This window comes from Flavobacterium sp. FlaQc-48 (assembly GCF_044007335.1).
GTDB lineage: Bacteria > Bacteroidota > Bacteroidia > Flavobacteriales > Flavobacteriaceae > Flavobacterium.
Window position 1 is genome coordinate 230685 of record NZ_JBIPCR010000007.1, and the last position, 54107, is coordinate 284791.

Here is a 54107-nt window from a genome sequence, read left to right on the forward strand (position 1 = left end):
GTTCAGGTAAGCAGCAGAAATTTTAATTTCCTGTTGGAATTGTTCCTGTTTCAAATCGTTTTCTTTGGACTGAACATCGATTTTAGCCAGATTGATTTTTTCCTGAATTTTTCCGAAAGTGAAAAAATCCCAGTTCATGTTGACCAAATACAAAGCACCAAAAGCAGAATTCCAGTTTTGGTCCGGTAATGCAGGTCCGGAAGAAGCAGTTCCTAAGCCATTAAAACCGTACAACGCACCGTTTTGGCCGTTGATGGTTCCGTAATCCTGTTGTGCCGATAAATTAAGGTTTGGCAGATAGTCACGCTTGGATTGTTTGAGTGTCTCGCGTGACGCATTGGTGTAATTGCTTTTTGCTTTGATGGAACCGTAGTTTTCTAAACCTGTTTTAATGGCTTCTTTTAAAGACAAGGTTTGTGCATAACTACCACAGGCAAAAATCAAGAAAACTAACAAAGTAATTTTTCTGAAGTACATAAAATTAGTGGTATGAAATTTAGGCAACAAAATTATTTCTCTTCGGCTGATAAATGTCATCTTAAATGATGTACTGCGATAATAAATGACCAATTGAATTCGTCATTTTTTGGAAATATAAATTAAATATTTGTTCGTACTTTGTACACTATTTAAGTTTTAAAAATGAATAAAAAATTTGATAACATATTGGATAACAAATGGTGGCAGGAAATTGCCGTTGTTGTCTTTTCATTTACGATTTATACGTTAAAAAATGACTGGATGTTATTTAGTTCTTTTACTTCCATATTAATGGGGGTATTTTTCTACCTGGTTTTATACATGCATGCCCAATTCAATCGTTTTTTTCTTTTGCCTATCTTATTCAAAACACAACGTCCTGTAACGTATATTTTTCTAACCCTTTTTGGCGTATTTGTCTTTTCGATTATTCTCTATGAAATTACAATGCTGGATATGTTTAGTAATTGCCATTTGTATCAAAACTCCCATCAAAGAAGTTATGCGTACCAATTGGCGAGCGTTTTAGGAACTTTGGTTTGTATTTTGAGCCCGATAATTGTGTTTAAATTCTACCGGATTCACAGAAAAAAAACCGAGGAAACGTTGTTGTTCAACGAAATGCAGCTCAATTCACTAAAAGGACAACTAAATCCTCATTTTTTATTTAATACCTTTAATACACTATATGGTATTAGTTTAGAGTTTCCGGAAAGAACGCCTGATCTGATCATGAAAGTATCGCAATTAATGCGTTATCAATTAGAAAGTAACAGCAAAAAATGTGTTTCCCTGGAAGATGAACTGGAGTTTATAAACAGTTACGTACAACTCGAAAAGGAAAGGGTAGGGTACCGTTGTGAAATCACTTATGATTGTAAAATTGATAACGAAAATGCGTATAAGGTATCACCGATGCTGCTGATTGCTTTTATCGAAAATGCCTTTAAACACGGAACCTGTGCTATCGAAAAATGTTATGTCAGAATTATAATTACAGTCGAAAACGGATTGTTGCATTTACATGTTGTCAATTCAATTCCAAATAAAAAGACTGATGTGATTTCGACTAAAATTGGCTTGAAAAATACCATTGAACGTTTGAATCTGATTTACGGAAAAGATTATAAATTAGACATTCAGGACGAGAATAAAAACACTTACATCGTAGATTTGAAATTGCAACTGAAAAAGTTTGTCGAATGAAAGAGCCCAAAAAATGCATAATTGTAGATGATGAACCGGCAGCGCATTATGTGCTGGCGAACTACATCAAACAAAATCCGCAATTAGAGTTGGTTTTTCAGGGCTACAATGGCATCGAAGCGATGGATTACCTGCGTGAAAATCCGGTCGATTTAATGTTTCTGGATATTAATATGCCGGAGATTTCGGGAATGGAACTGCTAAAGATTATTCCAACACATCCTAAAACAATTCTCACCACAGCTTATTCTGAATATGCACTCGAAAGTTATGATTACGGGGTAATTGATTATCTTTTAAAACCCATTTATTTTCCGAGGTTCTTAAAAGCGGTTGATCGCTTTTTTGCTACCGAAAGTGTAAAAGCAAAAACAGAAGAAACAGTTGTAAATTCTGTGAGTGTAAAAGTCGATGGTTATTTTATGGATATCGAATTAGACCAGCTTTTGTTTGCGCAGAGTTTTGGTAATTATGTGAAATTGCACACGACAAAAAGAACCTATCTGGCCTCAATTACCACCAGTGAACTGGAGAAATGCCTTCCGGAGAAAAACTTCATGCGCATTCATAAATCGTATATCGTGGCGCTGGATAAAATAGAAGCAACAGATAAAGACTTTGTGATTATTAAAAATGAAAAATTACCGGTCGGGATCACTTATAAAAGGGAATTATCCGACCGGATAAAAAAATAAAACTCGAAATAAGATTGCTTACTAATTCAAATTATTTCAAAATAAAGCCTACGATGATGTAATCTGTTGTAGGCTTTTTAGATTCTGGTTGAGTTTTATTTTATGCTATATGAATTTTTGTTTCCAGATGGAAATATTTACTCCTTTGAAAATCAGCCATAAACTAAGCGATAATTCGGCAATTAAACAAGGCATTAACAAAATAATATCCGAAAATTGCGGGAAAAGAATTAAAGCAAAACTGTTGAACAAATAACAAATTCCGGCAATAGTCATTAAAACCCCAATTGCCCTAGGAAAATAGCGTGATTTGAAAATTAAATAGCCTTCGATAAGACATACAAATCCAAAAAAGATCAATCCCACTCCAAAACCAAAATCATGTAGTTTAATCGAAAGATAAGATAAAGTGTACAACTGGTCAGGGGTAAAAGTTTTTAGATAGGCTGCATCCCCCAAAAAGAATAATGCGGCTAAAAGATTTAACTTATTGGCCACTAGCACAGCAGTTTGTATTAAATTAAAAGACAAATTAAGCAAAGCGAGTTTTTTACTTACAGGTTTTAAAAGGTAATAAAGAATGATCATGACAGGCAAATCGCAAATCTGCATGATGAGATCTGCGGTTATCCCTATTTTCCATAGAAATTGAGAATGGATGATATTGTTTGCAGTAGCAGTTGCATCTCCGGAAACAAATAGTTTATTTCTAACGAACGTTTCTGCAAAGAACCCCATAATGATGATTACAAGGTAGAGTATTCCGGCAATACGGGCATAAGGTTGTGGGGAAGTTTCAAAATTCTTCAGGCTGAATTTCATTTTTATGGTGGTTTTGGTTTTAGTTTAAGACGCTTAAAATTAAACATTGTTACGATTGATTTTAACATTTTTTTTTAATTTCATTTTTTGTTTCAATTAAAGTAGTAATTTTAATACGTTATTAAAGATTGTTAATTTAAAACTAAGGATCATGAAAAACCTTTTCTTTATCATTACCTTTTTATACAGTAGTTTTTTAATAGGACAAAATGGAGTTTCTCCGGATAAAATAGTCACCCCACCTGAAAAAGTTCTTTTTACTTTTCAAAAAGAGTATCCCGGTAAAATTCCGGTCTGGGCATTAAAGTATGTGGGTGATGACGATGATGAAATTCGTTATGAAGCAAAATTCAAAACAAATCCAACAACAGAAGTACTGGCAGTTTATGATAATCTGGGTGTTTTAAAAGCTTTCGAATCTCAAATCCCGCTTAGTCAACTTCCTCCAAAAGCTCAGGCATACCTAAAGAAAAATTATCCGGCAAAAGCCATTAAAGAAATTGCCGTTGTTGTTGATGATAAAAGCAAAACAACATACGAAGTAGGCATACAAAAAGACTCTAAATTTTATGATGTCGTTTTCGATAAAAACGGAGGTTTTGACGTAATTATCGAAAAAGATTGAAAACCTGAATACTTACTAACTCAATATATTTCAAAATGACAAACCCGACAGATTTTAAATCTGTCGGGTTTTGTTTTTCTGTAACGTAACAAACATGACAGGTTCTTAAAACCTGTCAGGTTTAGTTCTATATTATAATTAATTAAAGCATCATGCCACCCGAAACCTCGATACGTTGTGCATTTACCCAGCGTGCCTCTTCGGTACATAAAAAGGCAACTACACCACCAATATCATCCGGTAAACCCACTCTTCCTAAAGCAGTCACAGAAGCTATTTGTTGGTTCATTTGCTCATTATCACGAACAACGCCACCACCAAAATCAGTTTCAATTGCTCCGGGAGCTACAACATTTACTCTTATTTTACGTGTCCCTAATTCTTTTGCCTGATATTTTGTCAAAGTCTCAATCGCACCTTTCATCGCAGCATAAGCGGCATAACCAGGGAAAGAAAATCTTGCCAAACCAGTAGAGATATTTACAATTCCGCCGCCGTCATTCATTGTAGGTAATGCTTTTTGCGTTAAAAAGAAAGGTCCTTTAAACTGAATATTCGTCAATTGATCAAATTCAGCTTCCGTAGTTCCAATGAACGAATTGTGAATTCCGATTCCCGCATTGTTTACTAAGAAATCAAATTTATCAGATTTGAAAGTATTTTTCAGAACTTCAGAAACGTTCACAAAGAAAGAATCAAAAGTTCCTGATTCAGCAACGTTTAATTGAAGTGAAGCTGCTTTTTGTCCTAAACTTTCGATTTCTTTTACTACAGCATCTGCTTCGTCTTTTTTGCTGTTATAGGTAATAATAACATCGATTCCTTTTTTTGCAATCGCAATTGCCATATTTTTTCCTAAACCTCTGCTACCGCCTGTAACCAGAGCTATTTTTGTATTTACTGCCATTTTATATTTGTTTTATGATTGAATTAAAAATTAAAAATCTGCTGAATCTGCATGAAAGAATTTAAACACACAGAAACATAGGTTTTATTTTGAGTTAAAAAGATTGTAAAAAGAAACAAGTTTCTCACACATCGCTGTGTTTGTTTAAATAAATGAAATGCTTTTTTTAAAGTTGCTAAAAGCTTATGTTTCTATGTGTTTAAAATAGTATAGACAACGTGTATTAATTAGAATGTAAAGCATTAAACGATGCTTTCAGTTCGGGAACACTTGCGTTTATTCTAGTGGCACTGGTTCCAAAAGTAAGTTCATCTTTTCCTTCTTTTAATTGCGTAAAAATAGATTCGATAAAATCACTAACACGGGGATGTGCATCATGCAAACCTACGCCTCCTAAATCTGTATTTAATGCCGGTGGAATGATTTCGACTACTTCAATATTTTTTGCTTTTAAAATATGACGAAGTGATAAGGTAAACGAACGGAAAAAAGCTTTCGTGGCAGAATAAACCGGAACTTTTGCAAAAGGAGAAAGGGCCAGTCCTGAAGTAACGTTCATTACTGTATTAAGCGATTTTAACTGAATAAAAAGGGATGTTAAATGTAAAGGAGCTTCAATATTGGTAGCAAGTTCTGTTTTCATGCTCTCATAAAAGCCGGCATCTGTAACCGAAACCCATTTTTGAATTCCTGCATTGTTAATTAAAACATTCAGGTCAGGATGGTTTTCTGCTATCCATTCGTAAAGTGCTGTGCGTTCTGCTTCGATGGCTAAGTCGCATACTTTTGTAATGACGGCTGGAAATTTTGCTTTCACTTCGTTTAAAACAGATTCACGTCTGCCGCAAATAATTACGGTATTGTTTTCCTGAATAAATCTTTCGGTTAAGCCAAGGCCAATACCGCTTGCGCCACCTGTTATTAGAATTTTGTTGTTGGATAAGTTCATCTTTTTCGATCTTTTAAATTGATAAGACAAAGGTAGGAGTGAAGCAGGGTTGGGGTATTGTAAATTTCAAACCGATGTTTGCGAAATTCAAATCATGAATTTAGCTTCGGAAAGCTAAGGGCGTTAAGGTAGTTTGTTTTTTAAAGAAATTAGAAAAATGTGCCAGTTCTTCAAAACCTAAAGAAAAAGCGATTTCAGAAATATTCCAGTCCGTTTGTTTTAAGAGAATTTTTGCTTCGTTCGTTAATCTGCTGCTGATTAATTCTGTGGTGGTTTTTCCTGTATTTTCTTTTAGAACTTTATTTAAATGATTGACGTGAACTGATAATCGTTCCGCAAAATCTTTGGCGGTTCTGAGTTCTAATCTTTGATTTGGAGATTCAATAGGGAATTGTCTTTCCAGCAATTCGGCAAATAAAGAAGAAACCCTTGCAGCCGAATTATGTTTTGAATACAAAGCTGTTATAGGTTGTAATTTTTGTCCAAAGTGAATTAACTCGGCTACATAATTACGGATCAAATCATATTTATAGATATAATCGGAGTTGATTTCTTTTTGTATTTTGTTGAAAATCAATTCTACATCAATCACTTCTTCATCGGTAAGCTGAAAAATGGGATATCCGTCTGAAGCAAAAATAGGGAGTTCGTCTAAGTCAATTCCGCTTTTGTTTTTGGATAAAAACTCGCTGGTAAAAACACAAAATTGCCCGGATTGATTGGTATCTTGCGGAACATAATTGTACGGGATTTTCGGCGTAGCAAACAAAAGGCCCTGTTTCCCGATTTCGATTATCTTATCAGCATATTCAGATCTGTTTTTTCCTTTTATTAAGCTTATTTTATAATAAGCTCTCCGGTCATACGGCATAACCGATTTTCCCTGCATACGTTCTAAAAGTTCTTTAATATCAAAGACATTAAAATGCCCAATTTCTTTTTTGATGTCGTTAGGTAATAATGAACTTGGTTCGACGGCAGAACCTTCGGTAATGTCCTGATAAAATGAATCGAGTGATTTCATAAGATGAATTGTAAAATTCAAATATACGAAAAAAATTAGCACGCAGATTTAACAGATTTAAACGGATTTACGCTAATTTTTTTGTCTCATTTTTGTGTTTGTCGAATGATAAAAACTTTGTGTCTTAGCGACTTTGCGGCAAAACGATTAAAATAAACTTCCCTGAACTAATTCCGGTTGAGGGTTATTGCCAAATAAAAAAGTATCAATCACAAAAAACTGTTTTTTAATGGGATCTAATTCTCTTAAAACAATATTGTCACATAAAAAGGTCATATCAATTGCAGTAAATAAATGAGTTGCAATTTCGATATTTTCAGGAGTCAGTTTTCTTCCAATAGAAATATGAGGGTCGCTGCTTTTTTTTAAGTTCGAAAGTTGCATCGCCTCCTGAGTTTTTTTCATAATGGGTTTCAGATTTATTTTAGAATCTTCATTGGGACCAATAAAAAAGGCACCGCCGGGATAAGAACCAAAATGATCTAAACAGGTCTGAAACGGAGTAAACGTATCGCTAACTTTAAAAAGCTTTTGCTTGTACGCATCTATTTGAGAATCATCAATCGTAAATTCGCAAATGGTGATATGCGCCACAGAATTGCAGCTGTTGTACCAATCTATTTTGCTTTTTAAATAATCCTTCATCGTTTTGACAGCATCAATAACATCTTGCGAAGGATAAATAGCGACCGAATATTTCTTTTCCATTGAGGGTTGATTTTATGCAAATGAGAATTTAATTCAACCTGAAATGATTGAATAGTAATTTTGTGGAATTAAAAGTAAAAAAAGATTTAATTTTTCCCTTTTAGATACAGACGGTGTTCTATTTCTGATTTTAACAATCCGCTTCCGCCGCCAAAATGCTCAATTACTTCAACATTGGGCTGATGTTTTAAACAAAAAGAAGAAAACTCTTTTTCGATATGATCTTCGATTCCGGAACTCAACAGAACAATATCGATTTTGTTTTTAAGAAAATATTCCTGCGCTGATTTCTCATCGTTAAACCCAACGGCGTTCCAGTTTTCATAAGCATTAACCAACCTAAGCAGAATCTCCAGAATAGGTTCGTTTTTTCCGAGTATTAAGAATTCAAATATTTTCATAATTCATTTTTTTTAAGTTACTAAAGTTTTGATATACTGAGTTTTTAAGTTTTTCCTTTAATCTCAGTTGGACAGAACCTGTAATTTGTTTTGCAAATGTATTGTTTAAGTAAAAAAGAATTACTTAATCCAGGACAAGAAAAAAGCTTGTCAGTTAGTAAGGGGCTAAATTTCTTTTGAGATCTTTTTTTTCAGTTTTAAACAGCATTTGTAATTTGTTTTTGCAAATGTATTCTTTAACTAAAAGAAGATCACTTAATCCAGGACAAGAAAAAGTTTCTGAGTCCGGAAGCTATTAAGTGGTTAAGGTTTTGAGCACTATTTCAAATTGATGAAGTGAGGCTTTTCTTCGGATTTATAAAGAGATGCTGTTTTATTTGAAATTTTGAAAAATTTAACAATTAAAAAAAAGAAGTCTAACATGATGCAAGACAGGAAATTAATGTTGAATGATTATAAATAGGGAAGAAAAAGAATCATAGAATGTGGAAAACCGTAATGTTTTCTCTAAAGTTGGATGTAGTTTTGTAGGTATAGAAATCGATGTAGATGTTGTTTTTACCTTTTTTAAACACATTTTTAGATTCTATTGGTAACTGTTTTTGGAGAAACAATTTTACAATGAAAATTGACCTGTTCATTTAATCGTGAATGTTTTGTATAAATTTGCAAGAATACAAAAAAGTCTAATTTTTATAAGGCTTTTAGATTTGGTTACTTCGGTAACTGATTCTAAAAGCCTTTTTTTATTAATTTAATAATAAAAAGCCTGTAATCCAAAATTGCACAATATCCCAATTGATTTTAAATTTTTGAGGTGAAAAACCATAGAAACTTTTAAAAGCGGCTGAAAAATGAGAAATGTCTTTATAGCCGCATTTGTAGGCTGCTTCACTAACGGTTATGGCGCTGTTCTGAAATAATTCTTTGGCATGTTCCATCCTCAGTTTGATAATATAACTTTTAACAGTGGTGCTAAAACAAGCTTTAAAGCCTTTTTTGAGTTTAAATTCATTAAGGGAAATCAATCTTGAAAGTTCTGTTAATGTGGGTGCATGAACAAAGTCCTGGTCCAGAATTTGTTTGGCGTGCATTAATTTATTGTAATCATCCTGATCCATTTGCTCTTTTTGTACAGGAATGCTAATGATGGCTTCAAGCTGATGTATTAGTAATTCTTTGATTTTTGCTTCGATATACATTTTTTTTAAAGGCCCCTTGCGATTGCAATTTTTGATCTCATGTATTACCCATTGAATGGCCGGTGTAAACGGAAGATATTTTGACGTGAGATAACTCGGTTTTTTAAGTAAAATATTGTTGGAGAACTTTTTATGCAGTTCCCAGTCTTCGTTAATTATTGTATAGTAAGAGGCTTTTGACAGAATAATTGAAAAATAATTCAAATCTTCAAAAGCCGGAATTTTAAAAGTAGCCTTGAAATTAGTGGTATAAAAAATGTTGTGTGTATTTTCTCTTGAAAACTTTTCAGTTTCCAGCTGATCAATCTGTGTTTCGACATTATTGCAACAAATAAAATTCATAACAATTGATTCTTCATCAATTTCAAATTCAATTGTTTGTGGCGTTGAAAAATGCATTTGGGTATCTAATAAAGCCATTCCTTCAGTAATTAAATGGTGGCTTTTAATCTCTTCTGTTTCGTCATTTTTTATATCCACATTTTCTTCCGTCAGTTGGTTTTTCGGGTAATGGGTATCGCCAATTTCAATTTGAATAAGTGCGTTTTCGTGTCCTAAAATTTTTGATTTAATTTTCAAAATATAATCCGTTTTTACAAAATAATAATCCGTTTTTCCCTATCTTTTTTCGGGTTGTTGATGGTACTTTTGCGGCAAAGTTATTTATAATTAGTCTAATTAAAGATATGACAACGCACAAATTTTTATTTTTTAGTATATTTTTTCTCTTTTCGTTCTTATCATTTTCCCAGCAAAATCAGGGTGTCTCGGTTACTGGACAAGTAGTTGAAAATTCCGGGCAAACAATTCCGTATGCTACAATTCACATAGAAAAAACAGACCTGAGTATAATTTCGGATGAAAACGGAAAGTTTATTTTAAAAAATGTGAAGCCCGGAAAACACGTTTTAAAAATTACGGCAATTGGTTTTGCCACTCAAAAAAAACATATCGAAATATCAGGCAGCAATTTAAATTTTGCAATTCAGTTAGAAAGTGAATTGAATGAATTAGAATCTGTAACAGTATTGGGGCGTTCCCAAACTGATAAAGTAAACAAGCAGGCTTATAGCGTAACGGCAATCGATGCTAAAAAACTACACAATTCTACACTTGATCTTTCGCATGCTTTAGACAGGGTTTCCGGAGTTCGTGTCAGGGAAGCAGGAGGAGTAGGATCAAGATCAGAACTTTCTATTAATGGTTTTCAGGGAAATCAGGTAAAGATTTTTATTGATGGAGTGCCTATGGATAATTTTGGATCTTCTTTTCAAATGAACAATATCCCGATAAATCTTGCCGACAGGGTAGAAGTTTACAAAGGTGTTGTACCAATTTGGTTAGGCGGAGATGCTTTGGGCGGTGCTGTAAATATTGTTACAAACAGTAAGCCACGAACTTTTATAGATGCCTCTTATTCTTTTGGGTCTTTTAATACGCACAGAACGAGCATAAATGCAGGATATACTTCTAAGAGCGGTTTTACAACAGAAATTAATGCTTTTCAGAATTATTCAGATAATAATTATTGGGTCAATGTAGATGTAGCCGATCTGAATACGGGGGCTTATTTTCCTAATCAGCGTGTAAGAAGGTTTCACGATAAATACCGTAACGAAACAGTAATTTTAAACGTAGGCCTCACCGGAAAAAAATATGCTGATAAATTATTATTTGGTTTTACGACTGGAGAAAATAAAGCAGATATTCAAACCGGAGCCAGAATGGTAAGTGTGTTTGGACAAGTATACAGAAAGGGAAATATTTTAATGCCTACAGTAAAATATCAGGTTAAAGATCTTTTTACAAAAGGCCTTAATTTCAATCTTACCGGAAACTACAATTTTGGAGAAGAGCAAAATGTAGATACCGTTTACAGGCGATACAATTGGTTTGGAGATTATAAGGAATATGCCGGTGCTGGCGGTGAAAGAAGTCGTACGCTGCGAAAGTTTAAAAACAATAATGGGGTAGCAACTGCCAATGCTACTTATGCGTTGGGAGAACGTCACTCTTTTATGCTCAACAATACTTTTACCACTTTTGACCGTAAAGAAAGTGATGAATTAGTTCCGGAATCTTTGGTGTATAAGCAACCTAAAAAAACGCAGAAGAATGTTTTTGGACTAGGATATAAATTTGATTATAACGAAAAATGGAGTACTTCCGTATTCTTAAAAGATTACTCCTTAAAAACTACTTATTCCAGAAGTTATAATCCCTCGGGAAATGCCGGAGATATTGCTTATCAGCAATATGTAGACCATACCTCTACAACAGGATATGGCGGGGCTGTGAGTTATTATTTAAGACACAATTTACAACTAAAAGCTTCTTACGAAAAAAGTTACCGACTACCAACTCCCGAAGAAATTTTTGGAAATGTAAATGATAATTTAGAAGGAAATCTGGCACTAAAACCTGAAACCAGTAACAATTTTAATATTGGCGCAAGTTATCAGACCAGCTTTAATAAAGTAAATGCCCTATCATTTGATGTTAATCTTTTGCATAGGAACGCTACAGATTTTATTCGTCCAACACTGAATAACAATCAAACGATGACTACCAATGTGAATCAGGGCAAAGTGACCAATTACGGGATCGATGGTGAGATCCGGTATTCTTATCGAACCCGTTTTACAGCAGGTGTAAATGCGACTTACCAAAATATTCGAAATATGACGGAGTATGAGCCCAATCAAAATTATGTATCCCCTTTTTATAAAGACAGGATTCCAAATATGCCTTTCCTTTTTGGGAATGGTGATGCAACCGTATTCTTTAATGATCTGATAAAAAAGGGTAATAACTTATCTGTAGGCTATAATCTATTGTATGTACATACTTATTATTTGTCGTGGCCAAGTATGGGGAGCAAGGACAGTAAATTAGAAATTCCGCAACAATTCAGTCATGATTTAAATGCAGTCTACACACTCGCAAACGGAAAATACAATATTGCCTTCGAATGTAAAAATGTATTTGATAATAAGCTTTATGATAATTTTTCATTACAAAAGCCAAGCAGGGCTTTCTATGTGAAATTCAGATATTTTTTCACCAAAACAAATAAATAATTTTTTAATAAAAACCATAATAACATGAAAAATAGTAGCAAATTAGCTTTACTGGCTGTCTTAGCCTTTACAACATTCTCTTGTAGCAGCGATTCTGATAAATCAGGAGGCGAAACAGGTGGAGGAACAGATACAGGAAAAACAAAATATATTATTACGGCCACCACAGGAGCAGCAGGAATTGCAGATTATTTATTAACCGCAGATGATATTTCTACAGGATCAATTACAACAACAGGTAACGGGTTAGAACAAGACGGAACGTATCGCTACTATATCACGGCTCAGAATAATTTTTTTAGTTTGCTTTACGGACAGGGAAATCCGGGAGCTGTAACAACTTATAACTTAAGTGCTGAAGGGAAATTGGTAAAAAAATCTGATTTTCAGGCAGAAACCGTACACGTTTTTGCGGCAGTAAACAAAGATATTTTAACGATCAAAGTACCAAGAAGCGGTGCATCGATTGCTTCAATGTATAAAATTGATGCTGAAAAATCACTTATAATAGGTGAAACGCAACAAGACACTAAAGTTTTGGCTAAAAACGGAGAAAGAGCATTTTATACCTGGGCAACTCAGGTTGGCGATAAAGTGTATATGCCTTATATGAGTATTAAAGGAGACGGAGTTGATAATTTTGGTACAGTAAACCCGGACAGTACCTGGGTTGCGGTTTATAACTATCCGGAACTTAAACTGGAAAAAGTAATCAAAGATAACCGTACAAGTTATTTGGGTGCTTATTTTACAAACGGATTATTTCAGGATGAAAATGGTGATGCCTACGGATTTTCCGGAGCAATTGCTACCAGCAACTCTGTTTTAACTTCTACAAAACCATCTGCAATTGTAAAAATTAAAAAAGGAACTACAGAATTTGATAAAACGTATTTCTTTAACGTACAGGAAAAATCCGGAGGTTTCAAAATTTCGGCTACGAGCTATATCTCAAAAGGTAAATTCTTATTGTTGATGTACGGAAATGCAGGTAAAAATAATGGAGCTGTTAAATTGGCTATCGCCGATGTTTACAACCAGACTTTTACTTGGGTAACAAATGCTCCGGCAACATTAACATCTGCAACAAGCCGTTATAATATCACTACAGAAGACGGTAGTTCGGCTGTAATTGGTATCAATACACCAGAAGGAAACTGGATTTACACGATCAACGGTACCACTGCTGTTGCCACTAAAGGAATGAAAGTTGAAGGTGGGCAAATCACTGCAATTGCAAAATTAAAATATTAAAAATTGGTTTCTTTTGAGCCGTAAGCCCTTCGGGGTTTGCGGTTTTTTTATTTATCTTTTATACTCATCAAAATATGTTTTCTTTTTCAAAATCAAATCCAAATAAGAAAAAAAGTAAAAAATCGCTATTCAAACGCGTGATGGCCTGGCTGCATTTATGGCTCGGACTGGCTTCGGGAATTATTGTAGTCATTGTGAGTCTTACCGGTTGTATTTATGTTTTTGAAAATGAAATTAAAGATTTTATAGAAGACTGGCGTTTTGTAGAACCTCAGGAAAAAGCTTTTTTATTGCCCTCACAACTGGTTACAATTGCAGACAAAGCCATGAAAGGTAAACATGCCACAAGTGTAACGTTTGGGGCAAAAGATGACGCTGCTATTGTGGGATATTTTACTCAGAAAAAAGAAGGTAAAGATAATGAAGGAAAACGGGGCGGTAAAAGAGAAGAAGGGAAAGGAAGAAAACAAGATCCTGCTAAAAACGATAATGAGAAAGGAAAGTCTTTAGAAAAAGGACCGGCAAAAGAAAAGGGCAGGGAAAAAGGAAAAGAAGAGAAATCTAAAAAAAGGAGAGGAGGAATCTTTACCAGTGTTTATATGAATCCTTACACAGGTGAAATCCTGAATATAAAATCAGTTTCAAGAAGTGATTCACCTGATTTTTTCAGGTTTATATTAAATGGTCACCGTGCTTTATGGCTTCCTTATGATATTGGACGGCCAATTGTAGGGGTAGCAGTTCTAATTTTCGTTTTCTTGCTGATCTCGGGTATGGTTTTATGGTGGCCTGTAAAATGGATCAAGTCAATTCGTGATAAAAGTTTTAAAATCAAATGGTCAGCCAGTTTTAAACGTGTCAATTATGATATGCATAACGTACTGGGTTTTTATAGTATGATTTTTCTTTTATTTATATCGGTGACAGGTTTAGTCTGGAGTTTTGGCTGGTGGAGTAAGTCTTTGTATTGGGTAACTTCAGGCGGAAAACCGTTAGTTGAAAGCCGGGAATCTCCAAAATCAGATACGACACATGTTAAGACATTTGAACTGGCAACCGTTGACAAGGTGATGTTGAATATCTCAAAACAAAATCCTGAAGCAGCCGGAATTATGGTAAGTATGCCCGGGAAACCTGCTGATGCCATTGGTGCATTTGTCTACAAACAAAAAAATACCTACTATAATATGGATCGTTATAGTTTTGATCAGCAAAGCCTAAAAGAAATATCCATAAAAACACCTTTTTCAGGAAAGTATATTGAAGCCAATATTCCGGATAAAATTCGCAGAATGAATTATGATATTCATGTAGGTGCCGTACTTGGACTTACAGGAAAATTTATTGCTTTTTTCGCCAGTTTAATTTCTGCGAGTTTACCTATTACCGGGTTTTTAATTTGGTGGGGAAAACAGAAGTTTGGTAAAAAAGCACCGGCTTCTCCAAAGGTATCTGCAAAGGCAACACCTATTTTGAAAAAAGAAATACCTCAAAAGGAATTATCGATTTAAGTATCTTGTTATTAGATACTCTTTTTTTACTATTTAAAAAGGCGAAACCTGATGGGTTTCGCCTTTTTCTATTGTAGTGTTTTCTTAAAAATAACCATGAGTTTTAAGCCATTCTTCGCAATCTCTTGTCCAGAATTTACTAGTGTCTTTAACGCCCAATCCAAAACCGTGTCCGCCTTTTTCATAAAGATGTAACTCCGCAGGAACGCCGTTTTTTTTAAGGGCTAAGTAGTAATTAATACTGTTTTCAGGTAAAACTGTAGTATCATCTGTTGCATGAACCAGAAAAGCAGCAGGGGTTTGTGCGGTAACCCTTTTCTCGCTCGAAAAATAGTCCAGCATTTCCTGAGAAGGAGTATTGCCTAATAAACTGGTTTGTGAACCTTTATGTGTGACTTCATTTACCATAGATATTACCGGATAAATCAAAAGCGAAAAATCAGGGCGAGCGCTTATCTTAGAAGTCGTTTCGTATATTTTATCATCATAATGCGTGGCTAAAGCAGAAGCAAGGTGTCCTCCGGCCGAAAACCCAATGATCCCTATTTTTGTTGCATCAATATTATATTTTGCTGCATTTTGTCTCACATAACGCATAGCTTCCTGCGCATCTTGCAGCGGGCCTATACTTTTGTTTTTCATGATTAAATCATTTGGCAGTCTATACTTTACAACAAAAGCAGCAATTCCTAAACTGTTTAGCCATTGGGCAACTTTAGTTCCTTCTTTGTCAATTGCCAGATGTTGATATCCGCCACCGGGAAAAATAAGAACAGCGGTTTGATTGGGTTTGCTTTCTTTAGGCAAAAAGATGCTTAAAGTTGGAATTGTAACTAAACTTGTACTCTGTACTTTTCCGTCTTTAATGCTTTCATTTTCTTTATAATCTGTAGCTTTAATTTCATCCGGAATTTTGCTCCATAACGGAATTATAGTTTGATTTTGGGCTTGCAATTGATTATTGATGCCCATAAAAATGATACAAAGCAATATTATTTTCTGTAGTGGATATTTTCTTAAGATTTTCAATTGTATTATGGATTAGTGATTATTACCTGGGATTGCAGATTTCAAAAATAGCGTTTTTTTTGGCAATTTTAGCGTTAAATGTAATTGTTACAATTGAATTTTATTACAGATTTTGCCGCGTAGTCTGAAATGTTCTCTAAACAACTGTTTTTGGTACAATATTACCCCTAAATAAGGACAAATTTCGCATATTGGCATTTAACAAATATATTGTTTAATGTGTAATTTTGTATTACTTTTTTTAGTCTATATGTTTATTTAAGTGGTTAAAATAATTTTTTATACAATTTATTTGGAATATAAAGATTAAAAACTATATTTGTGCAATCGATTACATTTATTTGTTTTTTTATATTTAATGCATTGATCTTAATGTGCTTGTATTGTAGCGAAAGAGCAAATTATATTACCCAAAAAATATCAATTTTATAATAAACCATTACCATGAATCAAACAGATGCAGTTATTATGAGTCAAACCAAAAAATCAACAGGAAGCTATCGCTGGAGTATATGTGCATTATTATTTTTTGCCACAACAATTAATTACTTAGACAGACAAGTGCTTTCTTTGACATGGAGTGATTTTATTGCGCCTGAATTTCACTGGACAAACAACGATTACGGTAATATAACCGCATTGTTCTCTATATTCTATGCCGTTTCTTTATTGTTTGCCGGGCGTTTTGTGGACTGGCTGGATACTAAAAAAGGATTTCTTTGGGCAATTGGAATCTGGTCACTTGGAGCTTGTTTGCATGCTTTTTGTGGTATTGCGACCGCAGGAATTATTACAGGAAACTGGTTTGTGGGTTTTGAGGGGGCTAAAGAAGCGATTCATCTGGTAAAAGATACCGGATTAGTGATCAATGTAAGTGTTACATTGTTCATATTTGCGCGTTTTGTTTTGGCAGTAGGTGAGGCAGGAAATTTTCCGGCAGCGATTAAAACTACAGCCGAATATTTTCCTAAAAAAGACCGCGCATTTTCAACCAGTATTTTTAATGCAGGTGCTACTGTAGGGGCATTGGCGGCTCCTATATCGATTCCGTTCATTGCAAAATCTTTTGGTTGGGAAATGGCATTTATTATTATTGGAGCTTTAGGTTTCGTATGGATGGGATTTTGGATCTTTATGTATGATAAACCGGAAAAGCATCCCAAAGTAAGTGCTGCTGAGCTTGAATATATTCAGCAAGATGATGTAGCTGATAGTAAAATTGCAGGTTATGTACCTGATAATGTGACTAAAGTCTCTTTTATAGATTGCTTTAAGTACAAACAAACATGGGCTTTTGCTTTTGGTAAATTTATGACAGATGGTGTGTGGTGGTTCTTTTTATTCTGGACTCCCGCTTATTTAAGTTCTGTTTACGGAATGGATTCTACAGAAGCTGCTTTGCCTTTATTCGTTTTGTATATGATTACTTTGCTTTCAATTATTGGAGGCTGGTTGCCAACTTATTTTGTAGAGAAAAAAGGAATGAACCCATACGAAGGAAGAATGAGATCCATGTTGATTTTTGCCTTCTTTCCGTTATTAGCCTTAATTGCACAGCCTTTAGGATATATTAGTTATTGGATTCCCGTAATTATTATTGGTATTGCAGGTGCTGCTCACCAATCATGGTCGGCCAATATTTTTACAACTGTGGGCGATATGTTCCCTAAAAAAGCGATTGCTACCATTACAGGGATTGGTGGTTTGGCAGGAGGTGTGGGATCTACAATAATCAACAAAGGTTCAGGATTATTATTTGACCATGCTAAAGAAACCAATATGGCATTTATGGGCTTTCATGGAATTGAAGCCGGATATTTTATTATTTTCTCTATTTGTGCCGTTTGTTACTTAACAGGCTGGATAGTAATGAAAACTTTGGTGCCCAAATACAGCCCAATTACTAATCTTTAATACTTTGTAATATAACCAAGCTAACTAACCAACTTAAACCAACCCCCAATATGAATCAAGCTAATGCAGCAATCGGTAAATACCGCTGGACTATTTGTAGTTTAGTTTTTTTTGCAACTACTGTTAATTATCTGGATCGAAATGTAATAAGTTACCTGCGACCTTTTTTGGCAGAAGCTTTTCACTGGACACCCGAGCAGGAAGTAATTGATTATTCGAATATTGAGTTGGCTTTTAAGATTGCGTATGCAATGGGAATGTTTGTGGCGGGTGGAATTATAGATAAATTAGGAACAAAATTAGGATATGCAATTGCAACCGGATTGTGGAGTTTAGCTGCGATTGGTCATGCTTTTGCAACCGGAACCGGAGGTTTTTTAATTGCCCGGGTTTTTTTAGGAATTACAGAAGCCGGAAATTTTCCTGCAGCGATAAAAGCAACAGCTGAATGGTTTCCGCAGAAAGAAAGGGCTTTGGCTACTGGTATTTTTAATTCAGGGAGTAATATCGGAGCGATCATTGTTCCGTTATCTGTTCCTTTTATAGCAGAAAATTATGGCTGGCAATGGGCTTTTATTTTAACCGGAATTGTTGGTTTTGTGTGGCTGGGTTTATGGTTTCTTTTTTATGAAGTGCCACAAAAGCAAAAACGTTTGTCTCAGGCAGAACTTGAATATATTACTTCTGATCAGGTCGTTAACGAAGAAGCAGAAGATACAGAAAAAGTTTCATGGTTAAAATTGCTTTCATTTCGTCAGACCTGGGCTTTCGCCATCGGGAAATTACTGACAGATCCTGTTTGGTGGTTTTATTTGTTCTGGTTGCCTGATTTCTTAATGAAACAATATAAACTTACTGCTACTGAGATTATCTGGCCTTGTGCTTTGGTTTATGTTATAGGCAGTATAGGGAGTATTGGCGGAGGCTGGTTGCCATTAAAACTGATTAACAACAACTGGCCGGCTTATAAAGCGCGTAAAACAAGTATGTTGATTTATGCATTTGCTGTTTTGCCTGTTTTATTTTCGCAATATTTAGGCACTATAAATATGTGGTGGGCCATTTTGGTTATCGGATGTGCGGTTTCTGCACATCAGGCCTGGAGCGCCAACATATTTACAACGGTTTCTGATATGTTTCCTAAAAAAGCAACAGCTTCTGTAACCGGAATAGGAGGAATGTTTGGAGCCCTGGGAGGTATCTTACTGACTTTAGTAGTTCAAAAGAACATGTTTGTTTATTATACCAGAATAGGTAAAATAGAAACCGGTTATTTTATCATGTTTTGCATTTGTGGTGCGGCCTATTTACTGGCCTGGCTGATCATGCATATTTTGGTTCCAAGAATGAAAAAGGTAGAATTGTAATTTAGAATCAAAAAAAAATAATAAATTTTAAGGAGGAATATTGGTATTTAGAGATAATAATCTAATTTTGTGCAATCGATTACATTAATTTAAAAATTATGACAAAATATAGTTCAAGATACGCGTCAGGTCCGGAAGCCGTTAAAAAATATGACACTACACAATTAAGAGAAGAATTCTTAATTGATGACTTAATGCAGGAAGACGAAATTGTATTAACGTATTCTCATTACGACCGATACATTGCAGGCTCTGCAGTTCCGGTAAAAGGCGATTTAAAATTAGAAAGTATCGATCCGCTTAAAGCAAGCTATTTTTTAGAGAGAAGAGAAATAGGAATTATTAATGTGGGAGGTAAAGGTTCTGTCGTTGTAGAAGGAACATCGTATGAACTGGGATTTAAAGATGCCTTGTATATCGGTAGCGGGAACAAAGAAGTACTCTTTAAAAGTGATGACAGTAAAAACCCTGCTAAATATTATATTAACTCAGCACCGGCCCATACTACTTATCCAACTGTAAAAGTAAGTTTGACAGAAGCAAATAAATTAGAATTAGGTACTATGGAAACGGCAAATCACCGTACCGTAAACCAAATGATTATTGGAAGCGTGGTAACGACTTGCCAATTGCAAATGGGAATGACAGAATTAAGACCGGGAAGTGTTTGGAATACGATGCCGGCACATGTACACGATCGAAGAATGGAAGTTTATTTCTATTTGGATATTCCGGAAAATCAGGCAGTTTGCCATTTTATGGGGCAACCTCAGGAAACAAGACACATCTGGATGAACAATCATCAGGCCGTTATTTCTCCGCCTTGGTCAATTCACTCAGGTTCAGGAACCAGTAATTATACTTTTATCTGGGGAATGGCCGGTGAGAATTTAGATTACGGAGATATGGATGTTTGCAAAATCACGGATTTAAGATAATAATGATGACAAATTTATTTGATATAAAAGGAAAAGTTGCCCTGATTACAGGAAGTACACACGGACTGGGGATGGCAATGGCAAAAGGATTAGGTGAGGCTGGAGCAACCATTGTAGTGAACGGAAATTCTTCTCAACAAAAAATTGATGATGCTGTGGCATTACTTAAAAGCGAAGGAATAAAAGCAGTAGGTTACAGATTTAATGTAACGGATGAACAGGAAGTTATCACCGCAGTTCAGAAAATTCAAAGTGAAGTGGGGCCAATTGATATCCTGATCAACAATGCAGGAATCATCAAAAGGATTCCGCTAATCGATATGGAAGTGGCTGATTTCAGAGAAGTAATAGATATTGATTTGGTAAGTCCTTTTATTGTTTCCAAGCATGTTGCGAAAGGAATGATCGAAAGAAGACAAGGAAAAATAATCAACATTTGTTCGATGATGAGCGAATTGGGCAGAAATACGGTTTCTGCTTATGCTGCTGCAAAAGGAGGATTGAAAATGCTGACCAAAAATATGGCTACAGAATGGGCAAAATACAATGTTCAGATCAACGGAATCGGACCTGGTTATTTCGCAACTGAGCAAACAAAACCTATCAGAGTCGATGGGCATCCGTTTAACGATTTTATTATTAGTCGTACTCCTGCTGCAAAATGGGGAGATCCGGGTGATTTAGCCGGAGCAGCAATATTTTTATCTTCAAAAGCAAGTGATTTTGTTAATGGTCATATTTTATATGTAGATGGTGGGATCCTGGCTACAATTGGTAAACCATCAAACGAAGAATAATTCTCAATTATATTTAAAAAGACATGAGCGCAAATCAAACATTCATAAACGATAACTTTTTACTTGAAAATAAATTCGCAGAAGAGTTATACCACAATTACTCTAAAAACCAGCCTATCATAGATTATCACAATCACCTGAACCCTCAGTTTATTGCCGAAGATAAAATTTTTGATACTATCACACAGGTTTGGATCAACGGAGATCACTACAAATGGCGTGCAATGCGTACGTTAGGAATCAATGAGCAATTTGTAACCGGAAACGGATCAGATAAAGAGAAGTTTATGAACTGGGCAAAAACAGTTCCGTATACCATGCGTAATCCTTTATACCACTGGACGCATTTAGAATTAGCCCGTTATTTTGATATCTACGATTTACTAAATGAAAAATCGGCAGAAAAAATTTATATCGAAACAACTGAGAAAATTAATTCTCAGGCATACAGCACACAAAACCTGCTTAAAAAAGTAAACGCTGAATTGGTTTGTACTACCGAAGACCCGATTGATAGTTTAGAGTTTCACCAGAAACTGACTAAAAATCCAATTGGAACTAAAATGAGTACCGCTTTCAGACCTGATAAAGCCATCTTAATTTCTAATGATGGTTATAATGCATATCTGGACACATTAGGGGATGTGTCCGGTATTGCAATTCATAACTATACTGATTTGCTTAGCGCATTAAGAAACCGAATTGAGTTTTTCAATCAAAACGGTTGTAAACTTAGTGACCACGGTTTAGATCAGATTTATTTTGAAGATTTTACGGAAAGTGAAGTAACGGCAATTTTCAAAAAGAAAAGAGAAAACAGAATTATAACTCCTGAAGAAGGATTGAAATTTCAAAGTGCCATTTTGCAATTTTTATCAGAAACCTATCATGAATTTGGTTGGGTGCAGCAATTTCACTTAGGTGCATTACGTAATAATAATGCTCGTATGCACAGTATTTTAGGTCCGGATACCGGTTGGGATTCTATTGGCGATTATCCACAGGCTCAAAAATTATCAGGCTTTTTAAATGCTTTAGACAGTAAAGATAAATTGACTAAAACCATTATTTACAACTTAAATCCTGCTGATAATGAAGTAATGGCAACTATGATTGGAAATTTCAATGACGGAAGCGTTCGCGGAAAAGTACAATTTGGTTCAGGCTGGTGGTTTTTAGATCAGAAAGACGGTATGACGAAACAATTAAATGCCCTTTCAAACATGGGATTAATTAGCTGTTTCGTTGGAATGCTGACCGATTCAAGAAGCTTCTTGTCTTTCCCGAGACACGAATATTTCAGACGTATTTTATGTAATTTGCTTGGAGACGAAATCAAACGCGGAGAATTACCAAATGATATGGAATGGATAGGGAAATTGGTTTCTGATATTTCTTATAACAATGCAAAAGAATATTTCAAATTCTAATAGTACTAAACCATAAGAGATTAAGGTTTAGTACTAAAGCTTATTTTTTTTGAACTATTGAGATATTAAGATTTATTAAGAGTAAAGTTTAAATATTGAAAAAAATTAAAAGTAAGGCGATTGAAATAGCAGGCATGTTTTATTTTTTTAAAGTATTGCAGTCATTGTAATTCTTTTTAGATGTCGCAAAAAAAATAATCATTTAGAAATTAAGAAACAAAACTTAATTTTTCTTAATTTCTAAATGGTAAAAAAAAGAAAATTTACGGGTAAAACAATAAAAACAATATGAGTAAAGTAGTTGCATTCGGAGAAATTATGTTACGTCTTTCGACAGAGAGGCATTTGCGTTTTTCGCAATCTGCAGCATTTGGAGCTTCTTATGGAGGAGGTGAATTTAATGTTTGTGTGTCTTTGGCGAATTATGGTGTAAATGCAGAATTTGTAACAAGATTACCTGATAACGAAATTGGTGTTTCGGCATTAAAAGAAATGCGAAAAATGAACGTTGAGTCCAAAAACATAGTTTACGGAGGCGAGCGTTTAGGAATTTATTTTCTGGAAACCGGTGCAGGAACACGTGGCAGTAACGTAGTTTACGACCGTGCGCACAGTTCGATGGCAACTATTGAAAAAGGTACAATTGACTGGGAGAAAGTATTAACAGGTGCTGATTGGTTTCATTGGAGTGGTATTACTCCGGCGATTTCTGAAAGTGCTGCCGAAGCCTGTTTAGAAGCTATTAAAGTAGCTCATAAACTTGGAATTACCATTTCATGCGACTTGAATTACCGTTCAAAATTATGGCAATATGGCAAAACACCAAGTGATGTTATGCCTGAAATGTTGAAATACAGCAATGTTATTCTGGGAGATATTGATACAGCATATTTTATGTTGGGAATCCCTAAAGTGAACCCAAATTATCAGGATGAAAAATCGCTTCCGGTTCTATATACGAAGTTATTTGATTTGATTCCGAATTTAAAAACGGTAGCCACAACTTTGCGTTATTCTGTTAGTGCATCGCACCAAAGAATAGGCGGTATTTTATTTGACGGGAAAGCCATTTATCAGGCAGCTGTGAAAGAAGTAACTCCGGTTGTAGACAGAGTAGGAAGCGGGGACGCTTTTATGGGCGGATTGATTTACGGATTGCAGCAATATCAGAATAACCATCAGAGAGCATTGGATTTTGCTGTGGCGGCTTGCTGCTTAAAACACACCATTTCAGGAGATTATAATCTGGTTACTTTAAAAGAAGTTGAAAATATGATTGATGGCGATGGTTCTGCATTAGTATCAAGATAATTAAAATAAGATGGCAAAATATTCAAGAATAGAAGTGGCATTACAAATGAAAGAAAACGGTATGGTTCCGTTGTTCTTTCATTCAGATCTGGAAATTAGTAAAAAAGTATTAAAAGCTTGTTATGATGGTGGTTCCCGATTAATGGAGTTTACAAGCAGAGGCGATTTTGCCCACGAAGTTTTTGGGGCTCTAAACAAATATGCTTTGGCAGAATTGCCGGGAATGATGTTGGGAGTTGGTTCTGTAACAGATGCTGCTGCAGCTTCATTGTATATGAGTTTAGGAGCTAATTTTATCGTAACTCCGGTTTTTAGAGAAGATATTGCAATAGCCTGTAACCGTCGTAAAGTATTGTGGTCACCAGGCTGTGGAACTTTAACTGAAATTGCAAGAGCAGAAGAATTAGGTTGCGAAATTGTAAAATTATTTCCAGGCGATATTTATGGACCAGAATTTATAAAAGCCATAAAAGGCCCGTGTCCGTGGACGAATATAATGCCAACGGGAGGGGTTTTACCAACTGTAGAAAGTTTGACATCCTGGTTAAATGCCGGTGCCACCTGTGTGGGGATCGGATCGCAGTTAATTTCAAAAGACATACTCGATAACAAGGATTTTGACGGTTTAAAAAACAAAGTAAGTCAGGTGCTTGAGATCATCAAAAATATTAGAAAATAAATAAGGAGTAATCATGCCAATTCCTTATTTAAGATTGCGTTTTTTTTAGATTTTAGAGATTGTAATTGAGCATTACGCTTGCTAAATAAAACTTGTCACTCCTCACAGCAAGTTTTATTTCCTCACACAAGTGTAATGTTTCTTTTACAAGTTCAGAAAAGATTCAGAAAAGAGAATAAGGTATTTTAATGTGATTATGGATAACACTTTAAAGAAGAATTAAAAATGGAAAAAATAAACAGATCAAACTCGGGGTTTTCAAATAAACTTCCTATAAAAATAGTGCAATTTGGAGAAGGTAACTTTTTAAGGGCCTTTGTAGAATATGCGTTTCAAAAGTTAAATCAGGAAGCTGATTTTAATGCAGGAATTGCAGTTGTACAACCTATTGACAAAGGTTTGGTAAACATGATCAACGCTCAGGACGGTTTATATACTTTGTTTATGAAGGGCGTGAAAAAAGGAGAGGAAATTCAGGAAAAAGAATTGATTACCAATATTGTAAAAGCAATCGATCCTTATGCTTCTTTTCAGGAGTATCTGGCTTTGGCGAAAGAAGAAGAATTGGCTTTTATAATTTCAAATACTACTGAAGCCGGTATCGAATATATTGCTTCAGACTTACCTACAATGCAGCCGCCTGTATCTTTTCCTGCAAAATTAACCGTACTTTTACATGAAAGATTCAAACATTTTAATGGAGCTGCAGATAAAGCATTAACGATTATTCCTTGTGAGTTAATCAATCATAATTCAGATACTCTAAAAGAGATTGTTTTAAAATATGCTGCTGACTGGAAATTGGAAACTGAATTTGTTTCCTGGTTAACTAACAGCTGTTCATTTCACAATACACTTGTAGATAGAATTGTACCCGGATATCCAAAAGATCAAATTGAAGAATACAACAGTCAGTTAGAATACAAAGATGACTTAATTGTAAGTGCCGAAAGTTTCTTTTTATGGGTAATCGAAGGCGATGATACTTTAAAAGCAAAACTTCCGTTTGAAAAAACAGGATTAGATGTAAAAATTGTGGCCGATATGCAGCCTTACCGTACGCGTAAAGTGAGAATCTTAAACGGGGCACATACAGCAATGGTACCGTTTTCATTGCTTTATGGTAATGAAACCGTAAAAGAAACAGTGGATAATGCTTTTACAGGAGATTTTGTAAACAAAGCTGTTTTTGATGAAATTAATGAAACATTAAACATGGATAAAGCGGAATTAGCGAGTTTCTCTGAAGAAATTCTGGACCGTTTTAGAAACCCGTTTATCAAACATTTATTGTCTTCAATCGCATTGAATTCGATTTCAAAATTCAAAGTACGTGTATTGCCAAGTTTAACGGGATATGTGGCTATTCATCACAAACTTCCTGCTCATTTAACATTTGCATTTGCTGCTTTGATTCGTTTTTATAAAGGGACATGGAAAGGGGAAAGTTTACCGGTTAATGATAGTGAAGATATTGTTTCTTTCTTTGATGGACTTTGGAAATCTGATGATTATGAGAAAATAGCGAGGCTTACTTTGCAAAATAAAAGCTTCTGGGACGAAGATTTAACGCTTGTTCCTGGTTTAACAAAAGCAATTACAACAGCATTAGAAGAAATTGATGCAAACGGAATAGAAAATGGTTTTGCCAATTTTCAAAAACAAATAAATACAATAACTCAGAAAGTTTAGTTATGGCAACGCAAAAAAAATTAATAAAAGTTCACCCTACTGATAATGTAGCGGTAGCTTTGGTAAACCTTTCAGCAGGCGAAGTGATACACTTTGAAGGGGAGGATGTTACCGTGGAGACGGATGTAAAGATGAAGCATAAAATTGCCATGGTCCCTTTTAATATAGGGGACAGGATTATTATGTACGGTGTTTTGGTTGGAAAAGCAAGTGCCAGAATCGAAAGAGGAGGATTGCTTTCAACTGCAAATGTAAAACATGAAAGCGATAAAGTAACCGGTAAAACGGAAACTATTGGCTGGACGGCTCCCAATATTGACAAATGGAAGGACAGAACATGGCAGGGCTATCATAGAGAAGACGGACAGGTTGGAACTGAGAATGTCTGGTTGTTTTTTCCGTTAGTATTTTGTGAAAACAGAAATATCGAAATCTTAAAAGATATTTTTGAGAAAGAATTGATGAAGCCGAAAGAAAACGATTATCAATTGTTACTTCGTTCTTTAGTAAAAACAGAAACAGGTGGCGCAGGAAATGAAGCGGCTTCAAATGATGCTAATTTATTTAATAATATCGAAGTAAAATTCATTACACATCAGGGAGGCTGCGGTGGTATTCGTCAGGATTCTCATAGTCTGGCTAAATTGTTGGCAGGTTATGTAAACAATCCAAACGTGGCCGGGGCAACAGTATTGAGTTTAGGGTGTCAGAACCTGCAGATTCAGATCTTTAAAGACGCTTTAGATGCGATAAATCCAGATAGTAAAAAACCTGTTTTGATTTACGATCAGCAGCAAATAGGAACTATTGAAACGATGCTTAGCAGTGTAGTAAAAGATACTTTTGAAGCGATTAAAAAAGCCAACGAAATAAAAAGAGAGCCAGCCCCATTGTCTAAATTAAGAATTGGTTTAGAATGTGGTGGTTCTGACGGATTCTCAGGAATTTCTGCAAATCCAACATTAGGAGTTACTTCGGATTTATTGGCAGCTTTAGGAGGAACTACTATTCTTTCTGAATTCCCTGAATTATGCGGGGTAGAACAGGAATTAGTAAACCGTTGTGTAGAAGATGAAGGTGGTAAAAGATTCTTAGACCTAATGCAGTGGTATGAAAAAACAGTGGTGGATGCAGGTTCAGGATTTGATATGAACCCATCGCCAGGGAACATTAAGGATGGTTTGATTACAGATGCAATGAAATCTGCAGGTGCTGCTAAAAAAGGAGGAACTTCTCCCATTACAGGAGTATTTGATTACGGTGAATACATTACTACACCCGGTTTAACTTTACTTTGTACGCCTGGAAACGACGTTGAATGTACTACTGCTATGGTTGGTTCAGGAGCAAATATGGTATTGTTTACTACAGGATTAGGAACTCCAACAGGAAATCCAATTGCACCCGTTGTAAAAATCTCGTCCAACACGCAATTAGCTACCAAAATGTCTGATATCATTGATATTGATACGGGAGGAATTATTACCGGTGAAAAATCAATCGATGAAATGGCTGATGAAATGTTAGAATTTATCATAGATGTTGCAAGTGGTACAATCAAAACCAAAGCAGCGATCTTAAATCAAAACGATTTTATTCCCTGGAAAAGAGGAGTATCGCTATAAGGTTTTTGCCTTATAAGTTATATAAAGTTTATTTTAGTACAAGTTATACTGGAAATAGACCTAAAGCCAAAAGGCAGTTCTAGAAAGAGCTGCCTTTTTTATTAACTAACAATATATAGATCTAAATGAACTAAAAAAGAACTAGAAAGTAGTTCTGGAGGATGATTTACGAATGTGTAATTCAGGGGCAAGAACAACCTTTTTTTCGATTTTGATAGTATCGGTTTTATCAACCTGCTCTAAGAATACACGAGCAGACATTTTTCCCATTTCAAGTGGCGACTGATCTACAGAAGTGATCGATAATTCCATAAATTTGGTAAACGGCTCGTTACTAAAGCCTGCTACACAAAACTCTTTTGGAATGCTGATGTTTCTTTCTTTTAATTCCTGGATCGCTCCTAAAGCAGCAAAGTCACTCGAAGAAAAAATAGCATCAGGCGGAGTGGGCAATTTTAACAAAGTATCAACAGCTTCTTTACCTGCATCAACCATACTTTTAACCGGAATAACGTATTCTTCTTTAAAAGTCATCCCGTTGTCTAATAAAGCCTGTTTGTATCCTAAAAACCTGTTTTTAAATATTTCAAGCGATTGATCTCCTGATAAATGAGCAATGCACCTGCAGCCTTCCTTGATTAAATGTTCTGTAGTTAAATACCCGCCTCTGAAGTCATTAATGGTAACGGAACTAACGCCATCAATATGTTTACTTCTGTCAAAAAATATTAAGGGAACATTTTTTTGCAATACATTCTGAAAAGCACCATCATTTTCGCCAGTCACATCTGTAACCGACATTATAATGCCATCGACCTGAGCATCGATAAGGGTATATAAATTTTCATTTTCTCTTTTTGTACTTTCATGTGTCTGGCAAATAATTACCTGATAACCATGAGGGTGCAGTTCTTCCTCAATCCCTCTGATGACAGAGGCGAAGAAATTACTGTCGATACGAGGAACAATAACACCGATATTATTACTTCGACCACTTTTTAAAGCCAGTGCCAGTTTGTTTTGCTTATAGTTCATCGAAGCAGCGGTTTTAATAACCAGCTCACGTGTGCTTTCTTTTATCTTGGGGTTGTTATTTAACGCCCTTGAAACCGTAGCCGCAGTGATATTCAATTTCTCAGCAATATCGTAAATGGTTATTTTTTCGCTCATTAAAAAAGATTTTTCAAATTAATTATAGACAAAAATACATTTTTTTTTATAACGTTACACAAATTGTTATCGATTACCATAATTTATAATTAAAACGTTTTCGGTTATACAATGATAATAAATTATATGTTTTTTTACATTAAGTGTAATTATAATTCCTAATAAAAATTAAATATATAATTAATTTCTAAATAAATTTGGTGCAATGGAACTTATTTTATATTTTCGTGTAATCGATTACATCAATGCATTGTTTTGAATATCAAACAATAAATACAGTTATAAATGATTGCAAATAAGATTATAACGTTTAAGTCCATTTCAATTTTGAGCGTAATTGCTTTAATGGGTTTGTCTTGCGCGAAACAAATCACTGCTGTTTCCGAATCTGATCCATGGAAAAAAAAGGAATTAATCATCAAAAACATTCCTCAGACCCACTTCTCTGATAAAATCTACAATATTGTTGAATTTGGGGCTGTAGCGGATGGAAAAACACTGAATACTGTGGCTTTTGAAAAAGCTGTAAAAGCCTGTTCTCAAAATGGCGGAGGTCAGGTTTTGGTTCCGGATGGTAAATTTTTAACAGGTGCAATACATTTAGAAAGTAATGTGAATTTGCATTTGGCAGATCATGCCGAAATTCTTTTTAGCCTTAATACAAAAGATTATCCTATAGTGCATACTTCGTTTGAAGGAACAGAGCTTATGAATTATTCTCCCCTTATTTATGCTAAAAATAAAACTAATGTTGCCATAACAGGAAAAGGAATTCTTAACGGTCAGGCAGATCACACTAATTGGTGGATCTGGTCCGGAGGAAAAGATTACGGATGGAAAAAAGGAATCCCATCTCAAAATGATCCTCAAAATCGTGAGGTACTGGTTGATATGGCCGAAAAAAATATTTCGGTTTCAGAAAGGATTTTTGGAGACGGACGTTATTTACGCCCAAATTTCATTGAGTTTTTTGAATGTAATACCGTTTTAGTAAAAGATATCACAGTAATCAATTCGCCATTTTGGATTTTACATCCCCTAAAATCTAACAATATCATTATTGATGGAGTAACTGTAAACAGCCATGGACCAAATAATGACGGTTGCGATCCCGAATACTCCCAAAATATACTCATCAAAAACTGCATATTTAACACCGGCGATGATTGTATTGCAATAAAAGCAGGACGTGATGCTGACGGAAGAAGAGTGGCTATACCAAGTAAAAATATTATAGTTCAAAATTGCAAAATGATTGACGGACACGGCGGAGTTGTTATTGGAAGTGAAATCTCGGCAGGGGTCAACAATGTTTTTGTTGAAGATTGTATAATGGATAGTCCGAATCTGGATCGCGCCATTCGAATTAAAACAAATTCAAGAAGGGGCGGAATTATAGAAGATGTTTACGTAAGAAATCTGGAAGTCGGAACTGTAAAGGAATGTGTGTTACGAATTACAATGTTTTACAATGTATATGGTTCTCAAACCGGGAATTTTATACCAATAGTAAGAAACATTAGCCTTGAAAATGTAAAAGTAAAAAATGGAGGAAAATATAGCGTCTGGGCTGATGGTTATGAACAATCACCAACAGAAAATATTACGCTTAAAAACGTCGTAGTTCAAAAAGTAGACTCGATTTACTCCTTAAAAAATGTAAAGAATATCAATTTTATAAATACCTATGTGAATGAGAAAAAAGTAGAAGCAATTAAAAACTAAAAAAAAAATCAATTAACCAAACTATTTAAACCAAACTATGAATACCAAACAACTATTAAAGAAAAGAATAAAATACAATGGTGTATTTTTATTTTTCCTGACTTTCCTGTTGAGCAGCACTATAAATGCTCAATCGACTGTAGTAGAAGGGAAAATCACAGATGCTGCCGGATTATCATTACCGGGAGTAAACATTCAGGAAAAAGGAACTAAAAACGGTACTTCTACAGATTTTGAAGGAAGTTTTAAAATTAATGTAACAAACAGTAAAGCTATTTTAGTGATTAGCTATTTAGGCTTTCAGACACAAGAAGTAAGCGTTGCCGGAAAGGCCAGAGTAAATGTTAGTCTTTCAGAGCAATCCAACTCACTTAATGAAGTGGTGGTGGTAGGTTACGGATCTGTAAAGAAAACAGATCTTACCGGTTCTGTCAGTACGATTAGTGCGGCAACCATTACCGAAAGAAATACAACAAGTGCCTTAGAAGCAATTCAGGGAAGTACGCCTGGAGTTCAGATTTCATCCAGTTCAGGACGTGTGGGCGATGGATTTAAAGTAGTGATTAGAGGTAATAATTCATTATTAGCAGATTCCAGTAATCCAAATGTACTGGGTTCATCTCCTTTGTATGTGGTTGATGGAGTGCCGATGGACGGAATTGACTTTTTGAATCCACAGGATATTGCCAGAATGGATGTTTTGAAAGATGCTTCATCAGCGGCAATTTATGGATCGAGAGGTTCAAATGGGGTTATCATTGTGACCACAAAAAGCGGAATAAGCGCTAAACCAGGTATCAATGTAACTTTTGATTCTTCTTACGGTACAAAAACAGCAGCAAGATTACCGGAAATGATGAATGGTGCAGAATGGTGGAAATTTCACCAGGTTGCCTATATGAGTGCTACACCTTTAACTCAAACGCCTTCGCAACTTGCGGCATTAGCAGGAAATCAAAGTCCTTTATTAGTATCTCGCGCTAATAGTGGCTATAACTTTGACTGGTACGATGCAGTACTAAAACCAGGTATGACACAAAACAACTACTTAAATATTGCAGGACGTTCAGACTCCGGCTTAAGCTATAATTTAGGTTTTGGTATACAAAGTGATGAAGGATTGATTGATAATGACGGAACGGATAAATATTCTTTCAAATTAGGCTTAAATCATAAAATAAACGATAAATTCTCTACAGGAGCTAACGTTACCATCGCTCATGTTGATACCCAATTAGGAAGTGATTTGGCTATGCAGGATGCTTTCAGGCTGAGCCCGCTAATGTCACCTTGGGCTGTTAATGCTGCAGGAAACGAGCAAGTAGGTACTTTATTTTTCCTGCCTGGAAAACTGACTTATCCTGATGGTTCGTGGGCAATTAACAAAACAAGTACTGTAAATCCGTTAATGGAGATTGCTAATTCATCCCAGACAGAAAAAACATGGCAGACTGTTGGAAATGCTTATATGCAATACCAGCCTTTAAAATGGTTAACATTCAAAACAACATTTTCTGCAGGAATTCAAAATACAACTACAAGTACTGCTTACTCAGCACAAACGAATGCAGGTGTAACTTTAAATGGTAAAAATTCGGCATCGATTAAAACGTTCAACAATTTTAATTATACCTGGGATAACCAGATTGATTTAAAACATACTTTTAACGAAGTACACGATTTTAGTTTACTATTATTACAGAGTTCCTATTCGAATGTAGATGAAAACTCCTATATGTATTCTAACAATCAGCCTTTTGATGTAGGATCTAATAATATGGGGTCAGGTGTTCAGACCAGTTATAATTTAACTTCAGGATATGCAAAGAATACTTTAAGTTCTTATGCTGTTCGTTTGAACTATACTTTTAAAGATAAATATTTATTGACAGCATCTAACAGATGGGATGGTTCATCTGTTTTATCAGCCGATAATAAATGGCAAAGTTTCCCATCTGTAGCTTTAGGCTGGAAAATTAGTAAGGAATCATTCTTAGCGGATAATGCTGTAATTTCTGATTTGAAGCTGAGAGCGAGTTTAGGATATACCGGAAACGATAATGTTGCCCCTTATACTTCACAAGCTTTATTAAATCAGCAAACTTTTTATGCAAACGGCGCAAATGTAGTATCGGGATGGCAATCTGAAAATTTAGCAAATCAGAACCTAACCTGGGAAAAAACAAGAGAGATCAATTTAGGTGTTGATTTTGGTTTTTTAAGAAACAGAATTACAGGTAGTGTAGATGTTTATGACAGATTATCGGATGATTTGATTTACAAACAACAATTGCCATTAGAAACAGGATGGAAAAATACTTTTGCCAATGTTGGATCGGTTAGTAATAAAGGAATCGAGGTTTTATTAACCACTAAAAACATAAAATCTAAAAATGTGAACTGGGAAACGACTTTCACTTTTACTAAAAACGTAAACAAGTTAGAGTCTATCTACAATCAGGATAGAGTAAGTGATATTGGAAATAAACTGATCTTAGGTTCAGAAATAAATCCAAACTACAATTACGTTTATGATGGTGTATGGCAGGAAAGCGAAGCAGCTCAGGCAGCAGCTTACGGTATGGCTCCGGGTCAGGCAAGACCAAAAGATTTAAACGGAGACGGTAAATTTAATGCTGATGACAGACAAGTAATTGGTAATGCAAATCCGGAATGGCAGGGAAGTTTATATTCTAAGTTAACTGTTGGCCAATTTGATTTTAATTTCTCTGTGATTACAAGTCAGGGACAAACAGTATTAAGTACTTTTCACCAAAATTTTGCCGACGTAAGTGATCGAGGTCGTCAAAAAATTAAAATGGATTATTTTATTCCAACAAACGGAACAGGTATTGAAGCCAATGCGAACAATACAAATCCAAGACCTGGTCCTGTTGCCACAGGTGCAGGTGCTTACTGGACTTCTTTGTTTGGTTTCTATAGAGATGCCTCTTATGTTAAGATTAAAAATATCTCTTTAGGATACACTTTCAATTCAGATTTACTTAAAAAATTAAAAATGAGTAATCTAAGAATTTATGTAAATGTTTTAGACCCATTTGTATTTACAAACTTTGACGGATATGATCCGGAATGGGCAGGTTCAAATTTTGGTATTAACCGTCCTGCATCTGTTACAACGCAATTGGGCTTAAGTGTTAAATTTTAATAAGATATAAAATGAAAAAGATAATATTAATTTTAGGAGTAATCATGACTACTTTTAGTTCATGTAGTGACTATATTGAAGAAGAAAGTGTTTCTAATGTACCTGCTGACGAAACGTATAAAACAGCATCCGGATTTCAGTTATTAGTAAACTCAGACTATGCAAGACTGAAAGGAATTTATGGAGGAAATCCATGGTTGTTTGAATCCGGTACAGATATGTATGCCGAAGGAAGAACGCCTGAACCAGCCGGTATAAGCCAATATACGTTGTTGATTCCGTCTGCAGTTAATGTCGATGATTTGTATATTTCATGTTATCAGCAGATTCAGTCTGTAAACAAAACAGTATATTATTCGACGGTAACAGAACAAACAGCTAATTTAAATACCCTGGTTGGTGAAGCAAAATTTTTGAGAGCCAACGCTTATTTTTTATTAGTTCAGACTTATGGAGGAGTTCCCATTGTTTTGGATAACATTACTTCAGCAGTTTTATCTTTTAAAAGAAACACAGCAGAAGAAGTGTATACCCAGATTATAGCAGATTTAGAAGCTTCTCTGGCCAGTGTAGGCACAACCGCTTACGCAACGGGAGGAAGAGTAAATAAAAGAGCCGTAAACGATTTATTGGCAAAAGTGTATTTAACCAGAGGATATGAAACTTTTGGTACTCCGGCTGATTTTACAAAAGCAGCTGCGTATGCGGATGCTGCAATCGCGGGGCAAGCCTTAAATATCGCTTTTGATCAATTGTTCAAGCCAGGAAATGACTTAAATGCAGAAACTATTTTTTCTGTTCAATATGATAAAGCATCCACAAGTACAGATCCAACAAAATTAGGAAACAATCAGTTTTACTATTTCAGTTCTTATTTAGGAGGTGCAGAAACAGGAGCGCCATTAAGAAGTTATAATTTATGTCCGACAGATTATGCTTTAGGGTTATATGAAAAAGGAGATAAAAGATGGGATGCTACCTTTATGACAGAAATTCTGGAAGGTCCCGAAACAACAAATGGAGTTACAAAAACAATTTTATATTATCCATATTACAGAAGTACAACTCCGGCAACACTAAAAGTAAGACATTTCTATGAGCCAAAATGGTTTACAGCAGCCGATAGGGCAGCATGGAATACAGCAAATGCGTCCAGAAAATCAGCCACATTTGTATATCATCCCTGGGGAGAATATTCGGCAGCACATACTTTAATCCAAAATCTGGACTGTTATACGATTCCGGTTAAGAAATTTGATGATCCGGATCCAACAACACCATCAAGTACAGGACCCGTAAGTACAAGAGATATTATCGTATCAAGATTGGGAGAAACGTATTTAGTAGCAGCAGAGGCTTATTTAAAAGCAGGGAATGCACAAACAGGTTTAGATCGTTTAAACGAGGTAAGAAGAAGAGCAGGTGTAGCAAATGCCCTAATCGGAGAATTTAATATCAATTATATCTTAGACGAAAGAGGAAGAGAGTTATTGGGAGAATACAAACGCTGGTTCGATTTAAAACGTACCGGTACATTAGTAGACAGAGCTTCGGCCTATAATTATAAAATCAAGGCAGCAAATTTTGTGGGAGTAGACGGTAAACTTAAAATTTTAAGACCAATACCACAAACGGCGCTGGATTTAAATCAAAATAAGGATTTTCCTCAGAATCCTGGTTATTAGTAATTTGATAATTTATTGAGGTTAAGTTTTTTTTGAAGAAGTTAAAAAGGAGTCCGATCCCTGAATCGGGCTCCTTTCTTAACTAAAAAACAGATTGATTTTAATGCGAAAAGTTGTATTCATTTTATTGTTTTATTCCTGCGTTGTTTCAGCGCAGCATACCTATAGTGTCGATACATCGTACACTGTAAAAAGTACTTACGATAAATTAATTAAAAAATTTCCGTCGATTACCATTCCTGTTAGCAGTAAAAGCAAGAATGTTGACCCCATCATGGATATCGTTTATTTTAAAAAAAATGAAAGAACATTACATATTGATGCTTTTATCAATCAGGCAAAAAAGAAAAATCCTGCTGTAATCCTGATTCATGGCGGTGGATGGCGATCCGGAAATAAAAACCAGATGAACCTTTTAGCACAGGAAATCGCTTCAAAAGGATATTCGTGTTTTACAATAGAGTACAGATTATCGCTAGAGGCAAAATATCCGTATGGAGTTTATGATGTTAAAAATGCAATTAAATTTATAAAAGATAACGCAAAGAAATTCAAGGCAGATCCGGACAAAATTGCAGTTTTAGGATGTTCTTCGGGAGGTCAAATGGCAGCTTTGATTGGTACTACAAACGGAAATTCAGCTTTTGATGATCCTTTAAATAAAAGCAAATCAACATCAAAAGTAAATGCGATTATTAATGTAGATGGTATTTTAGCCTTCAGGCATCCGGAATCTTCAGAAGGAGATATGGCATCGTTTTGGCTTGGAGGTTCTTATGAAGAAAAAACAGACAACTGGAAACAGGCATCGGCATTAAATCACACCGATAAAAATACACCTCCCATATTGTTTATCAATAGCAGTATTCCGAGGTTTCATGCGGGAAGAGATGATATGATTGCGATTTTAAATCAGTATAAAATTTACAGTGAGGTACATACGATAGAAAATTCGCCACATTCGTTTTGGTTTTTTCAGCCTTGGTTCGATGAAACGGTAAAGTACACCACGCAATTTTTGGATAAAATATTTAAATAAAAAAAAGGAGAACAAAGAGCTGCCCCATCTGGTACCGGGGCGATAGCAAACAGGCGAAGCAAATCTGCGTAAAAAAAGAGTAGCACATAAAAAAAATAAAATTTATATAGACACAAACAAGCCATCATTCATCATTTTGAATCAATTATGCTGAAGGCAATCGGAGTGGTAAAAATAAACTCAAAAGGTTAAATACAATTTAATGATGAAACCAGCTTTTATAAAAAACAATTTCAGCAAATGTATGATTGCTTTACTATTGATTATCACTAGTAAATCGATGGCACAAAGTACTGAGAAAACAATGTTACCTGATAATTTAAAATGGTCGGAACGAACAGCGCTTACCATCCTGAATAAATACCCAAAAGCCTGGCAAATCGACGGTACCGAAAAACCAAAATGGGATTATAAAATGGGATTGGTATTATCGGCTTTTGAAAAATTGTATCAAAAAACAAACAATGAAAAGTATTTTAATTACATCAAAGAGTACGCTGATGAAATGATCGATGCTGATGGAAATATCAAAAAATATGATATAAAAGAATACAATATTGATTGTGCAAATCCGGGAAAATTACTTTTTACTTTATATGATAAAACAAAAGACAATCGCTATTTAAAAGTAGTTCAACAATTAAGAACTCAGCTGGAAAGTCAGCCAAGAACGGTAAGTGGCGGATTTTGGCACAAACAAATTTATCCTAATCAAATGTGGATTGATGGTTTGTATATGGCGGAACCTTTTTATACCCAATATACAGTTAAGTATGAAAATGGAAAAGCGCTGGATGATATTGCCAGACAATTTGAATTGGTACAAAATCATTTGGTGGATCAAAAAACAGGTTTGGTATATCATGCCTGGGATGAAAGCAAAGAAATAGCCTGGGCAAATAAAGAAACAGGGACATCGCCAACAATCTGGGGACGTGGAATTGGCTGGTACATGATGGCTTTGGTAGAAACACTGGATTATTATCCAAAGACAAATAAAAATTATAAAACGCTCGTAGGCTATCTGAATCAAATTGCCAAAAGCGCCGATCAGCATAAAAGTGCATCAGGTTTATGGTACCAGGTCGCCGATAAACCAGAAATGACAGGTAATTATCTGGAATCTTCGTCTTCAGGCATGATTATTTATGCTTTGGCAAAAGGGGCAGATAAAGGATATTTAAATTCAAATTTTAAAAAGACTGCTCAAAAATCATTCAATGCTTTTGTAAAAGAGTTTGTTAAAAAAGACGATAAGGGAGAGATTGTAATTTCAAACGTCTCATCGAATGTAGGCTTAGGCGGAAAACCATTTCGGGACGGAACCAATCAATATTATATCAACAGCAAAACAAAAGACAATAGCTCGCCTGCATTAGCGGCATTTTTGTTAAGCGCAATCGAACTGAATAAATAATCGCAAAGTATTTTGAAAATGATAAAAAACAGGACTTATACCGTTTCAATCCTACTTATAGGCGTGATTCTGTTTTCGATAACTAAAATGAAGGCTCAGGAAACCGCAAAGAAAGAAGTCGTAATTTCTGCTGCTTTAAAATGGTCAGAACGAATGGCACTTTCTATTATGAAACGTGACCCAAAAGCGTGGCAAATCGATAATAACGAAAAACCAAAATGGGATTATAAACTCGGATTGGTCACGATGTCTTTTCAGGAACTTTACAAAAAAACAAACAATCCTGTTTATGCCAATTACGTAAAAGAATATGGAGAGACAGTGATTAATAGTTTTGGAGAAATCATGAATTATAAACTGGAAGATTATAATATTGATTATGTAAATGCCGGAAAAATACTTTTCGAACTGTACAAAACAACAAAAGACAATCGTTATCTGGTTGCCATGCAAACGTTAAGAAAGCAGCTGCAAACACATCCCAGAACAAATTCAGGCGGATTTTGGCACAAAAAAATCTATCCGTATCAAATGTGGCTCGACGGGTTGTACATGGGGACACCATTTTATGCCCGTTACACAGTAGAATTTGATAAAGGCAAAGATTTAGATGATGTTGCCAAACAGTTTGAGGAAATCCATTTACACACCATCGACAAAAAAACAGGATTGCTTTTTCATGCCTGGGACGAAAGCAAACAAATGCCCTGGGCAAACAAAGAAACAGGAACCTCACCCAATTTTTGGTCCCGTTCTATTGGATGGTACATGATGGCTTTGGTAGATGTTCTGGATTATATGCCAAAAGAGCATCCCAAAAGAAAAGAGCTTATACAGTATCTGAATGAAATTTCAGCAGCAGTTGCAAAATATCAGGATCCATCGGGATTGTGGTTTCAGGTAACAGATTCAGGAACCAAAGACGGAAATTATCTGGAAGCATCAGGATCAGAAATGTTTGTTTATGCTTTTGCAAAAGGCGTAAAAAAAGGATATTTACCACAAGGTTATAAAAAACGGGCAGAAAAGGGTTTTGACGGAATAATTAATAAATTAGTCACAGTAGATCCTGACGGCGAAATTCATATTACACAGGTTTGCGCCAGCGCCGGATTGGGAGGAAATCCGTATCGTGATGGTTCTTATGAATATTATATTAAAGAAAAAATTAAAATAGATAACTCGCATGGGCTGGGGCCTTTTATCCTGGCAGCACTGGAATTAGAAAAATAGTAGAATTTAAATATATTTTAAAATGAAAAAGAATAGAAGACAAGGTTATTTTACGTCGCTTATGCTAATTTGTTTAATGGCTTTTACCAGCTGTAAAGTGATTTCACAAGAGCCTGCAAAGAAAGAGATCGTAATTTCTAAAGATTTAAAATGGTCTGATAAAATGGCTTTGACCTTAATGAAACGTCATCCCGAAGCATACATGATCGACGATTCTAAAAAGCCAAAATGGGATTATGTTCACGCTTTGGTCTTGCATTCAATCGAAGAGTTGTACAAAAAAAATCCGGATCCAAGATACAAAGCCTACATTAGGGGGTATGTTGATGAGCTGGTACAAAATGACGGAACTATTAAAACCTACGAATTCGACAAATACAATATTGATTTGGTCGTACCGGGACGTTTACTTTTTGATATTTATGCAGAGACAAAACAAGATAAATATTTGAAAGCATTACAATTAGTACGTAAGCAATTGGCAGAACAACCACGCACTGCAAGCGGCGGATTCTGGCACAAACAAATTTATCCAAATCAAATGTGGCTAGACGGTTTGTATATGGGAGAACCCTTTTATGCACAGTATACAGCAACATTTGAAAATGGAAAAAGTTTTGATGATATCGCCAAACAATTTGAACTGATTCAGCTTCACGCAACAGATTCCAAAACCGGATTATTATACCACGGTTGGGACGAAAGTAAACAAATGCCATGGGCCAATAAAGAAACGGGTAATTCACCTAATTTCTGGTCAAGGGCTTTAGGATGGTATGTTATGGCATTGGTAGATGTATTGGACTATATGCCAAAAGAGCATCCAAAACAAAAAGAACTGGTAAAGTATTTAAACAATGCCTGTGCTTCTTTGGCTAAAGTTCAGGATAAGTCGGGATTGTGGTACCAGGTAACCGATAAAGGTGGCGCAAAAGGAAATTATCTGGAAGCGTCAGGATCTTCGATGTTTGCTTATGCCTTTGCAAAAGGGGCCAATAAAGGATATTTGCCTGCAAAATATAAAAAATTAGCCAACAAAGCTTTTGACGGATTAACAACAAAACTAATCACAAAAGTAGACGATGATGGAGGAATTACACTAACTCAGGCCTGCCAGGTTGCCGGTTTAGGAGGAGATCCTTATCGTGACGGAACCTACGAATATTATGTAAACGAAAGAAAAAAAGACAACGATCCTAAAGCAACCGGACCTTTTATTCTGGCTGCAATCGAATTGAACAGATAGTTTTAAACGCATAGTTTAACGAAAGATCGCATAAGGAACTCTGCAAAGAAAAGGCAATCGTTGCAAATCGTATTCATAAAGACCTGGCACGTTTTTAAAATCTGTCAGGTCTAATTAGAAAGTTAATTAGATCAAAATGAAAAACTTAAAAGTACTCTTTCTTCTTTTATCAGTATTCCTGGTACAAAAGAATTTTGCACAGGTCTGGGTACCTGATAATGGAGACGGAACATACACCAACCCAATTATTCATGCCGATTATTCAGATCCCGATGTGGTTCGTACAGGAGATGATTTTTATATGACAGCATCTTCTTTTAATTGCATTCCGGGATTACCGGTTTTACATTCTAAAGATCTTGTAAACTGGAAGATTATTGGATATGCACTTGCTAAACAGCCGCCATTTGAAACGTATAATAAAGTACAGCATGGCAATGGTGTCTGGGCACCGAGTATTACTTTTCATAATAATGAATTTTATATTTATTATCCGGATCCTGATTTCGGAATTTATATGATAAAATCAAAAAAAGCAGAAGGGCCATGGTCTGAACCTTTGTTGGTGAAAGAAGGTATCGGACTGATAGATCCGAGTCCTTTGTGGGACGATGACGGAAAAGCATATCTCGTTCATGCTTTCGCGGGAAGCCGTGCACAAATTAAAAGTCTGATAGTAGTTTGCAGTATGAATGCCGACGGTACAATTGTTAATAATGATCAGGTAATGGTCATTGACGGACACGAAAGTGAAGGAACCATTGAAGGGCCAAAATTCTATAAGCGAAACAATTATTACTACATTTTTGCTCCCGCTGGCGGAGTTGCTACAGGCTGGCAAACCGTCTTGAGATCCAAAAATGTATTTGGGCCCTACGAAAAAAAGAAAGTGCTGGAACAAGGAAAAACAGCTATAAACGGACCCCATCAGGGTGCCTGGGTACAAACACAAACCGGAGAAGACTGGTTTATTCATTTTCAGGACAAAGGTGCTTACGGAAGAATTGTACATCTGCAACCTATGAAATGGGAAAAAGACTGGCCGGTGATGGGACAGGACTTTGATAAAAACGGAATTGGAGAACCGGTGACTACATTTAAAAAACCGAATGTCGGCAAAAAATATCCGATAGAAAATCCGGCAACTTCAGATGAATTTAACGAACCAAAATTAGGTTTACAATGGCAATGGCAGGCCAATGCCCAGATCAATTGGGGGTTTCCAACGAGTTTAGGCTACCTGAATTTATTCTGTCAAACCACTCTAAAAAGCGACCAGAAAATTTTTGACGCTCCCAATTTGTTATTACAAAAATTTCCTGCGGAAGAGTTTACCACCACCACCAAATTAACTTTTAATACAAGGCTGAATGGTGAGTCCACAGGACTTTTGATAATGGGATTAGACTACAGTTTTCTGAACTTTAAAAATGATAACGGAAAGCTGTATTTGAATCAGAAGACCGGTACTTTTGATAAAAAAGTTTCAGAAACAGAAACAACACCCATTTTAATAGAAAATAGCACGGTATACCTGAGGGTAAAAGTTAAAAAAGGAGGTGTTTGCAGTTTCTTTTACAGCTTAGACGATAAAAAATATCAGCCAATAGGTTCTGATTTTACATCAAAAGAAGGAAAATGGATTGGAGCCAAAGTCGGACTTTTTGCCCTGAGCCAAAAAGTAACTAACGATTCCGGAAATGTGGCGGTAGACTGGTTTAGGATAACGAAGTGAGAAAGCTGCAAAGTTTCAAAGTTTCAAAGTTTCAAAGTTTCAAAGTTTCAAAGTAACAAAGTTTCAAAGTAACAAAGTTTCAAAGGTATGAAGGGGCAAGGGTTCAAAAAAGTGATAAGATAAGCGTCAAAGATTAAAAAAAGCTGCTAAATCTGCTGGAAAAATAACTCCATACAACTACAAGGTTTATGTTGGGTACCCCCTTTTTAGCAACCATAAAGCGATCTGGCTCTATATTTGAAAAAATACGCCAACCAAAATAAACTTAAAAATGATTCTATTTAAAAAATACATAATATTAGTTTTATTCAGCATTTGTTTTAGCGTAAATGCACAGAATACCTACAAGAACTGGTCGGATATTATTCGTAAAAATGATGCGAATTGGTTTGGAACTGATGAAGCCAAAAAGATTGCCGAAAATGTTCTGCTGTATCAAAGAGATATTGGCGGATGGCCAAAGAATATCCAGATGCAGCAAGAACTTACACCACAGCAAAAAAAGGATTTAATGGCGCTGAAAAGTGATCTGCACGAAATTACAACTGATAATGGGGCAACTTCTCAGGAAATGCTTTTCATGTCTAAAATGTATGCACAGGTCAAAGATGAACGCTATAAGGAATCTTTTCTAAAAGGCTTGGATTATTTGTTTGAAGCCCAATATAAAAATGGAGGATGGCCTCAGTTCTATCCGCTAAAAAAAGGATATTACACACACATTACGTACAATGATGATTCGATGGTAAATATCCTGAACATCATGAAACAAGTAAGTGAAGAAACTGATTTTTATAGCATAAAACCATCAAAGGCAATTGTTGAAAAGGCCAAAATATCTTTTGATAAAGGAATTGATTGTATTCTGAAAACACAATACAAACAAAATGGAGTTTTAACTGCCTGGTGTGCACAACATGATGAATTTACTTTGGCTCCTGCCAATGCAAGGGCTTTTGAACTGGCTTCGCTTAGTGGTTATGAATCGACGAAAATTGTATTGCTTTTAATGTCGATTGAAAAACCTTCTGCTGAAATAGTTACTGCAGTTAAAAGCGCTAAGGCTTGGTTTGAAAAAACAAAAATCACCAATATTGAAGAGAAAAGAGTACTAAATGATGCAGGGAAAATTATAGACAAAAAAATGGTTCCTACCCAAAATGCAGCACCAATTTGGGCAAGATTTATGGAATTAGATACCAATCAGCCTTTCTTTTGTGACCGTGACGGAATCAAGAAAAAAGCACTGGATGAAATTGGTTCAGAAAGACGAAATGGCTATTCGTGGTATACCGATGCTCCAAAAGAAGTTTTGAAAAAGTATGATACATGGGCCGTTAAAAACGGGACAAAAGTTACGGATACAGAAAAAAAAAAGGTTAATTTAATTACTGTCGCACAAGATGGGACCGGTGATTTCACCAAAATTCAGGATGCTGTTTATGCGTGCCCCGCATTTCCTTATGAGAAAGTCACCATTTATGTCAAAAATGGAATTTATAATGAAAAAGTCCGAATCCCGGAATGGAATACAAATGTAGTTTTACAGGGCGAAAGCAAAGAACAAACGGTCATTACTTTTGATGATAATTTTTCTAAGATCAGTTTAGGAAGAAACAGTACTTTTTATACACCAACTCTTTTGGTAGAGGGAGATGATTTTTCGGCATCAAATTTAACGATTAAAAATGCTTCCGGAGATCACGGTCAGGCCATTGCATTGTCTGTTGTGGCAAATCGCGTTCAAATTTCAAATTGTATTCTTTCAGGAAATCAGGATACGCTGTACTTGTCCGGAAAAGAGGCAAAACAATATTTTAAAGACTGTTATATCGAAGGAACAACTGATTTTATTTTTGGAGGTGCCACTGCCTTATTTGAAAATTGCGAAATTCACAGTATTAAAAGTTCATATATTACAGCAGCTTCAACCCCACAAAATACTGCTTTTGGTTTTGTTTTTAAAAATTGCAGGCTTACGGCAGATCCTTCGGCTACAGCCGTTTATTTAGGAAGACCCTGGAGAATTTATGCCAAAACAGTTTATATCAATTGCGACATGGGAAAACAAATCAGACCCGAAGGCTGGGAAAACTGGTCGAAACCGGAAGCAGAAAAAAATGCTTTTTATGCTGAGTACAATTGTACAGGCGAAGGTTTTCAACCCACAAAAAGAGTAGTGTGGTCCCATCAGCTTCAAAAGAAAGAAGCTGCGAAATACACCATCGAAAATATTCTCAAAGATTCAGTTGAAAATTGGTATTCAAAATAAAAAAACTTTAAACTGCCAAACCAGTGGGTTAAACAGTAAAATAAAAAACATAAAACATGAATTTTAAATATTTCATTTTCCTGCTGCTTTCATGGGCTTCTTTTGCTCAGCATAACGAATTTCCGACAGCAAAAGTGGATTCGATTGTCAATAGAATTCAGCTGCCTGTAGTTCCTTCTTATCAAATTAACATTGTGAAATTAGGAGCCAAAGGTGATTCGATTGCGAATAATAAAGCTGTATTTGACAAAGCGATGGCGTTGTGCAAAAAGAACAATGGCGGAACTATTATTGTTCCCAAAGGAATTTATAAAATTAACGGGCCAATTCATTTTGTAAGCAATGTAAACCTTAGAATAGAAAAAGGAGCAAAACTAAAATTCAGCGATAATCCCAAAGATTATTTACCAATGGTTTTAACCAGTTGGGAAGGAACAATGCTGTATAATTACAGTCCTTTAATTTATGGATATGAATGTTCGAATATTGCCATAACCGGAGAAGGAACAATAGACGGAGAAGGAGGAAAAACCTGGAAAAGTTTTAAAGCCAAAGAAGGAAAAGGAAAAGATTTAAGCCGTGAAATGAATCATAACAATATAGCTTTAAAAGACAGAAAATTTGGAGACGGCTATTTTTTGCGTCCGCAAATGATTCAGTTTTTTAATTGCAAAAATATTTTAGTAGAAAATGTCCGAATCGAAAATTCGCCTTTTTGGTGTTTACATTTATTAAAATCAGAAAGTATTACCGTTCGCGGACTGCGTTATAAATCATTAAATTACAACAATGACGGTATTGATCCTGAATATGCAAAAGATGTTTTAATCGAAAATGTGACTTTTGATAATGGAGACGATAATGTAGCGATTAAAGCAGGCAGGGATCATGAAGGAAGAGCCAATTTTGCTACGCCAAGTGAAAATATAGTAATTAGAAATTGCAATTTCAAAGGTCTTCACGGCGTTGTGATAGGAAGTGAAATGTCAGCAGGAGTGCAAAATGTTTTTGTAGAGAATTGTAAAACGGCAGGTTATTTAAAAAGAGGGATCTATCTGAAAACCAATGCCGACAGGGGTGGTTTTATCAAAAATGTTTTTGTCCGGAATATCCAACTGGATGAAGTAGAAGACTGCTTGTATATCACGGCCAATTATCATGGAGAAGGAAAAGGCTTTCAGTCAGACATTTCTACTATTTACTTTTCGAACATTACCTGTAATAAAGCCACAGCTTCAGGAATTGTAATTCAGGGATTTCCGGATAAAAAAGTACGTAACATTTCATTAAACAATATTGAAATCAAATGGGCAAAAAATGCCATTTCAAGCACAAATGCTGAAAATGTAGTATTAAACGAAGTTTTCATCGGGGAAAAAGCAACGGTTCCAACAGCGGCTAAATAGTTTTTTTTAAGGTTCAGAGGGACAAAGGCTCAGAGGGGCAAAGGTTTTGGGTACAAGATATACTACAAGATAAATTTTTATATTCCTGTCGTCCTGAATAGCAAAGAATGAGAAAAGAAACCGATAAAGGACATACAAAATAAATCAAAAGAAATAATAAGTCAAAACGAATAAAATGAAATATTATCTATTAATTATCTGCTTAATTACTACCACCTGTTTTGCTCAGAAAACAACATTGTATACTATTGGCGACTCTACGATGGCAAACAAAAAAGACCCGGACCGAAATCCGGAACACGGTTGGGCACAAGTATTACAGCCTTTTTTTACAACCGGTATTGTAGTTGAAAACAAAGCAGTAAACGGGAGAAGTACCAAAAGCTTTATCAACGAAAAACGCTGGGATTCGATTTATAAAAAGCTAAAAAAAGGCGATTACGTTTTTATTGAATTTGGTCATAACGATGAAAAAATAGAAGATTCTACACGCTATACAAATCCGCATACTGCTTACAGATATAATTTGATTCGGTTTGTAAACGAAAGCCGCGAAAAAGGAGCAATACCCATACTGCTGACTTCTATTGCAAGACGTAATTTTAATGAAAAAGGCGTCCTTGTTCCTACACATGGCGATTATCCTTTAGAAACAAGAGGGGTAGCACAGGAATATAAAGTTCCTTTTATTGATTTAGAGTATTACACGGAGCTTTTGGAACAATCGTATGGGCCTGAAAAATCAAAACAGCTGCATTTGCATTTTAAAGCGGGAGAGAATGCCTATTACGATAAAGATAAAAATGACGATACACACTTGTCTTTAAAAGGGGCTACAGAAATTGCGCAGATTGTAATCAATCAAATTAGAAAAATGAACGATCCTTCATTAGAAAAACTTAAGAAAGGAATTAAATAATGTCTTATTTTATGGTTATAAAACCTTTTAGTGGCACATAAAGTATATAATAATTAAGACATTTACATCCAATATTAAGAGCATTTTTCAGGAGCAAATTGTTTTTTTTTTTTTATTTATTTAATATTGGTTTTTCAAAAGAAGAGAGGACTTAGTGCTCTCTTTTTTCGTTTAAATAATGTTAAAGAAGCATTATAAAACAGAACTTTTTATGTGTTTTTGGCATTTTCGGGTTATTTTAATACCCGTTTTTACGTAGCTAAAAAAAATAACAGGCCAACCAAAATTTTAATTATCAATTTGTTTTTAATGCCTTATTTTACGGGAAAAAACTGATAAATAAATTCTTTTTTTACGGTTTTTAAAAGTTAAAATTTTTTCGTTTTTTTCGTTTAAAAAGTTAAAAATTAACATTTTTTTTTAAATTTTTATTTTTTGTTTGCTGTAAATCAGTAACTTAGCGAAGTTAAAATTGTTTTTCCTCTATTAGCCAAATGTGTTTTTTTAAGAATCCATGCCCAGCTATTTTTTTCAATCAGTACATCTTTAGAATCTATTTTTTTAAGTAACATTTTTTTATTTGTTAAGTGTTTCTTGTCTCAAATCCATACTGTTGGTAAATAAGGTAACTCTTAACCTGAAATCTAATTTAAGAACCAAACATTTGGGTTAAAAAAGGTTTAAAAACTCCTATACGAAGAGAATTTATAATGACTCTAGTACACAAATCCATCTGCTAAACGCTCACCTGACTTTTTATTCGCCAATAATAGAGTTGTTGTATTTCAATTAAGATTGTTTAATTAATCAATGGACAATTATGAAATCAAAAATTACTTTTATTTTAATGTTAGTTATACTACCCGTAATTAACTTTATGGGCAATAGTGCATTTGCACAAGCTGCTTTAACAGCAGAGAAAACAATTGTGGGGAATCCGGCGGCAGTTACAGTGGGAGAAGTAGTGACTTTTAATATCACTATTCATAATAGTAATCCGGTTGATAAGACAGGCATAAATGTTACAGATCCGGTATCATTTAATTATATAGCCGGGATTACGAATGTTAATAATGGGGGAGCATTAGTTGGTGCTGCGAATCGCAGGGTTGAATGGATAAATTTAACAATCCCCGCAAATGGCAGTTTGGTGCTAAGTTTTGATGCGTCAATAGGAAACCCATTGCCTAATGCTACTACAGTAAGAAATTTAGCTACTATTACAGATATAAATGACCCGGCATTTCAGCTAAAACCGGAAATTATAGTGCCTTTGATCACGATGAGTTGTCCAGGTAATGAAGAATTAGCATTAACGGGAAATGCAAAAATAGCTCAGGGAGGGTATATTCAGTTAACCGCCAATATTGGTACACAAAGCGGCCAGGCCTGGAGCCATAATGAGTTGAGTTTAGATAAAGACTTTAACCTTGAGTTTAATGCTTTTTTTGGCACTTTAGATACTGGTGCTGATGGTTTTGCTTTCTTAATGAAAAGCCTTGATGCAACAGATAAGGTGGGGATTTGGGGGGCAGGACTTGGTTATGGCGGAATTGGTTCTCCGGGCCATGGACATTCTTTTGCCATAGAGTTTGATACCTATTATAATCCGGAGAAAGCACCTAATGGGGTTGTAGTTGATCTCATACAGAATGATCATACTTCATTCCGGACTAGTGGAGATTACAGTCAAAGCGGTAAAGTAGGTACTGATGTTGATTTAGGAAATATAGAAGATGGTAACTGGCATAAAACCAGCATCAATTGGACTGTAGCTACTAAAGAACTAAAAGTTTTTTTAGATGGTGTTTTGATCAATTCTGTAGTCAGGGATATAGTAGCGCTGGATTTTGCGGGTAATCCTCATGTTAATTATGGATATACTTCCAGTACTGGAGGTTATACGAATGAGCAAGCAGTTTGTATAGAGGCTGTTACTACTTGTCTGGCAGGAAAAACAGCACCTGTTTTGAGTTCACCTGTCGGACAGGATGTATGTATGACAGGTACTACTTTTGATTTAAATTCTTTAATAACAAGTACAGCACCTGCAGGTTCTACATTGCTTTGGTATACAGATGAATTTCATCAGAATATAGCGTATCCAACACCGGATCAGGCTGCTCTGGGCACCTACTATGCCTTTTATTATGATGCGACTGGCGATTGTTATTCACCGGGAACAGCTGCAGTTGTTTTGAAAGACTGTAAAATTATTTCAGCCAAAACAATAGTGGGCAATCCTGTTACAGTAAATTCCGGAGATGTGCTAACATATAATATTACCTTAACGAATAATGTTAACATCGCAAAAACCGGTATAAATATAAGTGACGAAATTCCAACCGGATTAGTTAATATTTTGAATATAAGTAATGCAGGAATACTCAGTGGCAGTAAAATTGACTGGACGAATATAACTGTGCCCGCAAATAACGCGGTAACATTAAGTTTTCAGGCCACTGTAGACAGTAACTTACCAGTAAACACGACAAGTATAAAAAATATAGCCTCAGTTATTGACCCTATTGATCCTGCGAATCCCGAAATGCCTGAAGTCGAGGTGTTAATAGGACCAAAGCCCGGCCTTTCGATAACAAAAGAAGGAGAGTTTATTGATGGTAACGGAGATGGTAAAACAGATGTGGGCGATATTGTACGCTATACTTTTGTAATAAGGAATACGGGAAATACAGTATTAACCAATATTACGATAACAGATAGTAATGCAGTAATAACAGGAGGTCCCATAACAAGTTTAGCAGTAGGAGCAACAGATACTGCAACATTTACAGGAGTTCACACCGTTACACAGGCCGATATTGATGCTGAGGCAGTATATAATCTTGCAACTGCAACGGGAACGCCTCCCACCGGCCCCGATGTTACAGCAACATCAACAGATCCAACACCTTGCGTTTCGTGTATTGTTGATCCGGCTTGTCCGGCTTGTACTATTACGGTGTTAATACCAAATCCGGGAATTTCAGTGACAAAAAATGGAGTTTTTGTAGACAGCAATAGCGATGGTAAAACAAATGTTGGGGATACAGTAACCTATACTTTTGTAGTCACTAATACAGGAAATACGATTCTAAATGCTATTACCATAACGGATAATAATGCAACAATAAACGGAGGTCCTTTAGCAACTTTAGCCATTGGGGCAGCAGACTCAACAACATTTACAGGTTTTCATACGGTTACACAGGATGACATTGATGCGGGAGTAGTATATAATTTGGCTACAGTAACCGGAACACCGCCAAGCGGACCAGATGTAAGCGGGACTTCTACTGATCCGATACCTTGTCTAACATGTCCAATTCATCCCACATGTCCGGATTGTACCGTAGTGCCATTAATCCAAAATCCCGGTATTTCGGTCACGAAGCAAGGTGTCTTTATAGATGGAAATGGAGATGGTATAACCGATGTGGGAGATCAGATCGAATATACTTTTGTAGTAACCAATACAGGAAATACAACCTTAACGGATATTTTTATAACAGATGCTAAAGCTGTTATAACAGGAGGCCCGCTTGCTGCTTTAGAAGCAGGAGATTCTGATTCTACCACCTTTACAGGAACGTATACCGTTACCCAGGCTGATATTAATACAGGTTTTGTGTATAATTTAGCAATAGTAACCGGAACCCCTCCAATTGGTACTGATGTTACAGATACATCTACAGATCCAACACCATGTACAACTTGCCCGGTTGATCCGCTTTGTCCGGATTGTACCATAACGCCCCTGGTGCAAAATCCGCTTATTTCTGTGACAAAATCAGGAGTCTTTATGGATGTAAATAACGATGGCGTAACGAATATTGGAGATAAAATTGAATATAATTTTGTGGTAGCCAATATCGGAAATACTGTTTTAACCAATATTACGCTCACGGATAGTAAAGCAAGTATAAGCGGAGGACCAATTGCCACTTTAGGAGCGGGCGATTCAGATTCAGCTACCTTTACTGCAGTATATTTTATTACTCAGGCCGATATTGATGCAGGTGTAGTATACAATTTAGCAACCGTAACGGGTACACCGCCAATTGGACCCGATGTAAGCGGAACATCGACAGATCCAACCCCATGTACAACCTGTCCTGTTGACCCTCTGTGTCCGGATTGTACCATAACACCATTAGTACAATCTCCGGGTATTTCAGTGACGAAAGAAGGTCTTTTTGTTGATGTTGATGGCGACGGAAGAACTACGATTGGAGACAGGGTAGCATATACTTTTGTGGTAACCAATACCGGAAATACAGTTTTAACCAATATTACAATTACAGATACTAACGCTGTAGTAACAGGAGGACCGTTAGCTGCTTTAGGTGTAGGAGATACCGATTCTGCGACATTTACAGCAGTTCACACGATTACACAAGCCGATATTGATGCTGAGCTTGTGTACAATTTAGCAACAGTAACCGGAACGCCGCCAATAGGTGCTGATATAAGCGGAACTTCGACAGACCTAACCCCGTGTACTACATGTCCGGTCGATCCGTCATGTCCGGATTGTACCATAACACCTTTAATACCAACTCCGGGAATTTCAGTAAATAAAGCAGGCCAGTTTGTTGATGGTAATAATGATGGTATAACCAATGTTGGAGATAGGGTAGAATATACTTTCGTAGTAAAAAATACAGGTAATGCACCCTTAACAAATGTTACTTTGACAGATAGCAGAGCAATTGTAACCGGAGGTCCCATACCGGTTTTAGAAATCGGGGAAACAGATACTTCAACATTCAAAGCCGTACATATTGTAACACAACTGGATATTGATGCAGGAGTGGTATTTAATCTGGCGACTATAAGCGGTACACCGCCAACAGGTCCGGATGTAATGGCAACATCAACAGATTTAACACCTTGTCCCGCCTGTCCGGTGGATCCCGCCTGTCCGGATTGTACTGTTACTCCATTAGTGCAGGATCCCGGTATTTCCATTACCAAAGATGGTGTTTTTGTCGACAGTAATGCAGATGGTAAAACGAATGTTGGAGATAAAATTGAATATACCTTTGCAGTGAAAAACACAGGAAATACTATTTTAACTAATATCAGAATAACAGATAATAATGTAATAGTAACCGGAGGCCCCCTGGCAAGTTTAGGAGTCGGTCAGGAAGATTTTACCACATTTAAGGCCACTCACACAGTTACCCAAGCCAATATTGATGCAGGAGTAGTATACAATCTGGCAACCATAACCGGAACCTCACCAAGTGGTCCTGATATAAGCGATACCTCTACAGATCCAACGCCATGTATAACCTGTCCCGTTAATCCGGCCTGTCCGGATTGTACTGTAACTCCGCTGGCACAAAATCCGGATATTTCGATAACCAAAGAAGGAATTTTTGTAGATAGCAATAACGACGGCAAAACAAATGTTGGAGATAAAATTGAATATACTTTTGTAGTAACCAATACTGGCAATACGACACTTACTAATGTTGTTATAACAGATCCTAAAGCGACAATAACAGGTGGTCCTATAGCAGTTTTAGCAGTCGGAACAACAGATTCAGTCACCTTTACAGGAACATATACCATTGTACAAACTGATATTGATGCAGGCCAGGTTTATAATTTGGCTACTGTGACAGCCAAAGATCCAAACAATGCTGATGTAACAGCAACATCTACAGATCCAACGCCTTGTACAAGCTGTCCTGTAGATCCAATTTGTCCGGATTGTACCATTACACCATTAACACCAACGCCTTCTGTAACAATAACAAAACATGGATTGTTTGTTGATAATAACGCAGATGGATTAACCAGTGTTGGTGATAGTGTCGCCTATACTTTTGTAGTTGCTAATACAGGAAATACGACTTTAACTAATATTACAGTCACAGATAATAATGCTGTTGTCACCGGAGGTCCTTTGGCAAGTTTGGCTGTTGGAGCTATAGATGCGGCCACATTTAAAGCTATACACATTATTACACAAGCTGATATTGACGCCGGACTGATTTATAATTTAGCCACCATAACCGCAAAAGATCCTGAAGGCAATGATGTACCGGCAACATCGACAGACCCGCTGCCTTGTGCAACATGCCCTGTTGATCCAATTTGTCCGGATTGTACCATAACTCCATTAACACCAACACCATCTATAGCCATAACAAAACATGGATTGTTCGTTGATAATAATGCAGATGGACTAACCAGTGTTGGTGATAGTGTAGTGTATACTTTTGTTGTTACCAACACAGGAAATACGACCTTAACCAATATTACAGTGACAGATAATAATGCCGTTGTCACCGGAGGCCCTTTGGCAAGTTTAGCTGTGGGTGACATTGATGCCACCACATTTAAGGCCGTGCATACTATTACACAGGCCGATATTGATAAAGGTGAGATCTATAATTTAGCCACTATAACCGGAAAAGACCCGGGAGGGAATGATATACCGGCAACATCCACAGACCCGCTCCCTTGTACAACATGTGCAATCGACCCGGTTTGTCCGGATTGTACCATAACACCTTTACTGCCAAATCCATCTGTAACAATAACAAAACATGGATTGTTCGTTGATAATAACGCAGATGGATTTACAAGTGTTGGTGATAGCATCGTCTACACTTTTGTAGTCACCAATACAGGAAATATAACCTTAAGCAATATTATAGTAACAGATAACAACGCCGATGTGATTGGCGGTCCTTTGACAAGCCTGGCTGTTGGGGCAATAGACTCCACAACATTTAAGGCGGTACACCTTATAACACAAGCTGATATTGATGCAGCATGGGTTTATAATTTAGCCACTGTACTGGCAACTCCGCCAAATAGTCCAAGTATCAGTGAAACATCAACAGATCCGTTGCCTTGTACAACATGTCCGGTTGATCCTGCCTGTCCGGATTGTACCATTACCCCATTGTCGCCAAGTTCATCTATAGCCATCACAAAACAGGGTGTATTTGTAGACAGCAATGGTAACGGAATAACCAATGTTGGGGACAGGGTCGAATATACTTTTGTAGTGACCAATACAGGAAATACAACCTTAACCCATATTACAGTGACAGATAATAATGCCGTTGTCACCGGAGGCCCTTTGGCAAGTTTAGGGGTTGGAGCCATAGACGCAACAACATTTAAAGCAGTACACCTTATAACACAAGCTGATATTGATAAGGGAGAAGTCTACAATTTAGCCACTACAACCGGAAAAGATCCTGGCAATAATGATGTACCGGCAACATCAACAGATCCGTTGCCTTGTACAACATGTCCGGTTGATCCTGCCTGTCCGGATTGTACCATTACCCCATTGTCGCCAAGTTCATCTATAGCCATAACAAAACAGGGTGTATTTGTAGACAGCAATGGTAACGGAATAACCAATGTGGGGGACAGGGTCGAATATACTTTTGTAGTGACCAATACAGGAAATA

Annotated in this window: 36 protein-coding genes and 1 pseudogene (1 of these 37 only partly in view); 27 read left to right on the plus strand and 10 right to left on the minus strand. The window is 35.9% G+C overall.

The genetic code is table 11. From position 1 onward, the window contains the following. On the minus strand, window positions 1-477 hold the start of the coding sequence (locus tag ACHRWY_RS13560) for a TolC family protein (RefSeq protein WP_395355313.1). It extends 909 nt beyond the left edge of the window; 477 of the gene's 1386 nt are visible here — the first part of the coding sequence; the start codon lies at window positions 475-477; its stop codon lies beyond the left edge, outside the window. Between the two features lie 165 nt (window positions 478-642). On the opposite strand from ACHRWY_RS13560, the gene ACHRWY_RS13565 reads away from it, so the two are divergent. Both ACHRWY_RS13565 and ACHRWY_RS13570 read left to right on the plus strand, forming a co-directional pair. Then, entirely contained in the window at window positions 643-1686 is a 1044-nt protein-coding gene (locus ACHRWY_RS13565) for a sensor histidine kinase (RefSeq protein ID WP_395355314.1), read from the plus strand. Then, entirely contained in the window at window positions 1683-2381 is a 699-nt protein-coding gene (locus ACHRWY_RS13570; protein WP_395355315.1) for a LytR/AlgR family response regulator transcription factor, read from the plus strand. The genes ACHRWY_RS13565 and ACHRWY_RS13570 overlap by 4 nt, the downstream gene beginning before the upstream one ends. A 105-nt stretch (window positions 2382-2486) precedes the next feature. Here the strand turns inward: ACHRWY_RS13570 and ACHRWY_RS13575 are convergent, their stop codons facing one another. Next, window positions 2487-3203 carry a DUF4386 domain-containing protein gene (locus ACHRWY_RS13575; RefSeq protein WP_395355317.1) on the minus strand — a complete coding sequence of 239 codons (717 nt, stop codon included), beginning with the start codon at window positions 3201-3203 and terminating at the stop codon, window positions 2487-2489. A gap of 151 nt (window positions 3204-3354) precedes the next feature. On the opposite strand from ACHRWY_RS13575, the gene ACHRWY_RS13580 reads away from it, so the two are divergent. Further along, a complete protein-coding gene (locus ACHRWY_RS13580; protein ID WP_395355318.1) occupies window positions 3355-3828 on the plus strand; it encodes a hypothetical protein in 474 nt (157 codons plus the stop codon). A 142-nt stretch (window positions 3829-3970) separates the two neighbouring features. Here ACHRWY_RS13580 and ACHRWY_RS13585 read toward each other — a convergent pair whose 3' ends face one another. The 6 genes from ACHRWY_RS13585 to ACHRWY_RS13610 all read right to left on the minus strand — a co-directional run bounded on the left by ACHRWY_RS13585 (window position 3971) and on the right by ACHRWY_RS13610 (window position 9598). Next, window positions 3971-4735, minus strand: coding sequence for an SDR family NAD(P)-dependent oxidoreductase (locus tag ACHRWY_RS13585; protein WP_395355319.1), 765 nt, complete (start codon window positions 4733-4735; stop codon window positions 3971-3973). A gap of 223 nt (window positions 4736-4958) precedes the next feature. Beyond that, window positions 4959-5684: an SDR family oxidoreductase gene (locus tag ACHRWY_RS13590; RefSeq protein ID WP_395355320.1), complete on the minus strand. Its 726-nt coding sequence runs from the start codon at window positions 5682-5684 to the stop codon at window positions 4959-4961. A 100-nt stretch (window positions 5685-5784) separates the two neighbouring features. Further along, complete coding sequence (locus tag ACHRWY_RS13595; protein WP_395355321.1) at window positions 5785-6708, minus strand: helix-turn-helix domain-containing protein; 924 nt, start codon at window positions 6706-6708, stop codon at window positions 5785-5787. A gap of 147 nt (window positions 6709-6855) precedes the next feature. Then, on the minus strand, window positions 6856-7416 hold the full coding sequence (locus tag ACHRWY_RS13600; RefSeq protein ID WP_395355322.1) for a 2'-5' RNA ligase family protein: 561 nt from the start codon (window positions 7414-7416) through the stop codon (window positions 6856-6858). A gap of 86 nt (window positions 7417-7502) precedes the next feature. Further along, window positions 7503-7817: a hypothetical protein gene (locus tag ACHRWY_RS13605; RefSeq protein ID WP_395355323.1), complete on the minus strand. Its 315-nt coding sequence runs from the start codon at window positions 7815-7817 to the stop codon at window positions 7503-7505. Window positions 7818-8566: 749 nt separating this feature from the next. Then, the gene (locus ACHRWY_RS13610) at window positions 8567-9598 is read right to left on the minus strand and encodes a helix-turn-helix domain-containing protein (RefSeq protein WP_395355324.1); all 1032 of its coding nucleotides are present in this window, start codon (window positions 9596-9598) and stop codon (window positions 8567-8569) included. Window positions 9599-9705: 107 nt separating this feature from the next. Here ACHRWY_RS13610 and ACHRWY_RS13615 point away from each other — a divergent pair, with 107 nt between their 5' ends. From ACHRWY_RS13615 to ACHRWY_RS13625, 3 genes are all read left to right on the plus strand, one after another. Then, window positions 9706-12099 (plus strand): TonB-dependent receptor, encoded by a 2394-nt coding sequence (locus ACHRWY_RS13615; RefSeq protein ID WP_395355326.1) that lies wholly within the window; start codon window positions 9706-9708, stop codon window positions 12097-12099. Window positions 12100-12123: 24 nt separating this feature from the next. Then, window positions 12124-13353 (plus strand): DUF4374 domain-containing protein, encoded by a 1230-nt coding sequence (locus tag ACHRWY_RS13620; RefSeq protein WP_395355328.1) that lies wholly within the window; start codon window positions 12124-12126, stop codon window positions 13351-13353. A 74-nt stretch (window positions 13354-13427) separates the two neighbouring features. Then, the gene (locus ACHRWY_RS13625; protein WP_395355329.1) at window positions 13428-14864 is read left to right on the plus strand and encodes a PepSY-associated TM helix domain-containing protein; all 1437 of its coding nucleotides are present in this window, start codon (window positions 13428-13430) and stop codon (window positions 14862-14864) included. An 84-nt stretch (window positions 14865-14948) separates the two neighbouring features. Here the strand turns inward: ACHRWY_RS13625 and ACHRWY_RS13630 are convergent, their stop codons facing one another. Beyond that, window positions 14949-15836 carry an alpha/beta hydrolase gene (locus ACHRWY_RS13630; RefSeq protein WP_395355331.1) on the minus strand — a complete coding sequence of 296 codons (888 nt, stop codon included), beginning with the start codon at window positions 15834-15836 and terminating at the stop codon, window positions 14949-14951. A 501-nt stretch (window positions 15837-16337) separates the two neighbouring features. On the opposite strand from ACHRWY_RS13630, the gene ACHRWY_RS13635 reads away from it, so the two are divergent. The 9 genes from ACHRWY_RS13635 to ACHRWY_RS13675 all read left to right on the plus strand — a co-directional run bounded on the left by ACHRWY_RS13635 (window position 16338) and on the right by ACHRWY_RS13675 (window position 27646). After that, entirely contained in the window at window positions 16338-17807 is a 1470-nt protein-coding gene (locus ACHRWY_RS13635) for an MFS transporter (RefSeq protein ID WP_395355332.1), read from the plus strand. Window positions 17808-17857: 50 nt separating this feature from the next. Continuing rightward, window positions 17858-19174 (plus strand): MFS transporter, encoded by a 1317-nt coding sequence (locus ACHRWY_RS13640; RefSeq protein WP_395355334.1) that lies wholly within the window; start codon window positions 17858-17860, stop codon window positions 19172-19174. Window positions 19175-19272: 98 nt separating this feature from the next. Then, complete coding sequence (gene kduI, locus ACHRWY_RS13645) at window positions 19273-20112, plus strand: 5-dehydro-4-deoxy-D-glucuronate isomerase (protein ID WP_395355335.1); 840 nt, start codon at window positions 19273-19275, stop codon at window positions 20110-20112. 2 nt (window positions 20113-20114) lie between these two features. Next, a complete protein-coding gene (locus ACHRWY_RS13650) occupies window positions 20115-20909 on the plus strand; it encodes a gluconate 5-dehydrogenase (protein ID WP_395355337.1) in 795 nt (264 codons plus the stop codon). Window positions 20910-20932: 23 nt separating this feature from the next. Continuing rightward, on the plus strand, window positions 20933-22339 hold the full coding sequence (gene uxaC / locus ACHRWY_RS13655; protein ID WP_395355339.1) for a glucuronate isomerase: 1407 nt from the start codon (window positions 20933-20935) through the stop codon (window positions 22337-22339). A gap of 288 nt (window positions 22340-22627) precedes the next feature. Next, window positions 22628-23650 (plus strand): PfkB family carbohydrate kinase, encoded by a 1023-nt coding sequence (locus ACHRWY_RS13660; protein ID WP_395355340.1) that lies wholly within the window; start codon window positions 22628-22630, stop codon window positions 23648-23650. A gap of 10 nt (window positions 23651-23660) precedes the next feature. Continuing rightward, window positions 23661-24329 carry a bifunctional 4-hydroxy-2-oxoglutarate aldolase/2-dehydro-3-deoxy-phosphogluconate aldolase gene (locus ACHRWY_RS13665; protein ID WP_395355341.1) on the plus strand — a complete coding sequence of 223 codons (669 nt, stop codon included), beginning with the start codon at window positions 23661-23663 and terminating at the stop codon, window positions 24327-24329. Between the two features lie 225 nt (window positions 24330-24554). After that, complete coding sequence (locus ACHRWY_RS13670) at window positions 24555-26021, plus strand: tagaturonate reductase (RefSeq protein WP_395355342.1); 1467 nt, start codon at window positions 24555-24557, stop codon at window positions 26019-26021. A gap of 2 nt (window positions 26022-26023) precedes the next feature. Continuing rightward, a complete protein-coding gene (locus ACHRWY_RS13675) occupies window positions 26024-27646 on the plus strand; it encodes a UxaA family hydrolase (RefSeq protein ID WP_395355344.1) in 1623 nt (540 codons plus the stop codon). Between the two features lie 141 nt (window positions 27647-27787). Here ACHRWY_RS13675 and ACHRWY_RS13680 read toward each other — a convergent pair whose 3' ends face one another. Then, window positions 27788-28816 (minus strand): LacI family DNA-binding transcriptional regulator, encoded by a 1029-nt coding sequence (locus ACHRWY_RS13680; RefSeq protein WP_395355346.1) that lies wholly within the window; start codon window positions 28814-28816, stop codon window positions 27788-27790. 285 nt (window positions 28817-29101) lie between these two features. Between ACHRWY_RS13680 and ACHRWY_RS13685 the strand changes: the two genes are divergently transcribed. The 12 genes and pseudogenes from ACHRWY_RS13685 to ACHRWY_RS13740 all read left to right on the plus strand — a co-directional run. Next, a complete protein-coding gene (locus ACHRWY_RS13685) occupies window positions 29102-30541 on the plus strand; it encodes a glycoside hydrolase family 28 protein (protein WP_395355348.1) in 1440 nt (479 codons plus the stop codon). A 37-nt stretch (window positions 30542-30578) separates the two neighbouring features. Then, complete coding sequence (locus tag ACHRWY_RS13690) at window positions 30579-33710, plus strand: SusC/RagA family TonB-linked outer membrane protein (RefSeq protein ID WP_395355351.1); 3132 nt, start codon at window positions 30579-30581, stop codon at window positions 33708-33710. An 11-nt stretch (window positions 33711-33721) separates the two neighbouring features. Then, complete coding sequence (locus ACHRWY_RS13695; protein ID WP_395355353.1) at window positions 33722-35395, plus strand: RagB/SusD family nutrient uptake outer membrane protein; 1674 nt, start codon at window positions 33722-33724, stop codon at window positions 35393-35395. A gap of 103 nt (window positions 35396-35498) precedes the next feature. Further along, window positions 35499-36434 carry an alpha/beta hydrolase fold domain-containing protein gene (locus ACHRWY_RS13700; protein ID WP_395355354.1) on the plus strand — a complete coding sequence of 312 codons (936 nt, stop codon included), beginning with the start codon at window positions 35499-35501 and terminating at the stop codon, window positions 36432-36434. 202 nt (window positions 36435-36636) lie between these two features. Next, a complete protein-coding gene (locus tag ACHRWY_RS13705; RefSeq protein ID WP_395355357.1) occupies window positions 36637-37851 on the plus strand; it encodes a glycoside hydrolase family 105 protein in 1215 nt (404 codons plus the stop codon). An 18-nt stretch (window positions 37852-37869) separates the two neighbouring features. Continuing rightward, complete coding sequence (locus tag ACHRWY_RS13710) at window positions 37870-39084, plus strand: glycoside hydrolase family 105 protein (protein ID WP_395355359.1); 1215 nt, start codon at window positions 37870-37872, stop codon at window positions 39082-39084. Between the two features lie 22 nt (window positions 39085-39106). Next, window positions 39107-40330 (plus strand): glycoside hydrolase family 105 protein, encoded by a 1224-nt coding sequence (locus ACHRWY_RS13715; protein ID WP_395355360.1) that lies wholly within the window; start codon window positions 39107-39109, stop codon window positions 40328-40330. Window positions 40331-40466: 136 nt separating this feature from the next. Next, window positions 40467-42065, plus strand: a complete 1599-nt coding sequence (locus tag ACHRWY_RS13720; protein WP_395355362.1) for a glycoside hydrolase 43 family protein — start codon at window positions 40467-40469, stop codon at window positions 42063-42065. Between the two features lie 271 nt (window positions 42066-42336). Further along, a complete protein-coding gene (pelA, locus tag ACHRWY_RS13725; RefSeq protein WP_395355364.1) occupies window positions 42337-44337 on the plus strand; it encodes a pectate lyase in 2001 nt (666 codons plus the stop codon). Between the two features lie 56 nt (window positions 44338-44393). After that, entirely contained in the window at window positions 44394-45743 is a 1350-nt protein-coding gene (locus tag ACHRWY_RS13730) for a glycoside hydrolase family 28 protein (protein ID WP_395355365.1), read from the plus strand. A gap of 175 nt (window positions 45744-45918) precedes the next feature. Continuing rightward, window positions 45919-46662, plus strand: a complete 744-nt coding sequence (locus tag ACHRWY_RS13735; RefSeq protein ID WP_395355366.1) for a rhamnogalacturonan acetylesterase — start codon at window positions 45919-45921, stop codon at window positions 46660-46662. Window positions 46663-47509: 847 nt separating this feature from the next. Further along, window positions 47510-54107, plus strand: a pseudogene (locus ACHRWY_RS13740) (hypothetical protein); the annotation flags it as partial.

Coding starts and splice junctions, on each gene's coding strand:
- ACHRWY_RS13565 (WP_395355314.1), top strand. CDS start 643: ATGAATAAAAAATTTGATAACATATTGGATAACAAATGGTGGCAGGAA.
- ACHRWY_RS13570 (WP_395355315.1), top strand. CDS start 1,683: ATGAAAGAGCCCAAAAAATGCATAATTGTAGATGATGAACCGGCAGCG.
- ACHRWY_RS13575 (WP_395355317.1), bottom strand. CDS start 3,203: ATGAAATTCAGCCTGAAGAATTTTGAAACTTCCCCACAACCTTATGCC.
- ACHRWY_RS13580 (WP_395355318.1), top strand. CDS start 3,355: ATGAAAAACCTTTTCTTTATCATTACCTTTTTATACAGTAGTTTTTTA.
- ACHRWY_RS13585 (WP_395355319.1), bottom strand. CDS start 4,735: ATGGCAGTAAATACAAAAATAGCTCTGGTTACAGGCGGTAGCAGAGGT.
- ACHRWY_RS13590 (WP_395355320.1), bottom strand. CDS start 5,684: ATGAACTTATCCAACAACAAAATTCTAATAACAGGTGGCGCAAGCGGT.
- ACHRWY_RS13595 (WP_395355321.1), bottom strand. CDS start 6,708: ATGAAATCACTCGATTCATTTTATCAGGACATTACCGAAGGTTCTGCC.
- ACHRWY_RS13600 (WP_395355322.1), bottom strand. CDS start 7,416: ATGGAAAAGAAATATTCGGTCGCTATTTATCCTTCGCAAGATGTTATT.
- ACHRWY_RS13605 (WP_395355323.1), bottom strand. CDS start 7,817: ATGAAAATATTTGAATTCTTAATACTCGGAAAAAACGAACCTATTCTG.
- ACHRWY_RS13615 (WP_395355326.1), top strand. CDS start 9,706: ATGACAACGCACAAATTTTTATTTTTTAGTATATTTTTTCTCTTTTCG.
- ACHRWY_RS13620 (WP_395355328.1), top strand. CDS start 12,124: ATGAAAAATAGTAGCAAATTAGCTTTACTGGCTGTCTTAGCCTTTACA.
- ACHRWY_RS13625 (WP_395355329.1), top strand. CDS start 13,428: ATGTTTTCTTTTTCAAAATCAAATCCAAATAAGAAAAAAAGTAAAAAA.
- ACHRWY_RS13630 (WP_395355331.1), bottom strand. CDS start 15,836: ATGGGCATCAATAATCAATTGCAAGCCCAAAATCAAACTATAATTCCG.
- ACHRWY_RS13635 (WP_395355332.1), top strand. CDS start 16,338: ATGAATCAAACAGATGCAGTTATTATGAGTCAAACCAAAAAATCAACA.
- ACHRWY_RS13640 (WP_395355334.1), top strand. CDS start 17,858: ATGAATCAAGCTAATGCAGCAATCGGTAAATACCGCTGGACTATTTGT.
- kduI (WP_395355335.1), top strand. CDS start 19,273: ATGACAAAATATAGTTCAAGATACGCGTCAGGTCCGGAAGCCGTTAAA.
- ACHRWY_RS13650 (WP_395355337.1), top strand. CDS start 20,115: ATGATGACAAATTTATTTGATATAAAAGGAAAAGTTGCCCTGATTACA.
- uxaC (WP_395355339.1), top strand. CDS start 20,933: ATGAGCGCAAATCAAACATTCATAAACGATAACTTTTTACTTGAAAAT.
- ACHRWY_RS13660 (WP_395355340.1), top strand. CDS start 22,628: ATGAGTAAAGTAGTTGCATTCGGAGAAATTATGTTACGTCTTTCGACA.
- ACHRWY_RS13665 (WP_395355341.1), top strand. CDS start 23,661: ATGGCAAAATATTCAAGAATAGAAGTGGCATTACAAATGAAAGAAAAC.
- ACHRWY_RS13670 (WP_395355342.1), top strand. CDS start 24,555: ATGGAAAAAATAAACAGATCAAACTCGGGGTTTTCAAATAAACTTCCT.
- ACHRWY_RS13675 (WP_395355344.1), top strand. CDS start 26,024: ATGGCAACGCAAAAAAAATTAATAAAAGTTCACCCTACTGATAATGTA.
- ACHRWY_RS13680 (WP_395355346.1), bottom strand. CDS start 28,816: ATGAGCGAAAAAATAACCATTTACGATATTGCTGAGAAATTGAATATC.
- ACHRWY_RS13685 (WP_395355348.1), top strand. CDS start 29,102: ATGATTGCAAATAAGATTATAACGTTTAAGTCCATTTCAATTTTGAGC.
- ACHRWY_RS13690 (WP_395355351.1), top strand. CDS start 30,579: ATGAATACCAAACAACTATTAAAGAAAAGAATAAAATACAATGGTGTA.
- ACHRWY_RS13695 (WP_395355353.1), top strand. CDS start 33,722: ATGAAAAAGATAATATTAATTTTAGGAGTAATCATGACTACTTTTAGT.
- ACHRWY_RS13700 (WP_395355354.1), top strand. CDS start 35,499: ATGCGAAAAGTTGTATTCATTTTATTGTTTTATTCCTGCGTTGTTTCA.
- ACHRWY_RS13705 (WP_395355357.1), top strand. CDS start 36,637: ATGATGAAACCAGCTTTTATAAAAAACAATTTCAGCAAATGTATGATT.
- ACHRWY_RS13710 (WP_395355359.1), top strand. CDS start 37,870: ATGATAAAAAACAGGACTTATACCGTTTCAATCCTACTTATAGGCGTG.
- ACHRWY_RS13715 (WP_395355360.1), top strand. CDS start 39,107: ATGAAAAAGAATAGAAGACAAGGTTATTTTACGTCGCTTATGCTAATT.
- ACHRWY_RS13720 (WP_395355362.1), top strand. CDS start 40,467: ATGAAAAACTTAAAAGTACTCTTTCTTCTTTTATCAGTATTCCTGGTA.
- pelA (WP_395355364.1), top strand. CDS start 42,337: ATGATTCTATTTAAAAAATACATAATATTAGTTTTATTCAGCATTTGT.
- ACHRWY_RS13730 (WP_395355365.1), top strand. CDS start 44,394: ATGAATTTTAAATATTTCATTTTCCTGCTGCTTTCATGGGCTTCTTTT.
- ACHRWY_RS13735 (WP_395355366.1), top strand. CDS start 45,919: ATGAAATATTATCTATTAATTATCTGCTTAATTACTACCACCTGTTTT.